The 56,299-nt window shown below is 65.1% G+C and carries 54 protein-coding genes (2 of these 54 running past the window's edge); 38 read left to right on the top strand and 16 right to left on the bottom strand.

Features of this window, described 5'->3' with window-relative positions; all coding sequences use genetic code 11:
- Positions 1 to 69 carry the 5' end (the start) of a LacI family DNA-binding transcriptional regulator gene (locus WI560_RS24085; protein WP_375305162.1) on the bottom strand. The gene continues 972 nt to the left of window position 1, outside the view, so 69 of the gene's 1,041 nt are visible here — the first part of the coding sequence; the start codon lies at positions 67 to 69; the stop codon falls past the left edge of the window.
- Positions 70 to 267: 198 nt separating this feature from the next.
- Between WI560_RS24085 and WI560_RS24080 the strand changes: the two genes are divergently transcribed.
- The 7 genes from WI560_RS24080 (at position 268) to WI560_RS24050 (ending at position 7,430) form a co-directional block, all read left to right on the top strand.
- A complete protein-coding gene (locus tag WI560_RS24080) occupies positions 268 to 1,566 on the top strand; it encodes an ABC transporter substrate-binding protein (protein ID WP_375305161.1) in 1,299 nt (432 codons plus the stop codon).
- Between the two features lie 62 nt (positions 1,567 to 1,628).
- Entirely contained in the window at positions 1,629 to 2,516 is an 888-nt protein-coding gene (locus WI560_RS24075; protein ID WP_375305160.1) for a carbohydrate ABC transporter permease, read from the top strand.
- A gap of 4 nt (positions 2,517 to 2,520) precedes the next feature.
- The gene (locus WI560_RS24070; protein ID WP_375305159.1) at positions 2,521 to 3,348 is read left to right on the top strand and encodes a carbohydrate ABC transporter permease; all 828 of its coding nucleotides are present in this window, start codon (positions 2,521 to 2,523) and stop codon (positions 3,346 to 3,348) included.
- Positions 3,349 to 3,355: 7 nt separating this feature from the next.
- The gene (locus WI560_RS24065) at positions 3,356 to 4,360 is read left to right on the top strand and encodes a zinc-binding dehydrogenase (protein ID WP_375305158.1); all 1,005 of its coding nucleotides are present in this window, start codon (positions 3,356 to 3,358) and stop codon (positions 4,358 to 4,360) included.
- 6 nt (positions 4,361 to 4,366) lie between these two features.
- Entirely contained in the window at positions 4,367 to 5,440 is a 1,074-nt protein-coding gene (locus WI560_RS24060; RefSeq protein WP_375305157.1) for an ABC transporter ATP-binding protein, read from the top strand.
- Entirely contained in the window at positions 5,437 to 6,396 is a 960-nt protein-coding gene (locus WI560_RS24055; protein WP_375305156.1) for a sugar kinase, read from the top strand. Before WI560_RS24060 ends, WI560_RS24055 begins: the two co-directional genes overlap by 4 nt.
- Positions 6,393 to 7,430, top strand: coding sequence for a tagatose 1,6-diphosphate aldolase (locus tag WI560_RS24050; protein WP_375305155.1), 1,038 nt, complete (start codon positions 6,393 to 6,395; stop codon positions 7,428 to 7,430). Before WI560_RS24055 ends, WI560_RS24050 begins: the two co-directional genes overlap by 4 nt.
- A gap of 186 nt (positions 7,431 to 7,616) precedes the next feature.
- Here the strand turns inward: WI560_RS24050 and WI560_RS24045 are convergent, their stop codons facing one another.
- The 4 genes from WI560_RS24045 to WI560_RS24030 form a co-directional block, all read right to left on the bottom strand.
- Positions 7,617 to 8,429, bottom strand: coding sequence for an IclR family transcriptional regulator (locus WI560_RS24045; protein ID WP_028137862.1), 813 nt, complete (start codon positions 8,427 to 8,429; stop codon positions 7,617 to 7,619).
- A 112-nt stretch (positions 8,430 to 8,541) separates the two neighbouring features.
- Positions 8,542 to 9,627: an extracellular solute-binding protein gene (locus WI560_RS24040; RefSeq protein WP_375305154.1), complete on the bottom strand. Its 1,086-nt coding sequence runs from the start codon at positions 9,625 to 9,627 to the stop codon at positions 8,542 to 8,544.
- A gap of 43 nt (positions 9,628 to 9,670) precedes the next feature.
- On the bottom strand, positions 9,671 to 11,461 hold the full coding sequence (locus WI560_RS24035; RefSeq protein ID WP_375305153.1) for an ABC transporter permease subunit: 1,791 nt from the start codon (positions 11,459 to 11,461) through the stop codon (positions 9,671 to 9,673).
- Positions 11,458 to 12,612: an ABC transporter ATP-binding protein gene (locus WI560_RS24030; RefSeq protein WP_375305152.1), complete on the bottom strand. Its 1,155-nt coding sequence runs from the start codon at positions 12,610 to 12,612 to the stop codon at positions 11,458 to 11,460. The genes WI560_RS24035 and WI560_RS24030 overlap by 4 nt, the downstream gene beginning before the upstream one ends.
- Positions 12,613 to 12,902: 290 nt before the next feature.
- Between WI560_RS24030 and WI560_RS24025 the strand changes: the two genes are divergently transcribed.
- The 8 genes from WI560_RS24025 to WI560_RS23990 all read left to right on the top strand — a co-directional run bounded on the left by WI560_RS24025 (position 12,903) and on the right by WI560_RS23990 (position 20,599).
- Positions 12,903 to 13,664 carry a CoA transferase subunit A gene (locus tag WI560_RS24025; RefSeq protein WP_375305151.1) on the top strand — a complete coding sequence of 254 codons (762 nt, stop codon included), beginning with the start codon at positions 12,903 to 12,905 and terminating at the stop codon, positions 13,662 to 13,664.
- Positions 13,664 to 14,422 carry a CoA-transferase gene (locus WI560_RS24020; RefSeq protein ID WP_375305150.1) on the top strand — a complete coding sequence of 253 codons (759 nt, stop codon included), beginning with the start codon at positions 13,664 to 13,666 and terminating at the stop codon, positions 14,420 to 14,422. Before WI560_RS24025 ends, WI560_RS24020 begins: the two co-directional genes overlap by 1 nt.
- The gene (locus WI560_RS24015) at positions 14,419 to 16,728 is read left to right on the top strand and encodes a molybdopterin-dependent oxidoreductase (protein ID WP_375305149.1); all 2,310 of its coding nucleotides are present in this window, start codon (positions 14,419 to 14,421) and stop codon (positions 16,726 to 16,728) included. The genes WI560_RS24020 and WI560_RS24015 overlap by 4 nt, the downstream gene beginning before the upstream one ends.
- 14 nt (positions 16,729 to 16,742) lie before the next feature.
- Positions 16,743 to 17,312 carry a peroxidase-related enzyme gene (locus WI560_RS24010; RefSeq protein WP_375305148.1) on the top strand — a complete coding sequence of 190 codons (570 nt, stop codon included), beginning with the start codon at positions 16,743 to 16,745 and terminating at the stop codon, positions 17,310 to 17,312.
- Positions 17,313 to 17,438: 126 nt separating this feature from the next.
- Positions 17,439 to 18,098, top strand: coding sequence for a hypothetical protein (locus WI560_RS24005; protein WP_375305147.1), 660 nt, complete (start codon positions 17,439 to 17,441; stop codon positions 18,096 to 18,098).
- A 19-nt stretch (positions 18,099 to 18,117) separates the two neighbouring features.
- Positions 18,118 to 18,810, top strand: coding sequence for an L-fuculose-phosphate aldolase (locus WI560_RS24000; protein WP_375305146.1), 693 nt, complete (start codon positions 18,118 to 18,120; stop codon positions 18,808 to 18,810).
- Between the two features lie 31 nt (positions 18,811 to 18,841).
- Positions 18,842 to 19,804: a carbohydrate kinase family protein gene (locus tag WI560_RS23995; RefSeq protein WP_375305145.1), complete on the top strand. Its 963-nt coding sequence runs from the start codon at positions 18,842 to 18,844 to the stop codon at positions 19,802 to 19,804.
- Between the two features lie 48 nt (positions 19,805 to 19,852).
- Positions 19,853 to 20,599 (top strand): SDR family NAD(P)-dependent oxidoreductase, encoded by a 747-nt coding sequence (locus WI560_RS23990; RefSeq protein ID WP_375305144.1) that lies wholly within the window; start codon positions 19,853 to 19,855, stop codon positions 20,597 to 20,599.
- Between the two features lie 196 nt (positions 20,600 to 20,795).
- Here the strand turns inward: WI560_RS23990 and WI560_RS23985 are convergent, their stop codons facing one another.
- From WI560_RS23985 to WI560_RS23975, 3 genes are read right to left on the bottom strand one after another with little or no spacing between them, the layout of a single operon-like run.
- A complete protein-coding gene (locus WI560_RS23985) occupies positions 20,796 to 21,791 on the bottom strand; it encodes an ABC transporter substrate-binding protein (RefSeq protein WP_257175858.1) in 996 nt (331 codons plus the stop codon).
- Positions 21,792 to 21,813: 22 nt separating this feature from the next.
- On the bottom strand, positions 21,814 to 22,623 hold the full coding sequence (locus WI560_RS23980; RefSeq protein ID WP_375305143.1) for an ABC transporter ATP-binding protein: 810 nt from the start codon (positions 22,621 to 22,623) through the stop codon (positions 21,814 to 21,816).
- On the bottom strand, positions 22,620 to 23,390 hold the full coding sequence (locus tag WI560_RS23975; protein WP_257175856.1) for an ABC transporter permease: 771 nt from the start codon (positions 23,388 to 23,390) through the stop codon (positions 22,620 to 22,622). Before WI560_RS23975 ends, WI560_RS23980 begins: the two co-directional genes overlap by 4 nt.
- Positions 23,391 to 23,496: 106 nt before the next feature.
- On the opposite strand from WI560_RS23975, the gene WI560_RS23970 reads away from it, so the two are divergent.
- Genes WI560_RS23970 through WI560_RS23960 form a run of 3 tightly spaced genes read left to right on the top strand, consistent with a single transcriptional unit; the run spans position 23,497 to position 26,970 of the window.
- Positions 23,497 to 24,624: a mandelate racemase/muconate lactonizing enzyme family protein gene (locus tag WI560_RS23970; RefSeq protein WP_375305142.1), complete on the top strand. Its 1,128-nt coding sequence runs from the start codon at positions 23,497 to 23,499 to the stop codon at positions 24,622 to 24,624.
- Positions 24,624 to 26,219: a GMC family oxidoreductase gene (locus tag WI560_RS23965; RefSeq protein WP_375305141.1), complete on the top strand. Its 1,596-nt coding sequence runs from the start codon at positions 24,624 to 24,626 to the stop codon at positions 26,217 to 26,219. Before WI560_RS23970 ends, WI560_RS23965 begins: the two co-directional genes overlap by 1 nt.
- Before the next feature lie 28 nt (positions 26,220 to 26,247).
- A complete protein-coding gene (locus tag WI560_RS23960; RefSeq protein ID WP_257175853.1) occupies positions 26,248 to 26,970 on the top strand; it encodes a GntR family transcriptional regulator in 723 nt (240 codons plus the stop codon).
- 48 nt (positions 26,971 to 27,018) lie between these two features.
- Here the strand turns inward: WI560_RS23960 and WI560_RS23955 are convergent, their stop codons facing one another.
- Both WI560_RS23955 and WI560_RS23950 read right to left on the bottom strand, forming a co-directional pair.
- Positions 27,019 to 27,552: a flavin reductase family protein gene (locus tag WI560_RS23955; RefSeq protein ID WP_375305140.1), complete on the bottom strand. Its 534-nt coding sequence runs from the start codon at positions 27,550 to 27,552 to the stop codon at positions 27,019 to 27,021.
- 50 nt (positions 27,553 to 27,602) lie between these two features.
- Positions 27,603 to 28,694, bottom strand: coding sequence for an LLM class flavin-dependent oxidoreductase (locus WI560_RS23950; protein WP_375305139.1), 1,092 nt, complete (start codon positions 28,692 to 28,694; stop codon positions 27,603 to 27,605).
- Positions 28,695 to 28,820: 126 nt separating this feature from the next.
- Between WI560_RS23950 and WI560_RS23945 the strand changes: the two genes are divergently transcribed.
- Complete coding sequence (locus WI560_RS23945) at positions 28,821 to 29,735, top strand: LysR family transcriptional regulator (protein ID WP_375305138.1); 915 nt, start codon at positions 28,821 to 28,823, stop codon at positions 29,733 to 29,735.
- Here the strand turns inward: WI560_RS23945 and WI560_RS23940 are convergent.
- Positions 29,719 to 30,636 carry an SMP-30/gluconolactonase/LRE family protein gene (locus WI560_RS23940; protein WP_375305137.1) on the bottom strand — a complete coding sequence of 306 codons (918 nt, stop codon included), beginning with the start codon at positions 30,634 to 30,636 and terminating at the stop codon, positions 29,719 to 29,721. The two genes, WI560_RS23945 and WI560_RS23940, sit on opposite strands and share 17 nt — an antisense overlap.
- A 98-nt stretch (positions 30,637 to 30,734) precedes the next feature.
- Between WI560_RS23940 and WI560_RS23935 the strand changes: the two genes are divergently transcribed.
- Positions 30,735 to 31,409, top strand: a complete 675-nt coding sequence (locus WI560_RS23935; protein WP_375305136.1) for a TetR/AcrR family transcriptional regulator — start codon at positions 30,735 to 30,737, stop codon at positions 31,407 to 31,409.
- Positions 31,410 to 31,436: 27 nt separating this feature from the next.
- On the opposite strand, the gene WI560_RS23930 is transcribed toward WI560_RS23935, so the two are convergent.
- Positions 31,437 to 32,417: a tripartite tricarboxylate transporter substrate binding protein gene (locus WI560_RS23930; protein ID WP_375305135.1), complete on the bottom strand. Its 981-nt coding sequence runs from the start codon at positions 32,415 to 32,417 to the stop codon at positions 31,437 to 31,439.
- A gap of 188 nt (positions 32,418 to 32,605) precedes the next feature.
- Between WI560_RS23930 and WI560_RS23925 the strand changes: the two genes are divergently transcribed.
- The 12 genes from WI560_RS23925 (at position 32,606) to WI560_RS23870 (ending at position 46,650) form a co-directional block, all read left to right on the top strand.
- Positions 32,606 to 33,376 carry an enoyl-CoA hydratase/isomerase family protein gene (locus WI560_RS23925; RefSeq protein WP_375305134.1) on the top strand — a complete coding sequence of 257 codons (771 nt, stop codon included), beginning with the start codon at positions 32,606 to 32,608 and terminating at the stop codon, positions 33,374 to 33,376.
- Between the two features lie 2 nt (positions 33,377 to 33,378).
- Positions 33,379 to 35,511, top strand: a complete 2,133-nt coding sequence (locus WI560_RS23920) for an acetate--CoA ligase family protein (RefSeq protein WP_375305133.1) — start codon at positions 33,379 to 33,381, stop codon at positions 35,509 to 35,511.
- A 42-nt stretch (positions 35,512 to 35,553) separates the two neighbouring features.
- Positions 35,554 to 36,780 (top strand): ABC transporter substrate-binding protein, encoded by a 1,227-nt coding sequence (locus WI560_RS23915; protein WP_375305132.1) that lies wholly within the window; start codon positions 35,554 to 35,556, stop codon positions 36,778 to 36,780.
- Positions 36,781 to 36,823: 43 nt separating this feature from the next.
- Entirely contained in the window at positions 36,824 to 38,035 is a 1,212-nt protein-coding gene (locus WI560_RS23910) for an acyl-CoA dehydrogenase family protein (protein WP_375305131.1), read from the top strand.
- Positions 38,035 to 39,072 carry an acyl-CoA dehydrogenase family protein gene (locus WI560_RS23905; protein WP_375305130.1) on the top strand — a complete coding sequence of 346 codons (1,038 nt, stop codon included), beginning with the start codon at positions 38,035 to 38,037 and terminating at the stop codon, positions 39,070 to 39,072. The genes WI560_RS23910 and WI560_RS23905 overlap by 1 nt, the downstream gene beginning before the upstream one ends.
- 15 nt (positions 39,073 to 39,087) lie before the next feature.
- A complete protein-coding gene (locus WI560_RS23900) occupies positions 39,088 to 39,861 on the top strand; it encodes an SDR family NAD(P)-dependent oxidoreductase (RefSeq protein ID WP_375305129.1) in 774 nt (257 codons plus the stop codon).
- A gap of 25 nt (positions 39,862 to 39,886) precedes the next feature.
- A complete protein-coding gene (locus tag WI560_RS23895) occupies positions 39,887 to 41,422 on the top strand; it encodes an SDR family oxidoreductase (RefSeq protein WP_375305128.1) in 1,536 nt (511 codons plus the stop codon).
- A complete protein-coding gene (locus WI560_RS23890) occupies positions 41,419 to 42,201 on the top strand; it encodes a carboxymuconolactone decarboxylase family protein (RefSeq protein ID WP_375305127.1) in 783 nt (260 codons plus the stop codon). Before WI560_RS23895 ends, WI560_RS23890 begins: the two co-directional genes overlap by 4 nt.
- Before the next feature lie 19 nt (positions 42,202 to 42,220).
- Complete coding sequence (locus tag WI560_RS23885) at positions 42,221 to 42,688, top strand: tripartite tricarboxylate transporter TctB family protein (RefSeq protein WP_375305126.1); 468 nt, start codon at positions 42,221 to 42,223, stop codon at positions 42,686 to 42,688.
- 12 nt (positions 42,689 to 42,700) lie between these two features.
- Positions 42,701 to 44,200 carry a tripartite tricarboxylate transporter permease gene (locus tag WI560_RS23880; protein ID WP_375305125.1) on the top strand — a complete coding sequence of 500 codons (1,500 nt, stop codon included), beginning with the start codon at positions 42,701 to 42,703 and terminating at the stop codon, positions 44,198 to 44,200.
- A 170-nt stretch (positions 44,201 to 44,370) separates the two neighbouring features.
- Complete coding sequence (gene ftsH / locus WI560_RS23875; RefSeq protein ID WP_375305124.1) at positions 44,371 to 46,215, top strand: ATP-dependent zinc metalloprotease FtsH; 1,845 nt, start codon at positions 44,371 to 44,373, stop codon at positions 46,213 to 46,215.
- A 213-nt stretch (positions 46,216 to 46,428) separates the two neighbouring features.
- Complete coding sequence (locus tag WI560_RS23870; RefSeq protein WP_375305123.1) at positions 46,429 to 46,650, top strand: hypothetical protein; 222 nt, start codon at positions 46,429 to 46,431, stop codon at positions 46,648 to 46,650.
- A gap of 22 nt (positions 46,651 to 46,672) precedes the next feature.
- On the opposite strand, the gene mgtA is transcribed toward WI560_RS23870, so the two are convergent.
- Together mgtA and WI560_RS23860 are read right to left on the bottom strand one after the other, a co-directional pair.
- Positions 46,673 to 49,213 carry a magnesium-translocating P-type ATPase gene (gene mgtA / locus WI560_RS23865; protein ID WP_375305122.1) on the bottom strand — a complete coding sequence of 847 codons (2,541 nt, stop codon included), beginning with the start codon at positions 49,211 to 49,213 and terminating at the stop codon, positions 46,673 to 46,675.
- Between the two features lie 139 nt (positions 49,214 to 49,352).
- On the bottom strand, positions 49,353 to 50,021 hold the full coding sequence (locus WI560_RS23860) for a hypothetical protein (protein WP_375305121.1): 669 nt from the start codon (positions 50,019 to 50,021) through the stop codon (positions 49,353 to 49,355).
- A gap of 33 nt (positions 50,022 to 50,054) precedes the next feature.
- Between WI560_RS23860 and WI560_RS23855 the strand changes: the two genes are divergently transcribed.
- The 3 genes from WI560_RS23855 to WI560_RS23845 are packed head-to-tail and all read left to right on the top strand — an operon-like array spanning position 50,055 to position 52,243.
- Positions 50,055 to 51,401, top strand: coding sequence for a hypothetical protein (locus tag WI560_RS23855; protein ID WP_375305120.1), 1,347 nt, complete (start codon positions 50,055 to 50,057; stop codon positions 51,399 to 51,401).
- Between the two features lie 12 nt (positions 51,402 to 51,413).
- On the top strand, positions 51,414 to 51,923 hold the full coding sequence (locus WI560_RS23850; RefSeq protein ID WP_375305119.1) for a DUF2249 domain-containing protein: 510 nt from the start codon (positions 51,414 to 51,416) through the stop codon (positions 51,921 to 51,923).
- The gene (locus tag WI560_RS23845) at positions 51,920 to 52,243 is read left to right on the top strand and encodes a metal-sulfur cluster assembly factor (protein ID WP_375305118.1); all 324 of its coding nucleotides are present in this window, start codon (positions 51,920 to 51,922) and stop codon (positions 52,241 to 52,243) included. Before WI560_RS23850 ends, WI560_RS23845 begins: the two co-directional genes overlap by 4 nt.
- Before the next feature lie 39 nt (positions 52,244 to 52,282).
- Here the strand turns inward: WI560_RS23845 and WI560_RS23840 are convergent, their stop codons facing one another.
- Positions 52,283 to 52,873: a UbiX family flavin prenyltransferase gene (locus tag WI560_RS23840; protein WP_375305117.1), complete on the bottom strand. Its 591-nt coding sequence runs from the start codon at positions 52,871 to 52,873 to the stop codon at positions 52,283 to 52,285.
- Positions 52,870 to 54,369: a UbiD family decarboxylase gene (locus WI560_RS23835; protein ID WP_375305116.1), complete on the bottom strand. Its 1,500-nt coding sequence runs from the start codon at positions 54,367 to 54,369 to the stop codon at positions 52,870 to 52,872. Before WI560_RS23835 ends, WI560_RS23840 begins: the two co-directional genes overlap by 4 nt.
- 130 nt (positions 54,370 to 54,499) lie before the next feature.
- Here WI560_RS23835 and WI560_RS23830 point away from each other — a divergent pair, with 130 nt between their 5' ends.
- The 3 genes from WI560_RS23830 to WI560_RS23820 all read left to right on the top strand — a co-directional run.
- A complete protein-coding gene (locus WI560_RS23830) occupies positions 54,500 to 55,045 on the top strand; it encodes an SCP2 domain-containing protein (protein WP_375305115.1) in 546 nt (181 codons plus the stop codon).
- Positions 55,045 to 56,022, top strand: coding sequence for a peptidase U32 family protein (locus tag WI560_RS23825; RefSeq protein ID WP_375308895.1), 978 nt, complete (start codon positions 55,045 to 55,047; stop codon positions 56,020 to 56,022). Before WI560_RS23830 ends, WI560_RS23825 begins: the two co-directional genes overlap by 1 nt.
- Positions 56,023 to 56,091: 69 nt before the next feature.
- Positions 56,092 to 56,299: the start of a U32 family peptidase gene (locus WI560_RS23820; protein WP_375305114.1), read on the top strand. 737 nt of this gene lie beyond the right edge of the window; only the first 208 of its 945 coding nucleotides appear in the window; it begins with the start codon at positions 56,092 to 56,094; its stop codon lies off the right edge, out of view.

Raw genomic sequence — 56,299 nt, 5'->3', positions numbered from 1 at the left:
CGACACGCCGGCGCGCGCTGCCACGGCTCGGATGCCCTGTTTCACTGATTTGGCGCTGGTCAATCTCATGGAATGTAACGTTACATCGCGGACAGCGAGACGTGAAGTGACTGAATCAACCTATTTTTGCTGCAAATTGTAATGCGTGTCCATCGCTTGACACTGCAGATATCAGAGCTAGATTGTAACCGTTTTCAAAGCCTGTTTAATCAGGATGCGTTCAAGAAGGCTTGCCGACACAAGGCAGCCAGCCGGGAGGAGAGTTCGATGAAGGCCAGGATGCTCGCGACGCATGTCGCGCTGCCCGTTCTCCTAATAGCCGTCAGCGGGCAGGCCCATGCCGCCGATTTCGACTGGATGAAGTTCAAGGGCAAGACGGTCACCTTTCTCGCCAACAACAACCCGGTCTCACAGGCGCTGCTGACCTACAAGGCTGATTTCGAGAAGTTGACCGGCATGACCCTGAGGGTCGACGGTTATCAGGAACAGCAGATGCGCCAGCGTCTGGTCACCGTGATGAATGCGAACAGCGACGAGGTCGACGTGTTCATGACGCTGCCCTCGCGCGAGGGCGAGCAGTTCGCCGCGGCCGGCTGGTACGGCGATCTGACGGCGATGGCCAAGGACCAGGTCGCCAAGGAGTACGATCCCGCGGGGCTGAGCCAGGCCCTGCTGAAAGCCGCGACATTCAACGGCAAGCTTACCAGCATGCCGATGAATATCGAAGGTCCGATCTTCTATTACCGCACCGACATCTTCAAGAAGTGCGGGCTCGAGGCGCCGAAGACCATCAGGGACGTCGAGGCTGCCGCCGAGAAGATCAAGGTTTGCGACAGCACGGTGACGCCGTTCGTCTCGCGTGGCCTCAAGCCCGCGGTCGCCTACACCTTCAGCAACATGCTGCACAATATCGGCGGCACGTACATCGCCAATGGCAAGTCGAATCTCTGCTCGGCCAAGGGCAAGGAGGCGCTCGACACCTATAGCCGGCTGCTGCGCGATTTCGGCCCGCCCGGCGTGGTCAATTACAGCTTCCAGCAGATCTCCGCATTGTATCGCAGCGGCCGCGCCGCGATGGCGTTCGAGTCGTCGAACGAGCTCCGCACGGTCATGGAGGGCGGCGCGCGCCTGAAGGACACCGGTCTGATGCCATTCCCGGCGGGTGAGGCCGGCCAGGTGCCGACGACGATCGGCTGGGGCATGGCGGTGTCCTCGCACAGCAAGCAGCCCGATGCGGCCTGGTATTTCGTGCAGTGGGCGACCAGCCCCGAGGTGCAGAAGAAGATGGCGCTGCAGGGCATCGCCCCGCCGCGCCCGTCGGTCGCCAAGGACCCGGAATATCGCAAGTGGATCGACGAGGAGCCGGTCCGCAAGGAATGGCAGGCCGCGCTCGACGTGCTCGCCACCAAGGGTACGTCCGAAGTCGGTTATCCCATCGTCGCCAATCCGCAATCGCGCGAGTTCATCGGCCAGGCCGTGCAGGATCTGATCCTGAAGCAAAAGCCGATCGACCAGGCCTGCGCGGATGCCGACAAGGGGCTGGACGCGCTGATCGCGCTGAACTGACCGCCCGGTGCCGGCCGGCTCGCTGCCTGCCGGCACCTCATTCGATCGAAGGACAGGAACGCATGTCTGATACGGCTGCGCCACTCACGCAGGACCGGCAGAAGCTGGAGATGGCGGCGCTCTCGGCGCCGGCCGTGATGTTCACGGTCGCGATGATCGCGTTTCCGGTCGTTTATACGATCTGGCTCGGCTTCCAGACCTTTTCTTCCACCGGCAAGCAATCTTTCGCGGGTCTTGCCAATTATTCCAAGCTGATCTCCGACGTCGAATTCTGGCACGGGCTGTGGGTCACGATCGCGCTCTATGTGCTGTCGCTGATGCTGCAGCTCGTCTTCGGCGTCTGGCTGGCGCTGGTGCTGTTCCACGCCAGGCGCCTGCCGGGCATCGTCCGCTCGCTGTTCATCTCGCCCTTCATGATGCCGCCCGTGGTCGCCGGCATGATGTGGTTGGTGATCCTCGATCCGTCGCTGGGGGCGGCGAACTACATCCTGCAATCGTTCGGCCTGCCGCCGTCGGACTGGCTGGCTTCGCCGAGATGGGTCATTCCGACCGTGGCGCTGATCGACAGCTGGCAATGGACCCCCTATGTCGCGTTGATCGTGCTGGGCGGTCTGCAGTCGCTGCCGCCGAGCGTCTACGAGGCCGCCCAGATCGATGGCGCGTCCCCGTTCAAGACCTTCCAGCGCATCACGCTGCCTTTGCTGCTGCCGACCATCGTCACCGCGGCGATCCTGCGCAGTGTCGATCTCCTGCGCTTCTTCGACATCATCTACATCACCACGCAGGGCGGTCCGGGCAACGCCTCGAACACGCTCAACATCTACGGCTTCCGGGTCGGCTTCGAGTTCTTCAACATCGGCTATGCCAGCGCCCTGATGCTGACGTTGACGGCGATCGTGTTCGGCGCCGTGCTCGCCTTCAACCGCCTGCGCGGCGCAGTCGCCTGGTGATGCCATGACCGATGCCGCCAATACCGATCGCTTGATCCGATGGCTCAACACGGTGCAGCTCGTGCTGGCCGGTGCGCTGATCATGGCGCCGACGGTGTGGATGGTGCTGTCCTCGTTCAAGCCGTCCTTCGAGGTCACCGCCTATCCGCCGACGCTGCTCTTCTCGCCGACGCTGGAGAATTACGTCGAGCTGACCAGGACCACGCCGTTCCTGAGCTACGCGCTCAACAGCCTCATCGTCACCGTCGGCTCGACCGCGCTGGGGCTGCTGTTCGGCATTCCGGCCGCCTTCGCCGTGTCATGGACGCGGATCACGTGGCCGGCAATTCTCACGCTCGCCGCGCGCATGGCGCCGGGCACGCTGTTCCTGCTGCCGTGGTACGTGATGTTCCGGCAGGTCGGCATGATCGGCTCCTACACCGCGCTGATCCTCAGCCATGCCGTGATCACGCTGCCGATCGTGATCTGGGTGCTGCTGCCGTCCTTCGACGCCATTCCGCGCAGCGTCTTCGAAGCCGCGCAAGTAGATGGTTGCAGCGTCACGCGCATCCTCTGGCGCATCGCGATGCCGCTGGTGGCGTCAGGGATTGCGGTCGCGGCGATCCTCGCCTTCGTGTTCTCGTGGAACTACTTCTTGTTTGCGCTGGTGCTCTCCAATGGCGACACCAAGACGCTGATCGCGGCGGCCTTCAACTTCATCGGCGAAGGCTCGACGCAATGGGGCGCCCTCATGGCCGCGGCGACGCTGATCGCATTGCCGCCGCTGGTGTTGGCCGCCCTGGTTCAGCGCTGGCTGGTGTCCGGACTGACGCTCGGCGCGGTGAAAGGCTAGACCTCTGATGAATGTATCGCCCCGTCCCAATTCGATCATGCAGGCCGCGGTCTTCCACGGCAACGATCGCATCACCATCGAGCGCGTGGCGATGCCTGATGTCGGCGCGGGCGAGGTGCTGGTGCGCGTCTCGCGCACCGCGCTGTGTGGCTCGGACTTCAAGCTCTGGCACAAGGGCGCCGAGTTCACCGCAGGCCATGAGATCTTCGGCGTGGTCGAGCAGCCCGGTCACAGGCTGCACGGCCGGCGCTGCGCCGTCTACATCCCCCTGCACTGCGGCCATTGCGCCGCCTGCAAACGTGGCGACACCCAGATGTGCCTGGAAGTCTCCAGCCTGATCGGCTGGAACCGGCCGGGCGGCTATGCCGAATACGTGCCCGTGCCGGAGAACTGCCTGCTGCCGGTGCCTGATGATATCGAGGACAGCCTCGCGCCACTGCTGCTCGACACTATCGGCACGTCGGGGCACGCCGTGCGCTTCGTCAGCCGCGTCGTGCCGCCAGGCGAAGCTGGACCCGTTCTCGTGATGGGAGCAGGACCCGTCGGCCTCGGCGTCGTGCTGGCGCTCCGTGCGCTCGGCTACGACGACGTCTATGTCGCCGACCCCAACGCCGCGCGCCTCCGCATCGCGCAATCTTTCGGTGCGAAGGCGCACCCGGTCGGCGATACCTCGAAGCGCTTTGCCCTCATCATGGAATGCTCCGGCGCGCATGCGGCGCGCAACCTCGGCATCGAGCTCGTGCTGCCACGTGGCGCCCTGGTGCTGGTCGGTGAAAATGCCGCGCCTTGGACCATCGAGGAAGGCAAGGTGTTCCGCCGCAAGGATTTCTACATGATCCGCACCTTCTATTTTCCGGTCTCGGACTTCGAGCCGAATGTCGAGCTGCTGCGCAAGTACAAGGACGAATACCGCGTCCTGGTCGACGGCGAGTTTGATCTCACGGCGCTCCCTGAAAATTTCGCCCGCTTCGCCAAGGGCGAACTGATCAAGCCTGTGCTGGCGCTGGACTGAGCGATCATGGCCTCGATCTCGATCCGCAACCTCACCAAACGCTACGGCAACTTCACCGTGATCCCCGATCTCAATTTGGAGATCGCGGACCACGAATTCGTCGTCTTCGTCGGCCCGTCCGGCTGCGGCAAGTCGACCTTGCTGCGGATCATCGCCGGGCTCGAGCCGATCTCGTCGGGAGAGCTCTATATCGGCGACAAGCGCGTCAACGGCGTGCAGGCCGCGCAACGCGACATCGCGATGGTGTTCCAGGATTACGCGCTCTATCCGCACATGAAGGTCTACGACAACATGTCGTTCGCGCTGGAGCTGCGGGGCGTGCCGAAGGCCGAGATCGACGCCCGCGTGAGGCGCGCCGCCGCGCTGCTGCACATCGAGCCCTATCTCGATCGCAAGCCGAAGGAGCTCTCTGGCGGACAGCGCCAGCGCGTCGCCATGGGCCGCGCCATCGTGCGCAATCCCAAGGCCTTTCTGTTCGACGAGCCGCTGTCCAACCTTGATGCCAAGCTGCGCGGGCAGGTGCGGGCCGAGATCAAGGCGTTGTCGCAGGAACTCAAGACCACCATGGTCTTCGTCACCCATGATCAGATCGAGGCCATGACCATGGCCGACCGGATCGTGGTGCTCCAGAGCGGCACGATCCAGCAATACGACACGCCGGAGACGGTCTACGAGCGCCCGGCCAACCAGTTTGTCGCCGGCTTTATCGGCTCGCCCGCAATGAACTTCTTCCCGGTCGAGTGGCGGCAGGACCGTGCGATTCTCTCGCAAGGCGGGACGGTGGTGCCTCTGGACGGCGCGACCGCAGCCCGCCTGAGCAATGCCGGCAGCGCCGTGCTCGGCATTCGTCCCGAACATTTCGCGGTGGCTCCAGATTCCGCCGATGGCGTCGCGATCAACGTCAAGCTGGTCGAGCCGCTCGGCTCGGATACGCTGATCCACTTCGATCTCGCCGGCGGTTCGGCGATTGCGCGGGTCGATCCGGCGCTGCGGCCGAAAGTCGGCGATCGCATCAACCTGCGCCCGCAGCCGGGCAAGACGCATCTGTTCGATGCCGGCAACGGAGAGCTCCTGCGGTGAGCGCGTCGGTCGGCATCGGCGATCTCTCGGCGCTGGCGGACGTCGCGTCCAAGGCAAGGCCCGTGCACGTGATCTGTCTCGGCCTGTCCGCGCTCGACCAGGTCTGGCGCGTCGACCGGCCGTTCGCGGGCGGAAGCGAGAAGATCAGGGCACTCGCGTACGGCACGCTCGGCGGCGGCATGGCGGCCAACGCATCGGTTGCGGTGGCAAGGCTCGGCGCGTCCGTCGCGTTCTGGGGGCGGGCAGGTAACGATGCCGCTGGTCACGAGATGAAGGCGGCGTTTGCCGCCGAGGGCGTCGATGTCGAGAACTTCCGATTGTTTCCCGATGGCCGCTCTTCCGTCTCCGGGATCATCGTCGACAGCTCCGGTGAGCGGCAGATCGTGAATTTCCGCGGCCTCTATCCCGAGTCCGCCGACTGGCTTCCAGTCGAAATCGTTGCGCGCGCCTCATCCGTGCTGGCTGATCCGCGCTGGGTCGAGGGCGCAGCGACGCTGTTCAGGGAAGCGCGCTCGCGCGGCATTCCGACGGTGCTTGATGGTGACATGGCCGAGCCTGATGTCTTCGAGCGGCTGCTGCCGCTGACCGATCACGCCATCTTCTCCGAGCCCGCGCTTACAGCCTTTGCCGGCTCGGCCCAGGATGAGAGCCTTGCTGCGCTTGCGCGCTTCGGCTGCCGTGTCCTTGCCGTCACCCGCGGCGAGGGCGGCGTGAGCTGGTACGGGAACGGCCGGTTGCACCGGCAGGCCGCCTATGCCGTCGACGTCGTCGACACCACGGGCGCGGGCGACGTCTTCCATGGCGCCTATGCGCTGGCGATCGGCGCCGGCCTCGAGGTGCGGGCCGCCATGGCGTTTTCGGCGGCGACAGCCGCGATGAAATGCCGCCACGCCGGCGGCCGCAACGGAATCCCCGATATCAACGAGTGTCTTGCATTCATGAGGACGAAACCATGAGAATGATTGGAAAGAGCCGCGGTCTGGCACGGCTTGCTGACGCGGATGGCCACTTTCGCATGGTCGCGCTGGATCAGCGGCCGCCACTGTTCGATGCCATCGCCAAGGCCAAAGGCATTGCGCGGGAGCAGGTCGAGTATTCCGACGTCACGGCGGCCAAGCGCCTTCTGGTGGAGAACCTCGCGCCGCATTGCAGCTCCATGCTGTTCGACCCGAATTTCGCGGTGCCCGCCGCGATCGATCTGCTGCCGCCGCGCTGCGGCCTGATCATGACGCTGGAGGAGCACCGGGTCGAGGAGACCGCGGGCGGCCGCAAGTCGCGTGCGATCACCAACTGGAGCGTGGAGAAGATCCGCGCCATGGGCGGCGACGCCGTCAAGGTGCTGGCCTGGTACCGGCCGGACGCCGATGCTGCGGTGAACGCGCATCAGAAGAAGTTCGTGCGCGAGATCGGCGAGGATTGCGCCCGCCACGACATCCCCTATGTGCTGGAACTGCTGGTCTATCCGTTCCTCGGCAGTGCCAATCACACCGCCGACTACGTGGAATCGCCGGGCAAGCTGCCCGGCCTCGTCATCGACAGCGTGCGCGAATTCGCCAAGCCGGAGTACGGCGTCGATCTCCTCAAGCTGGAGAGCCCGCTCGCGGCGGGCAGCCTGCCCGCCCGCGACGGCAGCGCGGAGGCCAAGGCCGCGCAGAAGGAGTTCGATGCGATCGGGGATATCTGCCGCGGCAGAAACATCCCCTGGGTGCTGCTGTCAGGTGGCGCCGCGCCTGGAAAGTTCGAGCGGGTGCTCGACTATTCCTATGCCGCGGGCGCGAGCGGCTTCCTGGCGGGCCGCACCATCTGGCTCGACGCCGTCCTGAAGAATTTCCCGGACCGTGCGGCGGTCTCGGCCAGCCTGCGCAAGGATGGCCTCGGCGTGCTTGAACGTCTCAACGAGCTGACCACGGCCAAGGGCACGCCGTGGAAGGCGCGCTTTCCGGCGTTCACCGACATCAAGCAGGAAGGTGACTTCGCACGCGCCTACTGAAATGATGGCGGCTCCGCATGGTCCCACTCCGATCGCAGGATCTGCAACGTGACTGACCCACTTTACCGTCCGTTTGCGGCGAAGGGAGGCGCGCTGCATAGATCGTTCCCGCAGCGCCGCTGCGCGTCCACCAATGGTCGTACGGAGGCTCTGTCGGCACTGCCGCAGACGTCGCGGCAGGCAAGATCAAGGTGCGCGTCGCGATTGATGCGGAGGCGGAGAATCGCCTCTTGCTGTGGTGTATGCCAGCCTATTGGAATAGCCGAGCGCAGCGCCGATGGTTCTGGCTGCTTCCATGACGTGGACCGAATATTCCTTGATCTGCTTGCGCTTGATGCGGCTGTCGGGGCCCGACATGCCGATCGCTCCGACGAGTTCGCCGGAACGGCCGAGGATCGCGCAAGCGCAGGCCGCGATGCCCTCGCGCCACTCGCCGTGCAGCACGGAGGAATAGCCCTGCGCGCGCGCCAGCTCGATGTCCTCCCGCAGCTCCTCGATCGTCGTTCGCGTCGTTTCCGTGTAACGCCTGAGATGCGGGCGGAATCGTTCCAGATAGTCATCAGGCATATGCGCGAGCATCGCCTTGCCCGTCGCCATGGTGAAAGCGGGTGCGCGCATCCCCACGCTCGTGTGGGCGCGGATGTGGTGAGCGCTCTCGATCTTGTCGACATAGACGACGTCGGTATCCTCGAGCACGGACAGATGGATGGTTTCGCCGGTGATCTCGGCAAGCTTCGTCATTGCCGGTCGCGCGACATTGATAAGATCCATCCGGTGGATGACGTGGCTGCCGAGCGCCCAGATCTTGGTCGTGAGCTCGTAGGTGCTGTGCGGGGGGATCTGGCGCACATAGCCCTGGGACTGCAACGTCATCAGCAGCCGATGCACGTTGCTCTTGGTGAGCTTCAGTTCGCTCGCGAGGTCCGTGACCCCGCGGGGCTGCTCGCTCAGAGCAAGTGCTTCCAGGAGACGCAGCCCCTTGGTAAAAGCCTTATCCATCCACCAGCCAAAGTAGAATGATCTTTCACATCGTCTAGCATGGTCGCGCGATCCGCAACAGCCGGCGTGTGGGGACCGGCCCCGATCCTTGGATCGGGGCCGGTTAGCCGACCTATTGCGCCAGCAAGGCGTTCAGCTTCTCCTGCCCGTACTCTTCATTGGTGGATTTTCCGGCCGGCGAAGCCGCGCCCCAATAATCCGGGCTCCATTCGATCGCCTTGGAGACGTTGTCCGGGTTGTTGGCCCAGTAGCGCGCGAGCTTCTTGTCGGTCGCGGCCTCGAACACGACCTGGGAGGGAAGGGCGACCGGGAAGGTCGAGGTGAGCTGCGCCGCGCGCTTGGGCTCAAGCCGCCAGGACAACAGCTTCAGCGCGTTATCGTAGTTTGGCGCTCCCTTCGGGATCGAGAAGAAGTCGTAGTAGATGAAGCCCTGGTTGAAGGTTAGCTCGATCGGCGCGCCCTCCAAGGCGAGCTTGCTCATCGAGCCGGTGTAGGCCATGCACATGTCGGCCTCGCCATCGAGCAGGAGCTGCGGCGGCTGTGCGGATGTCGTCCACCATTTGGCGATGTGCGGCTTGATCTCCTTGACCTTCTTCAGCGCCCGCTCCATGTCGATCGGGTAGAGCTTGCTCTTCTCCACGCCGTCAGCCATCAGCGCCGCTTCGAATACGAAACGCGGCCAGGCGGGCATGCAGCGGCGGCCGGGAAACTTCTTCACATCCCAGAAATCGGCCCAGCTGGTCGGGACGTTCTCGCCCTTGTACTTGTCCTTGTTGTAGACAAGGCCGACGCCGATCACCTGCAGTGCCACGCCCTTCTTGCGCTTCAGATTATCCGGCATTGCCGCCAGCGTCTGCTTCGCCGCGTCGGACAGCTTGGAATAGTCGATGTCGGCCAGGCAGCAATCGCCGAGCAGCTTGGTCTCCTGGTCGAAGATGAAGGTCAGGTCCCATTGCGCCTTGCCGGCTTCGGCCTGGGCCTTGATGCGCGGGCCGCTGCGGGCCTCCTGGACCGTGACCACCTTGATGCCGGTCTCCTTCTCGAAGGGGTCGTACATGACCTTGCGCAATGCATCGCCATAACCGCCGCCCGGGTCCTGCATGATCACGACGTTGCTCTGCGCTTGAGCCAGACCCGTCCCCATCGCGACGAACAGGGCCGAGGCCAGCACGGAAGCCGATAGTTGCAAGCGTTTCATTCCCAGCATTTTCTCTTTCCTCCAGTTGAAACTTGATCTCTCGTCACGTTGCCTTCCGCGACGTGGCGAGAACCGGTCGTGCAAGGGTCAGCCCTGCGATCACCAGCAGCACCTCCAGCGTCGAGACCACGGCCAGCACCGGATTGAGCCGATAATTGACGTCACCCCACAGCATGAGGGGGAGCGTCTTCAGCTCCGCGCTCGACAGGAATAGCGTCAGCACCAGTTCGTCGAACGAGTGCAGGAAGGCGAAGAATGTCGCCGCAGCCAGGCCCGGCATGATGGCCGGCAGCGTTACCAGGCGGAACACCGTCAGGGACGATGCGCCATGGACGGCAGCGGCCTGTTCGAGCCTGGTATCGACGCCTTGAAGCGATGCGGAGAGGATCACCACGACGAGGGGAAGGCCGCCGATCGCATGCGCCGCGGCAAGGCCGAAGATGGAGCCGACCAGGTCGAAACGCAGGAACAGGCTGTAGAGCGACAGGCCGAGCACGACCGGAGGCACGATGATCGGACTTACGAGCAGCAGCATGATGGTGGATTTGCCGCGAATGCTGCTCCTGACGATGCCGAGGGCGGCCGACGCGCCCAGCACGATCGCGATTCCCGCCGACATCGTCGCGACCACCAGGGACGTCCAGAACGCCCGCATCCAGTTCGAATCGGAAAAGAACTGCTCGTACCAGCGAAACGAGAAGCCCGGCGGCGGGAAGGTCAGAAAGCTTGCGCTGCTGAAGGAAATGATCATCACCACGATGATCGGCAGGATGAGAATGGCAATGACCAGTCCGCCCATGAGGCGAACCGTCCAGGTCCCGAAGCTCGCCGGCAGCCGCCCGAACAGCCTCAGAAGCGGCCAACCGATCACGTCGGCAGCTGAGGCGCCGAGACTGCGGCGGCCGGCATCGACGGCGTGGCGGTCTATCGTCCTCGGTGTAGCCTCCGTCAGCTTGCGGCCGCCCCAGATGAATTCGAATCCGAGGAAGCGTCCGGCCACCGCGACCACGGCCAATGTGATCGTCAACAGCACCACGCCCAGGGCCTGCAGGAAGCCCTCCGAGGTGACTGAGTCCGCCTGCTGGGTGATATGCATGGCAAACATCTGGTCGCCGGGTCCGCCGAGCAGGGTCGGCGTAATGAAGAATCCGATCGCGGCGACGAAGACGAGCAGGAAGCCGGCGCCCATGCCGGGCAAGGTCAGTGGCAGCATCACGCGCCAGAACGCCGCGATGGGCCCGGCACCGCTGGCCAGCGCCGCGCGGGTCAGGCTTTGGTCAAGTCGCGCCACGCTGGAATAGATTGTCAGCACCATCAGCGGCAGAAGCACCGCGGTCATGCCGAGAAGCACCGTGCCGCGATTGAACAGAAGCTGCACGGGCTCGCTCAATATGCCGATCGAAACCAGCATCTTGTTGACCGGCCCGTTGCGGCCGAGCAGGACCATCCAGGCGTAGGTCCGGATCAGGATGGCGATGAAATAGGGCAGCACGATCGCGGTCGCGATCAGGGCCTGGGCAATGCCGCGGCTGCGGTGAATGAGCAGCGCAGTCGGATATCCGAACAGCAGGCACAGGCACGCAACGGTGACCGAGATCTGCATCGTGCGGACGAGCGAATCCCAATAGAGCGGTATCGCGAATACCCGCTCGAAGTAGGACGTCCAAGACGGCCCGCTCACGCTGATACGGATGAGATCGATCAGGGGCAGGAGGTAGATGAAGGCGAGAAAAGCGAGCGCAGGCAGGAGCAGCAGCGCCGGATCCTTCAACCTCCTGACGAGATCGAGATCCGCGGGACGGTCTGCCTGGGCGGCGATCGATGCCGAGGTCATGCAAGCACCCAGCAGTCCGCGGCGCCCCAGCTCACGTGCAGACGGTCCCCGACGTTCGGCAATGGTCGGTCGGCCATGTCGGTGCATCGGATCAGGAGCGGATCTCCACCCTCCATTTGCGCCTCGATCCGCAGGATCTCGCCGAGGAAGATCGCAGACGTGACGCTGACGGGCGTGGAGTTCGCGGTCGGCTCGTTCGACACCGCGATGCGTTCCGGGCGCACGAGCACCGTTGCGCGCCCGACGTCAATCGTGTCCCGGCTTTCGGCGCTGAACACATATCCTGCACGGTTCTTCATCGTCAGCGTCGATCCGCGCTTCTGCAAGATCTCCGCCTCGATCAGATTGCTCTCGCCGACAAACGAGGCGACGAACCGGTCGATCGGGTGCCGATAGATGTCCAGCGGGCGGCCGATTTGAACGATCTTGCCGGCGTTGAGCACCGCGATGCGGTCGCTCATCGTCAGGGCCTCGCCCTGGTCATGGGTGACGAACAGGATCGTGCTGCCGATGGTCCGGTGAAGGTCGCGGATCTCGATCTGGATCTGCTCGCGCAACCGCCGATCAAGGGCGCTGAGGGGTTCGTCCATCAGCACGACTTTGGGCCTCCGGACGATCGCGCGGGCGATGGCGACGCGCTGCTGCTGCCCGCCCGACATCTGCGAGGGAGACTTCGCCGCATGCTCTGTCAGCCGCATGATCTCCAGCGTTTCGGCGACGCGGCGCTCCGCGGTCGCGCGGTCGACACCGGCCATGCGAAGTGGAAACGCGACGTTCTGGCTGACCGTCATGTTCGGAAACAGCGCGTAGCTCTGGAACACCATGCCGAAGCCGCGCTTGTGCGTCGGCACGTTGTGGACAGGCTTGCCGTCGACGAGGATTTCGCCGCTGTCGAGGCTCTGGAAGCCCGCCACGAGGTTCAGCAGCGTCGTCTTTCCGCTGCCGGAGGGGCCGAGCAGCGTGATGAATTCGCCCGGCTCGATGTCGATGCTGATGCGGTCGACCGCGTGGAAGCTGCCGTAGGTTTTCACCGCGTCGCGGACGGCGATGCTCGATCCGATGGCGCCGCGGTCACGGAGGCGGCCGGTCGGCGACGTTCCAACGTTCGCATCGCCGGAGCGCATTGCGCGCAGAGCCGTGGGCTCACCCATTCTCTCCTCCCAAGACGTTCTATATTGTAGAACACTATTCCAATTATTGTTGGCGTAGCGAGCCGTCTTGTCAAGTCGAGGTGACCGCTCGCAGCGCAATGGCGCCCCGCAGCGGTCCATGCGGAGGTGAGATCCCCTGTAAACAAAGGCTTCGCCGACCAAGTCAGATTGACACTGTCGTCGGGATCCGCCAACATAAACGTGGAATAGCGTTCTACAATATAGAACACGACGGGAGGATAATGGTGTTGAGCGAGCCTCGCGCAATGGCGAAGCACATCGAGCCGGGGATGCGCGTAGCGCTCCCGGTCGACTACGCCGGCGTCTCCATGGCGATGACGCGGCCCATCATCGAGCATGGTGCGGGCAATCTCGATCTCGTCTGCGTGCCAACCGGCGGATTGCAGGTCGACCAGCTCGTCGGCGCGGGTCTGGTCCGGACGGTGGAGACCAGCGCCGTCTCGCTGGGCGAGGCGGGTGGAGCGCCCCGGTTCAATGCGGCTGTCAAGGAAGGCGCGGTTCGACTGAAGGACGCGACGTGTCCTGCCATCCATGCCGGCCTGATGGCGGCGCAGAAGGGCAGTCCCTTCATGCCGCTGCGGGGGCTGATCGGAACGGATCTGCTCCGCCATCGCGACGATTGGCGCGTGATTGATAATCCGCTGGCGGATGGAGGCGATCCGATCGTGCTGATCCCGGCCATCAAGCCCGACGTCACGATCTTCCACGTGCCGATGGCTGATCGCTTCGGCAATGTCTGGATCGGCCGTCGGCGCGAGCTGGCCGCCATGGCTTACGCTTCGCAGATTGTTCTCGTCACGGTGGAGCGAATCGTCGAGGAGAATTTGCTCGCCGACGAGATGAGCGCGGCCGGCGTGCTGCCGGCACTCTACGTCACGGCAGTCGCGCGCGCGCCGAAGGGCGCGTGGCCCTACGGTCTGTGGGGCGAGTATCCCGCCGACACCGCCGAGATCGCGCACTATGCGAAGGCCGCGCGAACGGCCGACGGCTTCTCCGCCTATATGGCGCAGAGGCAGATGGAGCCCGCGTGATGGCCGAAGTTCTCCCTCGCGAAGTGCTGATTTGCACGATCGCGCGGCTGCTGGACGGGGTCAGACATGTCGCCGTGGGCGCCTCCTCTCCGATTCCTGCCGCAGGCGCGATGCTGCTGCGTGCCATGAAGGAGGTGGGCGGCGCCGTCGGTCCGCGCATCTCCATCCTCGGTTCTGTCGAGCATAATTTCTTCACCAACGGCTCGGCCGAGCTGTTCGATTGTGCGGGTCAGGGCCGGATCGATGCGTTCTTCCTCGGCGGCGGCCAGATCGACGGCTTCGGCAACGTGAACCTCGTCGGCACCGGCGATTATCCGCGCTCCAGCGTGCGCTGGCCCGGCTCGTTCGGGTCGGCCTATCTCTATTTTGTCGTGCCGCGGGTCATCCTCTTTCGCGAGGAGCATACGCCGCGCGTCTTCGTCGAGCACGTGGACTTCATCAGTGCCCCCGGCGTCAGCCCCGAGGGAGTGTTTCGGAGCGGCGGCCCCGTTGCCCTCCTGACCGGCAAGGGTCTGTTTCGGTTCGACAAGACCCGGCCTGGGTTCGACCTGGAGAGCGTCCATCCCGGGCACGATCTCGCCGAGATCAAGCAGGCGACCGGCTTTCGCTTCGCCCATGATGCCGAGCCGCGGCAGACCCCGCTGCCCGATCGATCGACGCTCGACCTGCTCCGCGGCCGTGTCTTCGACGAACTCGCCGAGACCTATCCCGAATTCGCCGCGCAGATCCGGCGCGAGCTTGGAGCGGTCGACGCATGAGCAGAATCAAGCGGGTTCCGCATTGCAGCCATTGGGGTGCCTACACGATCCTCGTCGATGATGATCGCATCGTCGGTGTCGAGCCGTTCGAGCACGATCCGGCGCCGTCCCCGATCATCCATTCCATCGCGGAATGGGCCAATCCCGAGCGGCGCGTGCTACGGCCGATGGTCCGTTCCGGCTGGCTGGACAAGCGCGAGAAAAGCGATCGCCGCGGACGCGGCCAGGAGAAGTTCGTCCCGGTCAGCTGGGACGAGGCGACGACGCTGGTTGCCGACGAGGTGCGGCGCGTAGCGGGCACGTTCGGCAATGCGTCGATTTTCGCGGGCTCCTATGGCTGGACCAATTCCGGCCGCCTGCACCATGCGTCCTCGCTTCTGAAGCGTATGCTCAATCTGGTCGGCGGCTTCACCAGGCACGTCGACACCTATTCCATCGCGGCAGGTCCTGTGATCTTGCGCCACACGCTGGGCAGCGACGACGCATGCGGCGGCCGCGCCAATACGCTCGACACCATCGCGCAGCACACCGAGACCCTGGTGGTGTTCGGTGCTCTGTCGCCGCGAACCGCGCAAAACGAGGCCGGAGGAATTGGCAGCCACCGGCTCGAAACCTATCTCAGGCAGATCGTCGAGCGCGGCGTCAAGATCATCCACGTCTCGCCGCTGAAGGATGATCTGCCCGATTGGGTCAACGCCGAATGGTGGCCGATCCGGCCGAATACGGACACGGCGCTGATGCTCGGCCTCGCCGGCGAGATCGTGAAGGCGGGCCGGCACGATGCCGATTTCCTCGCGCGCTGCACCAGCGGCGCGGATCGCTTTCTTCGCTATCTCGAAGGTCAGGCCGATGGCGGTAGAAAGGACGCCGCGTGGGCCGCCAGCATCTGCGGCCTCGATGCGGACAGGATCGCGACGCTGGCAAGCCGCCTGGTCGACACGCGGAGCATGCTGACGGTGAGCTGGAGCCTGCAGCGGGCCCATCACGGCGAACAGCCGTTCTGGGCGGCGCTCGGACTTGCATCGGTTGTCGGCCAGATCGGATTGCCGGGCGGCGGCGTCGGCTACGGCTACGCCTCCCTGGGGGGCGTGGGGGCACCGCTCAACCTTGGTCGCTCTCCCGCCATTTCACAGCTGACGAGGCCAATCGACAGCTTCATTCCGGTGGCGCGGATCAGCGACATGCTGCTCAATCCCGGCAGGCCGTTCAGCTATGAAGGCGAGATCCGCACCTATCCGGATACGAGGCTGGTCTATTGGGCGGGCGGCAATCCCTACCATCATCACCAGGACCTCAATCGCCTGTCGGAAGCCTGGACGAGGCCTGAAACGATCATCGTGCAGGACCCGATGTTCACGGCGACAGCCCAGCGCGCCGACATCGTGCTGCCGGCAACCACGTCGATCGAGCGCAACGATCTTGCCGGCAACAGGCGCTCCGACTTCATCCTCGCAATGAAGCAGGCGATCGAGCCGCTGGGCGAATCCCGCTCCGACTTCGCGATCTTCGAGGCGATTGCAGGCAAGCTTGGGGTCGCCGATCGGTTCAACGAGGGCCGGGACGAAATGGGCTGGGTCCGCCATCTCTACGAAGCCTGCCGCAGCGACGCCGCGCAGCGCTTCGGCTTCGAGATGCCGGATTTCGATGCGTTCTGGGAAGCCGGCTATGCCCGCTGCCCGGTCAAGACAGACCATACGTACTTGACCGACTTCCGGAGCAAGCCGGAGGAGCACGCGCTCAAGACCGAAAGCGGAAAGATCGTGCTCGGCAGCGAAACCCTGGCCAGGCTGGACTATGCCGACTGTCGCCCGCATCCCGCGTGGATCGAGCCGGCTGAATGGCTCGGCAATGCCACCGCCGGCCAGATGCACCTGGTGTCGCATCAGCCGGCCGGCCGCCTTCACAGCCAGCTCGAAACCGGCGCATCGAGCCGGGCCATGAAGCGCAACGGCCGTGAACAGGCTCGCCTTCATCCTGACGACGCGGCCGCTCTCGGCGTCGAAGACGGCCAGACCATTCGCATCTGGAACGACCGTGGCGAGTGCCTTGCGACGGCGGAGGTTACCGACAAGGTCCGTCAAGGCGTGCTGGTGCTTCCGACCGGTGCCTGGTTCACGCCGACAGGCAATAGCGGTCTGGAGGTCGCCGGCAATCCGAACGTGCTCACGCTCGATATCGGCACGTCTCAATTCGGCCAGGGCTGCTCGGCCCATACCTGCCTCGTGCGGGTCGAGCCCTACGCCGCCGATCGGCGCGATGCGTTCGAGGCCTATCGGGAAACGCTCGTCGCGCTTGCGGCGGTCTAACAGGAGTTAGGAACATGTCTGCGCCCGCCATCAGCCGTTTTCCCGTCCCCGACATCGCCACGCTGCCTTCGGATATCCGCTCGCGGATCGAGGCGGTTCAGGAGAAGTCCGGCTTCGTCCCCAACGTCTTCCTGACGCTCGCGCATCGTCCCGACGAATTCCGGGCCTTCTTCGCCTACCACGATGCTCTGATGGATAAGCCCGGTCCGATCACCAAGGCCGAGCGGGAGATGATCGTCGTCGCGACCAGCAGCGCCAATCAATGCCAGTATTGTGTGGTCGCACACGGCGCCATCCTGCGCGTGCGTGCGAAGAATCCGCTGATCGCGGATCAGGTCGCCGCCAACTACCGCAAGGCCGATATCACCGCGCGGCAAAGGGCGATGCTCGATTTCGCGATGAAGGTCTCGGCGCGCGCCTATGAGGTGGACGATTCCGACATCGCCGATCTCAAGGGACACGGATTCACCGAGGAGGACGTCTGGGACATTGCGGCCATCGCTGCCTTCTTCGGCATGTCGAACCGCCTCGCCAACGTCACCAGCATGCGTCCGAACGACGAGTTCTACGCGATGGGACGCTGAGCGCCGCGAACGAGAAACGCAATGGTATCGCTGGTTATCGACAGGCGCTTCCGGGGCCCGCCCAATTCCGGCAACGGCGGCTACGTATGCGGATGTCTCGCAAGGCACTTTGTTGGAGACGCCGAAGTGACGTTGCGTGCCCCGCCGCCGCTGGAGCGGCCGCTCGACGTGCGGACGGGGACCGACGGCGGGATCGAGTTGCGCGAGGACGACAGGCTGCTCGCGACAGCGCGTGCCGCGGGCGTCGATGTGACTGCTATTCCCAGGGTGAGTTACGAGATAGCTGAAGAGGCGGTCGGCAGAACACCCTATGACGAGCAGACCCATAACCTTCCGGGATGCTTCGTTTGCGGCCCCGCACGTGGCCACGGCGACGGTCTGCGGATCTTCGCAGGTCCGCTCAAGGCGGGCACCGTCCCCGGCAAGCCGGTCGTGTTCGCGGCGTCCTGGGTGCCTCATGGCAGTCTGTCCGGCGAGGACGGCCATGTCGCGCCCGAGTTCGTCTGGGCCGCTCTCGATTGCCCCACCGGCTATTGCAGCGTGGGCGCCCGTCATCTCGGCTTGAATGGTGACGAGACGGCCCTGCTCGGACGGATGGCCGCACGGATCAAGCGCCGGCCGCGCCCGGAAGATCGATGTGTGGTGGTGGCGTGGCCGACCGGGCGGGAAGGCCGCAAGCTGTTTGCCGAGAGCGCCTTGCTCGATGCGGAGCAGGAGGTGCTGGCGACTGCGCGAGCCACCTGGCTGTTGGTCGACCGTCAGGTCCAGCTCGGAGCAAGTGCATGAAAGAGGGTGGGAGCAAGGTATGACCGGCCGCGAAGCGGAGCTCGAACTTCGTCAATCCATCATCGATGCCTGCCGCGAGATGGCGGCGCAGGGCATCAACCAGGGAACGTCCGGAAACATCAGCGTCCGAACCGACGACGGCATGCTGCTCACGCCGTCCGGTCTTCCCTACGACCGCATGAGGCCCGAGGACATCGTGGCCATGAAGTGGGACGGCTCGTGGAGCGCGCCGGCCGGCAACGTTCCGTCGACGGAATGGCGCTTCCACCTCGACATCCTGAAGTCGAAACCGGAGGTCGGCGCCGTGGTTCACGCCCATCCGGTCTTCTGCACCATCATCGCAATCATGAATCGCTCGATCCCCGCGATTCACTACATGATCGCCGCCGCCGGCGGAAACGACATTCCCTGCGCGCCCTATGCTCAATATGGCACGGCCGAGCTGTCGCAGGCGGCGCTGAACGCACTCCGCTATCGCCGCGCCTGCCTGCTCGCGCATCACGGGCTGATCGCCGTCGGTCCCAATCTGCGCAAGGCCTTGTGGCTCGCCGTCGAGGTCGAGGTGCTCGCCAAGCAGTATCACGGCTGTCTTCAGCTTGGCGCTCCTCCGCTGCTGCCGGACGAGGAGATCGACAGCATCCTGAAGCGGTGGGGACAATACGGCCTGCGCGATAGCGAGGGCACGCCCAAGATACCCCAGCGTCCGAGCTAAATCACCTCACACCACTGTCCTGCGAGAAATCATGGCTCACTCTCACGACGTCAGCGTCTGCGGCACTTATATTCTGGACATTCTGGGAGTCCCGGTGACCGAGATTCCGCCCGGCGGCGGCCGTTTGCTGATCGAAGAAATTCGGCTCACGGTCGCGGGCACCGCCGGCGGAACTGTCGTCCCTTGCGCGCGACTCGGTCTGAAGGCGCTCGCGGTCGGTGCCGTCGGCTCCGACGAGAAGGCCGACTGGATGCTGAACGCGCTGGAGCGTGAAGGCATCGACATCTCTCTCATGGAGCGGATGGCCGGCAGTCCGACCTCGGCCACGATCCTGCCGATCCGGCCCGACGGCTCGCGTCCGGTCATGCACGCAAGGGGCGCTTCCGCCCGCTGGCGGATCGCACCGCAAGTGCAAGAGGCCGCTTGCCGCAGCAAGATCCTGCATCTCGGCGGCGTAGGCTCCCTGCTGGCGATGGACGGTGCGCCGTCCGTGGCATTGCTGCGCGATGCGAAAGCGGCCGGCTGCACGACGACGCTCGACCTGATCCAGGCTCGCGGTGAGACGTTGGCGCTGGTCGAGCCTCTGATGCCTTATGTCGATTTCTTCATGCCAAGCATCGACGAGACCCATGCGATGGTTGGAACGGCGGATCCGGCCGCATGCGCGCGTTTCTTCATCGAGAAGGGAGCCGGAGCCTGCGCCATCTCGATGGGCGCCGACGGCTCGTTCGTGATGACGCGCGACGGACGTCAATTCACCGTACCTGCCTTCGAGGTGAAGGTTCGTGATACGTCGGGATGCGGTGATTCCTACACCGGCGGCTTCATCGCGGGTCTCGCGCGCGGCTGGGATTTGCTGGACTGCGCCAGGCTTGCGACGGCGACATCCGCAATTGTCGCGACGGGTCTCGGCTCCGGCGCCAACCTCGTGTCATTCGAGGAGACCGTGAAGGCGATGAACTCGCTTCCCGTGCGCAAGCCCGCTCAGGCCTGAGCCGATCACATCATCAATACGTCAATCCGACCGATAGGGGAAAATAACATGGCCCGACATGCAATCGTTACGGGAGCAAGCCGCGGAATTGGCCGGGCAATCGCCATGGGTCTTGCCAGGCGCGGCTATGATCTCGCGCTGACCGACATCGCACCTCAGGAGAAAGTCCTGCTTGAGACGGTCGCCGAGATCGGCGCGCTCGGTGGTCGTTGCATCCCGATGCTTGGCGACGTCAGCGACCTCGGGGATTGCAAGCGGGTCGTGGCGGAAGCCGTGCAGGGGCTGGGACACATCGACGTCCTCGTCAACAACGCCGGCATCCTCCGACTGGCGACGATCGACGAGCTGACGACCGAGACATGGGACCAAACGTTCGCCGTGAACACGCGCGGCGTGTTCCAGATGACCCAGGCCGTGGTGCCACACATGAAGGAGCGCAAATACGGGCGGATCGTGAATATTGCCTCGCTCGCCGCGCGAACGGGCGGTCCGGGACAGTCCCACTACGCTGCATCGAAGTCGGCCGTGGTCGGCTTCACCCGGGTGTCGTCGATGGAGTTCGGCGGCTTCGGCATCACGGTCAATGCCGTTTGCCCCGGCATCATCGTGACGGAGATGGGGATGAACAATCTTCGTGATCCCGAGCGCGTCGCCTATTTCGAGAAGGTCACGGACTTGCACCGGCTTGGACAGCCGGAGGATGTCGTTGGTCCCGTGGCATTCTTTGCGTCGGATGATTCCGCGTTCGTGACCGGCCAGGCCCTCAATGTGGACGGAGGTATTTTCTACAGCTAGCGGATTTGTGAGCTGCTCGTATCGGCGGAGGCCAGAGGGCGTCTAGACGGCGGTCCGACGGCGCCGCCCCTCGATGCCGCCCGACGTGGCCGGCATCTTTCCCGTTCTTTTCATGTCATCGGCAGCGAATTGAGGCAGCTGCGCCGCGCTCTCTGCGCGGCCGACGTTCTTGCCTGCCACGCGGACGGCAGATCGTTCACGCAATCGTTTTCAAGTATAAGCTCGGATCGAAATACTTGCTGGCAGGCGTGAAGTCCTTGATGCCGGCATTGGCCATGAAGAAGTCCGTCGATTGCTGCAGCCAATTGGTCACGGTCCCGTCCGAGTACATGCGCTTCCATTCCTTGGACGTGAACATCTTCTGCGCCTTGAACGACTCGGTGATGTCGGCCAGCGGCGTCTGGCTGTAATGGCCCTTCTGCAGCTTCTCCATGGCCTCGACGCTGTTTGCAACGATGTAGTCGTTGGCATCCGCCCAGCCAAGGATCAGCTTCGCCAGCGTCTCCTTGTTGCGCTCGTAATAGTCGTTGGCGGCCGCCCAACCGCCGATGATCGCGGCTTTCGGGTAATAGGCAGAAGCGTCGGCGAGCTTGACCGCGCCGGGCACCTTGTCGCGGACCGTGACGTTGAAGGGGACCCAAAGCGCGACGGCCGGCACCGCGCCGGAAATGAAGGCGGTCACGGCGGCAGGCATGGTCTGGTTGACGAGCTCGACCTCCTTCGGATCGACCTTGTTGGCACGGAGCGCGGTATCCAGGAATACGTGCGCGGTCGTGCCGGTCGCGGTCGCGATGCGCTTACCCTTCAGATCCTCGAACGATTTGATGCCCTGGTCGCCGCGCACCCAGAGCTGAGCGGTCGCGACCTCGATGTCATTGATGAGGAACACCTTGCCCTGGCCGCGGGCCGGAAAGTTCGAAAGCACGGCGCCGGTCGACAGCACGTCGAGGCTGCCGCCGATCAAGGCCTGGAAGATCTCCAACCCGGTGTTGAACTGCCGCAGCTCGAGATCGAGGCCCTGCTTCTCGAAGGAGCCGCGATCCATGCCGGTCCAGATCTGGCCGTCGACGGCGACGGTGTGGAGATAGCCGACGCGAACCTTCGTTCTTGCCTGCGCGATCGCGGGTGCTGCGGCCGTGAAGGTGCCGAGTGCAAGGCCTGCCGTCGTGCTCAGAAATTGCCGCCGATCCATGATGTGTCCTCCGTCTTGCTTGTTATTCCGAGAATGAGACCGGGCGCATCTGCGCCTGCTGGGCACGATATTCGTCCATCACGAGCTGCCTGATATGGCTTCGCAGCTCGGCGAATTCCGGCCGCTCCTGGATCGACTCGTCGCGCGGATAGGCGAATGGAACGTCGATGATTTGCTTGATCCGCGCCGGCCGCGCCGTCACCACCACGATGCGGGAGGCGAGGTAGATCGCCTCCTCGACGGAATGGGTGATCAACATGACGGTCTTACCTTCGGTCTCCAGCACCTTGAGCAGCAGGTTCTGCATGTTGGATCGGGTCTGGGCGTCGAGCGCGCCGAACGGCTCGTCCATCAGCAGGAATTGCGGCTTCACCGCATAGGCTCGCGCGATCGCGAGGCGTTGCCGCATGCCGCCGGATAGATGTTTCGGATAGGAATTGGCGAAGTCGGACAGGCCCATCAGGCCGAGATAGTGATCGCAGATCGCCTCGCGCTCGGCGGCCGCAACGCGATTGGCGTTGAGGGTCAGGCCGAAGGCGATGTTCTGCTTCACCGTCAACCAGGGGAATACGCCATATTCCTGGAAGATGACGCCGCGCTCGGGGCCGGGGCCGGCGACGGGACGTCCGTCGAACAGGACCTTGCCGGTCGTCGGCTTCTGGAAACCGGCGAGCATGCTCATCATCGTGGTTTTGCCGCAGCCGGATGGGCCGATCACCGCAATGAAGTCGCCGTCGTTGATGTCGTAGCTGACGTCCTCGACCACCTGGAGACGGCCCTTCGCCGTCTCGAAAGACAGCGATACCTTGTCGAACTGTGCGCGCTGGGTCATGCGATGGCCCGATCCTGCCAGACCAGCAGCCGCGCGGTGATCTTGCGCAGGATCAAGTCCATGATCAGCGCGATCAGGCCGATGCAGATGATGCCGACATAGATGACGTCGAGCAGGAAATAGGTCGAGGCATTCTGAATCATGGCGCCGAGCCCGCGCTGCGCCGCGATCAGCTCGGATGCGACCAGCGTCGCCCAGGCTACGCCCAACGCCACGCGCAGCGCCGTGAGGATGTGCGGGACGGTGAGGGGAATGATGACCTTGTGAAAGATCTCGGCCTGGTTCGCTCCGAGCGTCTGCGCCACGCGGATGTAGAGCGGCGTGATCTGCGACACGCCCTCATACATCACGATCACCCCGGAGAAGAACGAGGCGTAGAACAGGATGACGAGCTTTGCGAGCTCGTCGACGCCGAAATAGACGATCACCAGCGGAATCAGAGCGATCGGCGGCAGCGCGCGAAAGAAGTTGATCATGGGATCGGCAAAGGTGCGGGCGGGGCGATACCACCCGAGCAGAAACCCGACCGGCACGGCCACGAGGATGCCGAGCGCCACGCCAAGAAAGACGCGCCGCGTCGAGGCGAAGATGTCGATTAGCAGCCCTTCCCTGGTGAGAAGCTCGAAGAACTTTGCGGCGACCTGGTGCGGCGCGGGGATCAGCGAGACGTTGACGAAGCCGCTCCAGCGCACGGCGTACCAGAGCAGGATTGCGCCGATCCACGGTATCAATCCGAGACCAACACGTCTCAGGCCAGCTCCATTCATTCGACGCGTCCGCCCAGATTGCGATTGATGTTTTCGGAAGTCATATTATAAATAGGATGACCATACAAGTGGTGCCTTTGATCGGAGGCGTCGCAGGCTTTCCCGCATGACTTCCCCGCCTTTCACCATCCGAAGCGTCCAGGCCTTTGGCTATCGCTACCCGCTGACCACGCCGGTCATCACGTCCTTCGGGCGGATGGCGGATCGGCCTGCTGTCTTCGTCCGCGTTGAAGACACCGACGGAAACATCGGCTGGGGCGAAGTGTGGTGCAATTTTCCTGCACCCGGTGCCGAGCATCGTGTCCGGCTCGTCAACGAGGTGCTTGCGCCGGCTTTGATCGGATTCAATGCGCCCGAGCCGTCTGCCGCGTTCGAGCGCCTGACACAGGGAACCTCGGTGCTGGCGCTGCAGTCCGGAGAGGCCGGCCCGTTTGCGCAGTCGATCGCCGGCATCGATCTCGCGGTCTGGGACCTCTACGCGCGGCGCCGGAATGTTGCGTTGTGGAGGCTGCTCGGCGGCGCGAAGCGCAAGATCAAGGTCTACGCCAGTGGCATCAATCCGGTCGGGTCCGAGCGGACGGCTGAAGCGGCCCTTGGCCGCGGATACCGCGCGTTGAAGCTGAAGATCGGCTTCGATCCGGCAACTGACCGCGCCAATCTCGGCGCGCTGCGCCGTCTCGTCGGCGAAGGCCTGCTTGCTGCCGACGTGAACCAGGGCTGGACCATTGCGCAGGCACTGGAACTTGCGCCTCCGCTCGAGCGCTTCGGTCTTGCCTGGCTCGAGGAGCCGATCCGTGCTGACCGTCCGCGGCAAGAATGGCAACAGCTGCACGAGGCCATTCGCTTTCCGCTCGCAGCCGGCGAGAACATTGCGAGCCACGCCGGCTTTGCCGAAGTGCTGCGTGAGCCGATTCTCCGGGTCGTCCAGCCCGACATCGCCAAATGGGGTGGGGTGTCTGCCTGCACAAGCATTGCCCGCGACATCCTGGCGTCGGGAAAGATGTTCTGTCCGCACTATCTTGGCGCCGGCATCGGTCTTCTGGCATCCGCGCATCTCCTCGCCGGCATCGGCGGCGACGGGCTGCTCGAGGTCGACTGCAACGAAAACCCGCTGCGCGATCGCTTCAGCGGTCCGGTGCTCGATGTCCGCGACGGCATGATCGAGCTCGGTGACGAGGCGGGTCTTGGCATCACGCCCGATCTGGCTTCCATCGCGCAATACCGGACAATCTGATGCAAGCTCGCGGCTACGACTACATCATCGTCGGCGCGGGCTCGGCCGGCTGTGTCGTTGCGAACCGGTTGTCGGCCGATCCATCCTGCCGCGTTCTGTTGCTGGAGGCCGGCGGACCGGACCGGAATTTCTGGCTGAAACTTCCGGTCGGCTACTACCGGACCATCTACAACGAGCGATTCTCGCGCCTGTTCAGGACCGAGCCCTCGGAAGGGAGCGGCGGCCGCGCCATTGTCTGGCCGCGCGGCCGTGTGCTCGGCGGCTCCTCGTCGATCAACGGCCTGATCTTCATCCGGGGCCAGCACGAGGACTTTGACGATTGGGAACGCCTCGGTGCGGACGGCTGGAGCTATCGCGAGCTCCTGCCGTATTTTCGGCGTTACGAACGCTATCGCGGCGGCGAGAGCCAGTTTCACGGCGGCCTCGGCGAGTTCGAGGTCTCCGACCTTCGCAACGACAATCCGGCATCGAAGGCCTGGGTCGAGGCGGGTGTAGAGTTCGGTTTGCCGCGCAATCCCGACTTCAACGGCGCCACGACGCTGGGCGTCGGCACCTATCAGCTGGGCATCGGCCGGCACTGGCGGACCAGCTCCGCCTCTGCGTTTCTGCGCCCCATCGCCGGCCGTCCCAATCTCACCATCATCACCCATGCGCAGGTCAGCAGGGTCGTTTTCAACGGTCGCGTCGCGACCGGCGTCGAGTGGATCAGCAAGGGGCAAGTCCACAGTGCGATGGCTGATCGTGAGATCATCCTGTCCGGCGGCGCATTGCAGTCGCCGCAAATCCTCCAGCTTTCGGGCATCGGTCCGGCGGAGCTGCTGCGCAAGCTCGGCATTCCCGTAATTGCCGATTCTCCTGAGGTCGGCGCCAATCTCCAGGACCATTATCAGGCCCGGCTGATCGTCCGTTTGAAGGAGCGAATTTCGCTCAACGATCAGATCCGCAATCCCGTCGCGCTGGCGAAGATGGGGCTGCAGTGGATGCTGGCAGGCAGCGGCCCGTTGACGGTCGGCGCGGGGCAGGTGGGCGGCGCGGCCTGCACGGAATACGCGGTTGGCGGAAGGCCGGATGTGCAGTTCAACGTGATGCCGCTCTCGGTCGACAAGCCCGGCGAGCCCCTGCACAGCTATTCCGGCTTCACCGCCTCGGTCTGGCAGTGCCATGGCAAGTCGCGCGGACAGCTTGCGATCAGCTCGATTGACCCGTTCGAGCAGCCGCGCATCGTGCCGAATTATTTCGCCGAGGAGATCGATCGCAAGACCATCGTTGCGGGTCTGAAGATTCTGCGCGAGATTTATCGGCAGAAAGCCTTTCGCCCGCTCTGGGATGTCGAGATGGTGCCGGGCGAAGCGGCAAGGGATGATGCCGGGCTGTGGGATTTTGCGCGCAACACGGGCGGCACGGTGTTTCACTGCGTCGGGACCTGCCGCATGGGGCGGGACGCGCAGGCCGTGCTCGACCCGCAGCTGCGGGTGCGCGGCGTCGAGCGCCTGCGCGTGATCGACGCCTCCGTGATGCCGCAGATCACCTCGGCCAACACGAATGCGACCAGCCTGATGATCGGCGAACGGGGCGCCGCGCTGGTCATGGCTTGATCGCGCGGCCTGAATTTCGGAGGGCGAGATGGAATTGAGTTCCGATAGTCACGTCCCCAAATACGCGCAGATCGCCGACATCTTCCGGCAGCGGATCGCACGCGGCGTCTGGACCCAAGGTTTTCGGCTGCCGGCCAACGAGGAGCTGGCCGCCGAATTCGGTGTGTCGCGCGTCACGATCAGGCAGGCGGTGGAGCTGCTCGCCCGCGACGGCGTGATCGAGGCACAGCAAGGCCGCGGCACCTTCGTCACGGGGACCGTGCGGCAGGATCGCTGGCTCAAGGTCGAGACCACGCTGTCCGATCTCGCAGACATGTACCGCGACACCTCGCCCGAGATCATCAACATCTCGGAAAGCCGCAGCAATGCCCCACTGCTTCCCGGGGACGGCAAGCCGGCGGAGAAATACGTCTTCATGCGCCGGCTGCATTCGCGGCAGAAGCAGCCTTACTGCGTCATCTCCATCTATCTCGACGAGAAGATCTTCCGCAGGTCGCCGAAGCGTTTTCGCAACGAGACCGTGATCCCGATCCTCAACGATCTCAGGGATCCCGCCATCGCCAGCGCGCGCCAGACCCTGACGATCGGCACCGCGGATATCGAGGCGGCGCGGCTGCTGCGCGTGCCGCTGAATTCGCCGGTGGCCGAAGTCCGCCGCATCTTCACGACCGCGGACCGTACCGTGATCTATCTCGGCGAAGTCACCTATCGCGGCGACTTCGTTCGGATCGACATGGATCTGCGGCCCTAAAGCGCGATGCGATGAGGAAGAGCCGAGGATCGCGCTCTGAAGGTCTGGTCAAGACGTCCTACTCGCAGTGCTCGAGAGGCAATCGGGTTCGCCAGGCGGCAACGCGCGCAGCGCTCCCTGATGATTGACCAGGGGATCGCCGCTCCCGCCGCGGATCGCAACGATCCTGCCGATGAAAATACTGTGCGTGCCGACCAATTGGTGATGATGCAGCACGCACTCCAGGGCGCCGATCGCCGGTTCGAGCAGCGGCACATCGAGCACGCCTTGCTTCCAAGGCGCCGTCGCGAAGCGCTCGACGCCCTTGACGCCGCCGGCAAAGCGAAGCGCCAGATCCTCCTGACCCCGGCCGAGCAGGCTGACCCCGAAGCGGCCATTGGCGAGGATCTCGCCATGCGTTTCGGAACTCGAATGGACACCGACGAGCAGGCAGGGCGGCTCCATGCAGAGCGAGGTGACGGAGCTTACCGTCAGCCCGCGCCGCGCGGTCTTGCGTCCCGTCGCCACGATCGCCACGCCACTCGCGAGATTGCGCATGGCGAGGCGAAATTCCGCGGCTTCGACGGAGCGGAAATCGGTCATTCGAGCCGTCTGACATCCCATGACGTAGCTCCCTGCGCGTGGACGCTGCGCTACGCCGAAACCGCTTCGCCCGCGATCTTGCCGCGTCGGGCCGTCGCGGATTTCAGCTCCTTCCGGATCGCGGGAATGATCCTGCTGCCCCACAGCTCGATCTGGCGCAGCATGGTGCGCTGGTCGAAATCGCCGAGCTGGGTCTGGAGCGCGATGTGGCTCGGCTTGAGAATGCTGATTTCTTCCAGCATGCGGTCGATCACCTGGTTGACGCTGCCGACGGGCAGGTTGCTGCGCATCGTCTCCAGGCTCATGTCGTTCGGTCCGGCCTCTTCCTTGATCAGGTAGCCGTCGTCGCTCTGGGCGCGGCGGAACTTGAGGCTTTCGGAGAGCCGGCGCTGGAAGCGCGCATTGTCCAGATACGACTGGATCTCGCTGTCATTGTCGCTGGCATAGGCGCAGCGCAGGAAGCCGAAGCGCGTGTCGCCGATGGAGCGGCCTTCCTTCGCAGCGATCCCTTCGAGGCGTTCGCGCAGGGCCTTGATGGCGTCGAGGCCGTTCAGGAGCGCCGTGACGAACAGATTGTGGTTGTCGCGAATGGCGCGGCCGAGGGTCTCACCGTGGCCGGAAGTGACCCAGACCGGCGGCATCGGCTTCTGCACCGTGCGCACAGCGATGGCCGTCGGCGGCATCTTCAGGTGCTCGCCGGAATAGGAGAAGATCTGCTGCCGCATGCCGGCATGAAGCACGTCGTAGAACTCGGCGAACAGCGCGTGCGAATGGTCGAGGTCCACACCGAAGCGCTCGAACTCGAACTTCTGGTAGCCCGAGCCGATGCCGAGATCGAGACGGCCGTTCGAGACCGTGTCGGCAAAGCCGATTTCGCCGAGCAGCCGCGCCGGATGGTATAGCGGCAGCACGCAGACGGCCGAGCCGAGACGGATGCGCTTGGTCAGGCCGGCGCAGTGAGCGACCATCATCAGCGGCGAAGGGCACAGGCTGTAATTGTTGAAATGGTGCTCGGCATACCAGGCCGTATCGAACCCGGCCTGCTCGGCGGCAATCGTCTGCTCGACGGCGTTGTTGATGACCTGCTGCGAGGTCTGATGATAGCCGCGCTGTTGCGCCAGAATGAATACGCCGAATTCCATCGGTTGTTTCCTCCACCAGATTATCTCGTCGCTCCTGCGACGCGTTTTCATAAGGCTAGGGCCTTGAGTTTTTTCGAACAATTGGCGTAATTTGAGCATGTCCTTTGCAAAATCTGAAAAGATCGAATGAACCGCCTCCAGGCCATGGAATTGTTCGTCAGCGCCGTCCGCGAGGGCAGCTTTTCGGCGGCCGGACGCCGCGCCGGACTCTCTCCGGCATCGGTGTCGCGCTACATCGGCGAGCTCGAGGCGCAGCTCGGCGTGCAGCTCCTGAACCGCAGCACGCGTCATCTGGGATTGACCGATGCCGGCAAGATTTTCTTCCAGCGGACCGAGCAGGTGCTGCACGGCATCGAGGACGCGGAGGCCGCCGCGCTTTCGCTCCAGACTGCGCCGCGCGGGACGCTACGGGTGCACTCGCGGACGCTGTTCGGCATCAAGGTGCTGTCGCCGCTGATGCCTGGCTTTCAGAAGCTCTATCCGGAGCTCAAGGTGGAGCTGCGCCTGTCCGAGCGGCACGCCCAGCTCCGCGAGGACGAGTTCGACGTCGATTTCCAGATTCAGGCGCCGAAGGATTCCGGCCTGATGCAGCGGCGGCTGCTGCGGAGCGAGCGTATTCTCGTGGCCTCGCCCGACTATGTCGGCCGGATGCCGCGACTGCGCGAGCCGGACGACATCGCCCCGCACAACTGCCTGACCTATTGGATGGGACCGGATGACGTCGTCTGGAAATTCATGCGTAGGAACAGGCTGCGCGAGATCGTCGTGCCCTCCTCCCTCAGCAGCAACAACGGCGTGGTACTGTGCGACCTTGCCGTCAATGGTCACGGCATCGCCCTGCTGGACGATTACACCGTGGCGGACGAGCTGAAGAGCGGGCGCCTGATACGCCTGCTGCCGGGCTTTCGGGTGACGAACTCCACCTTCGACGAAGGCATCTACGCGACATTCCTCCAGAGCAGCTATCTGCCGGAGAAGATCAGGGTCTTCCTCGACTACATGGCCGAGAACGTGCCGAAGCAGATCAGGCAACGGGCGTAGCGATCGTCGGCTCCGGCGGGCCCGAGGCGAATCTGTGCGCCGGCAGGCCGTGAACGCCGAGGCCTTCGACCGCGAACAGGCCGCCGGCATCGGGGTGATCGTCGCGGAGAGCGTGACTGCGCGAGATCGATGTCACGTAGAGAACGTCGAGATCGGGTCCGCCGAAGCAGACACTGGTGGGATGGCGGACCGGCATGTCGATGGTCCTGACGACCGATCCGTCGGGCGCGAACCGCGCTATCCTGCCGATGCGCACGAGGACGGACCAGAGATGGCCTTCCGCATCGACCGTCGCTCCGTCGGTGCCGGATTGCAGCGCCGTGGTGTCGACGAACACGCGCTTGTTCAGGAGCGGACCGTCCGGGCGGTAATCGTAGGCCCAGATGATCCGCCTCGCGCTGTCCGCGAGGTAGAACGTCCGGTGATCAGGACTGAAGCACGGGCCGTTGCTCACGGCGAGATCCGTCTCCAGCAGTTCCAATCCGCCTGACGCATCCAGCCGGTAGAGACCGCCGACCGGCGCCTCATCCGGCGCGCGGTCGCCGTGCATCGTGCCTGCCACGAAACGTCCCTGCGGATCGGCCTTGCCGTCGTTCAGCCGCAGCTTGGGATGATCGAGCCCGATCGAGGGACCTTGCGTCAGCGCCTGCGTATCGAAATCGTAAGCCGCAAAGCTCTCGCGCAGGGCGAGGACCGCGCCGCCGTCCTTGCGCAGGGCCAGAGAGCCGATCGGTGCGGGCACACTGAACCGCCGGGCCGCGCCGGTAACGGGATCGACCGTATGGATCGTGCCGGCCAGCGCATCAATCCAGCAGAGGCGCTGGCGATAATCGTCCCAGACCGGGCTCTCGCCGAGCCGATCCTTCGTCGTGCCGATGCGCCTGATCCGGACTGCGCTCACGGCTGCGTGCATCCTCCTCGCCGGGCTTGACCGATCGGTCGGTGAAAAACTAGTTTCATTCCAAGGGCTCTCGGGCCGACGAGCGGATTGCGGAGCGCATGTCGGAACTGTCGACGATGAAAGACGGCGTTGCGAACCAGGCCGAAGCCTCGGATCGCGTGCTTCAGATCCTCGCCGAGGCCGCGCGGCTGTTCGCCAGCAAGGGATTTGAGGGCACGTCGATGCGGGACATCGCGCTCGCCTGCGGCATCTCCAAGTCGCTGCTCTATCATCATTTCTCCAACAAGGACGAGATCTACGCGCGCGTCGCGGTTGGTTCGACGCTCGAACTGTACTTGTTCGTGCGCGACCGGATTCCCGACGGGCCGCCGTCGCAGAAGATCCGTGCCTTCATGGTCGCAACGGCCGAATACTTCCGCCGCTACCGTTGGGCCTGGATCGCCTCGACGACGGCGTTCTGGAACGATCCGGACCGTCACAGGCAAAAGGAGCGGCTGACGCGCCGCGACCGTTTCGAGAATTTTCTCCGCGGCCTGATCCAGGAAGCCATCGATGCCGGTGAGATCCGCAAGGTCGATGTTCCCATGACCGGCCGGCTGATCCTGTCCTCGCTCAACTGGATGCATCGCTGGTACAATCCCAACAAGTCCGCAACCCCCGAGCAGATCGCGGAGGTCTTCTTCGACATGCTGTTCAATGGCTTGCGCAGCGGCGAGTTGATCGAGCTTCCCCGAACAGAGCCGCCGCGGGTCGGCCGGCGGAAAACCCGCTGACCGGCCGGCCAGCCCGTACGCCGCGCCTCATTCCAGAACGATGTTTTTCGACTTGATCACCGGTCCCCAGTGCGCCGCGTCCTTGGCCAGCTGCGCATCGAGCCGCTCCGGAGCGCCGGTATCGACGATCAGGCCGTCGATATCGAGCTGTTTTGCGATCTCGGGCTTCTGCATCGCAGCGTTCGCCGCCGCGTTCAGTCGCATGATGGCATCGCGCGGCGTGCCCGCGGGCGCGTGCAGCGCGGTCCAGAACGATGCCGTCAGGTCGGGATAGCCGGATTCCGCCAGGGTCGGTATTTCGGGGAGGTTCGGCATGCGCTTTTCCGAGGAGACTGCGAGCATGCGAAGCTGGCCACCGCGCAAGTGCTCGATGACGGCGGCGGGCGTTGCGAAATTGAGATCGCATTGCCCCGACAGCGTTTCCATCAGGGATGCCGGATTGTTGCGATAGGCAACGTCGGTGAGGTCAAATCCCATCGACTTGCCCATCATGATGCCGAACAGGTGCGAGACGCTGCCGGGACCGAGCGTGGCGTAGAACAGCGGCTTGTCGCGGCTCTTGGCATAGGCGACGAAGCTCTTCACGTCGGTGGCAGGGGTCTTCGCGTTCACGGTCAACGACAGCGGCCCGTTGCAGAGCATGGCGACGGACGCGAAGTCCTCGAGCTTGTAAGGCAAGTTCTTGCGCAGCAGCACGTTCAGCGAGATCGGGCCGGTGCCGCCGGCCAGCAGGACGGTGCCGTCCTTCGCAGCGCGCGCCACATATTGCGCGCCGACGATGCCGTTGGCGCCCGGCTTGTTGTCGACCAGGACGGGCTGATCGAGCGCCTCGGACATTGCCTTGGCGATCGTGCGCATCAGGCCGTCGATCGAGCCGCCCGGCGCATAGGGCACGATGATGAAGACCGTCTGCGACGAGCGCGCGCTCACGATTGCGGGCCGGGCGAGCGGGGCGGCGAGAGCGCCGGCGATCAGACTTGTCACCCGGCGTCGGCTGATCCTTTGCATGCGGTTCCTCCTCGAGTTTCGCTTCTTTGATTGCGCGGAAATCTATCGGCTGACCGATCGGTCGGTCAAGAGGACTTCGGCAGGATATTGCAAGTCGCTGCGATTGGTGTTATCGGCACACGAAACTGACCGATCGGTCAGGCCATCAACAAACGCCAGCAAGACGCAGCGAAGCTCAGGAGGAAATCATGTCAGGAGATATCGTCACCCTCGAAGTGTCCGACCACATCGCCATGGTGACGCTGAACCGTCCTCCGGTGAACGCGCTCAATCGTGCGATGCGCGACCGCATCGTCGCCGTGTTCGACGAGATCTCGGAGCGCGCCGATGTCCGCGTCGCAATCCTCACCGGCAACGGCAAGGTGTTCTGCAGCGGCGCCGATCTGAAGGATCGTCCGGACCCGGCCAAGATCGGCGCGTTTCATGATCACAACCGCATCACCCGCGAGACCGGCAACTGCATCCGCGAATGCTCCAAGCCGGTCATCGCGGCGATCAACGGCGTCGCGCTCGGCGCCGGCGTCGGCCTGATGGCGTCCTGTGACATCTTCTACGCCTCGGAAGAGGCTGTATTCGGCATGCCCGAGATCAATGTCGGGCTGGCGGGCGGGGCGGCAATGCTCAACACGCTGTTTGGCCGCTCGCTGATGCGCCGCATGTTCTTCACGGGTTACCGGGTGCCGGCGGCCGAACTCTATCGCCTCGGCATCATCGAGGCCTGCACCAGCAGCGCAGATCTCATTCCCGAAGCGATGAAGGTCGCGCGCGAGATCGCAGCGAAGAGCCCGATCGCGATGGAATACGCCAAAAACGCGGCCAACATGGTCGAGCTGATGCCGCCGCGCGACGCCTATCGCTTCGAGCAGAACATCACGATGGCGCTGTCCAAGACCGAGGACGCCAAGGAAGCGCGTATGGCGTTCCTGGAGAAGCGCGCGCCGGTGTTCAAGGGTCGCTGATCGTGCGGCCGGGAGAGGGGCTCGACGCGCTGATGCTGCCGCGCTCGATCGCGATCATCGGCGCATCGCAGGATGCGACCAAGATTGGCGGCCGGCCGGTCGACCTGCTGCGCCGCTACGGCTATGCAGGCAAGATCTACCCGGTCAATCCGAAGGCGGAGCTGGTGCAGGGGCTGCAGGCCTATGCGTCGGTGGCGGCGCTGCCCGAGGCGCCGGATCTTGCGATCGTCGCCGTCGATGCGGAGCGCGCGCCCGAAGCGATCGAGCAATGCGCCGAGCGTGGCGTACGCAGCGTCGTCGTCTTTTCGTCCGGCTTTGCCGAGCTGGGGGAGCAGGGCCGCGCGGCGCAGGATCGGTTGCGTATGACCGCGCGCCGCACCGGCATGCGGTTGCTCGGGCCGAATTGCCTCGGCGCGGTCAGCATTCCCGAAAGCGCGATCGCCACCTTCTCGATCGTGCTCGAGCACAGCATGCCGAAGGCGGGCTCGCTCGGCATCGTGTCGCAAAGCGGCAATCTCGGCAGCTACACCATGCGGATGGCGAGCGATCGCGGCGCCCGCATCAGCCGTTTCATGACCACCGGCAACGAGTGCGACATCGACATTGCCGATGGCATCGCCTGGCTGGCCCGCGATGCGGCCACCAAGGTCATCCTGTGCTGCTTCGAAGCCTGCCGCGATGCCGGTCGGCTGATTGCTGCACTGACCGAGGCGCGCGATGCCGGAAAGCCGGTCATCGCGCTGAAGGTCGGGACATCGGAGGCAGGGCAGGCCGCGGCCGCGTCCCATACCGGTGCGATGGCCGGTTCGGATGCCGTCTTCGATGCGCTGCTCGCGCGTTGCGGCGCCGTGCGTGTGCGCAGCATCGTGGAGCTGATCGATCTCGGCCATGCGGCGTCCATCCTGTTGCCGGATCGTCTCCCGAAGGGGCCGCGTCTTGCGGTCGTCACGGCCTCAGGCGGCTTTGGCGTCCTGCTCGCCGACGCGGCGCAGGCGGTCGGGCTGACCTTGCCGGAGCTGAGCGAAGCGACGCAGAAGGCCATCCTCGAGCTCGTGCCGTTCGCCTCGGCACGCAATCCGGTCGACGCCACCGCACAGATGTCGAGCCGCCCCGATATGCTGCAGAAGATTCTGTCGGCGGTCGTGGCCGACGATCGCTCCGACGTCATCGTGCTGCCGCTGCCGTTCTCGCTGCACATGCCGCGATTGCGCACGGTCTACATGGATACTTTGCGCAACATCCGGGTGCAGTATCCCGACCGCCCCGTCATTCTCTGCGTGGAGGGTCCGCCGGATGCGCTCGCGGAGCTGCATGCCATGGGCTATCCGACTATCCCGAGCTTTGACGGCTGCTGCGCCATCGTCGCGGCGCTGGCGCGTTTGCACGCCTTGGCGACGGCGCCGAAGCAGGCGAGCCAGCCTGCCGTCGCCAAGGCCGCGCCGCTTGCCGCCGATGCCTTCCGTCATGAACTCGGCGCCAAACGCGCGCTTGCGCAGGCCGGCATCCCCGTTCTTGCCGAGCGCCTCGTGTCGGACGCCGATGCAGCGGCACGGGCGGCGCGCGAGATCGGTTTTCCGGTGGTGCTCAAGATCGCCTCGCCTGACCTGCCGCACAAGACGGAGGTCGGCGGCGTCGCCGTCAATCTGCGCTCCGAAGCCGAGCTGCGGCAGGCCCATGCCCAGATGCTGGCGCGTGTCTCCGACAAGTCGCCGCATGCTGCGATCGATGGCGTCATCGTGGCTCCGATGGCGCAAGGCTTGTCCGAGCTAATCCTCGGCAGCCGGATCGATCCAGTGTTCGGGCCGGTGGTGATGGTCGGCCTCGGCGGCATCTTCGCCGAGATCGTCCAGGACACGGCGGTGCAGCTGGCGCCTGTGAGCGAGACACAGGCGATGGCGATGCTGAGATCGCTGAAGGCATTCGCGGTGCTCAACGGCGCGCGCGGGCGGCGGCCTGCTGACATCGAGGCCGCGGCGCGCGCGATTGCCGCGCTGTCGCGGTTTGCCGTCGCGCATGCGGATACGGTTGCAGAGATCGACATCAACCCGCTGCTGCTGAAGGCGGACGGCGAGGGCGCTGTCGCGCTCGATGCGCTGCTGATTCCGCGCTCCGGCGCAGCAGCACAACATCGCTAAGACATCGACCACTAGCTGACCCAACGATTGCTGGAGGAACGCGTGACGAAGCTCAATACCTGTCTTCTCAACCTCGCGGCGATGCTGGGCGCGCTGCTGCTTCTGGTGACGCCGTTGCGCGCGCAGGTGTCCGGCGACGTGATCAAGATCGGCATCATGAACGACCAGAACGGTCCCTATGCCGACAATTGCGGGCCTGGCGCGGTGGCCTCGGCGAGGCTCGCGGTCGCCGATGTCGGCGGCGCGGTCAATGGCAAGAAGATCGAGCTGGTCATCGCCGATGACCAGAACAAGCCCGACGTCGGCGTGGCCGTCGCGCTGCGCTGGCTCGACAATGAGGGCGTCGATGCCATCGTGGGCTGCTCGGCCTCGTCGATCGCGCTCGGCGTGCAGGACATCATGAAGGCCCGCAAGAAGCCCTACATGCTGGCGGGCACGGCGGGCTCGTTCTTCACCAACGACAAATGCTCGCCCATGACGACGCAATGGATGGTGGATACCTATGCGCAGCCGAAGGCCACGGTGAAGGCGCTGCTGGCGCAGGGCGTTAACACCTGGTTCTTCCTGACTGTCGACTACGCGTTTGGCAAGGGCTGGCAGGCGGACGCAACCAACTTCATCAACGCCGGCGGCGGCAAGGTGCTTGGATCGGTGCTGCATCCGCTCAACACGTCGGACTTCTCTTCGTTTCTGCTGACCGCGCAGGCCAGCGGTGCCAAGGCGATCGCGCTCGCCAATTCCGGCTCCGACTTCGGCAACGCCATCAAGCAGGCGCAGGAATTCGGCCTGTCGCAGAAGCAATTGCTGGTGCCGCTCGGCCTGATGATCAGCCAGACCCACGGCATCGGCCTGCGCGACCTGCAGAACGTGCGCCTGACGACGCCGTTCTACTGGGACATGACGCCGGAAACGCGTGCCTTCGCCAGGCGCTTCACCGAGGCCTCCGGCGGCCAGATCTTGAACGAGGCCAAATCCGCCACCTACAGCGCCGTCACGCACTACCTTAAGGCGGTCGCGGCAACCGCAACCGACGATGGCGAGGCCGTGGTGAAGCAGATGAAGAAGACGCCGATCAACGATTTCGAGATGAAGGATGTCGGCATCCGCGCCGACGGGCAGGTGATGCGCCCGCTCTACGTCGCCCGCATCAAGACGCCCGCCGAGTCGAAATACACCTTCGACTATTACGAGATCACGGGGACCATCGCGGCCGAGGATGCCTGGCGTCCGGCCTCGGAGAGTACATGCGATCTGCTCAAGACGCAGTGATCCGACAAAGCTCCCGAAGGTGGGCCAGAGCGAGACATCAACGATGACAGTCATTGAAACCGAGGCGCCGGAAACAGCCACAGCGGACAAGCTGTCCGGCGAGGCCTATCGGGCGGCGATGCGCCGCTGGCTGCGCGCCAATCTGCCGGCGAGCTTCCGCAGCGACAATGCGGCGTTTGCCTCACCGAGCCTCGCCCAGTCGATCGCCTGGGAAGCGGCGATGTATCGCGCCGGCCTTGCCGGGATCACTTGGCCGAAGGTCTATGGCGGCCACGGCCGCACGCTTCGCGAGCACCTGATCGCCAATCAGGAGATCGGCACGCTCGCGATGCCCGAAAGCGTCAATTCGATCGGCAAGGAGCTGGCGGGGCCGATCATTCTCGCCGTCGGGACCGAGGAGCAGAAGCACCGCTTCCTGCCCGCCATCCTGGAGATGCGCGATATCTGGTGCCAGGGATTTTCCGAGCCCGAGGCCGGCTCCGACCTTGCGGGCCTGCGGACGCGCGCCGTCCGTGACGGCGATATCTGGCGGATCAACGGTCAGAAGATCTGGACCAGCGGCGCCTATCGTGCCCAGCGCTGCCTCGTGCTGGCGCGGACCGGACCGCTGGAAGACCGGCACCGCGGCCTGGCGATGTTCGCGGTGCGGCTCGACGCCAAGGGCGTTCGGGTGCGGCCGATCAAGTCGATCGACGGGCGCGAGAGCTTCTGTGAGGTCTTCTTCGACGACGTCGAGGTGCTGCAATCCGACGCGCTGGGCGCGCCGGATGAGGGCTGGAATGCCGCGATCCGGGTGCTCGAGATCGAGCGTGCCACCAACCGCATGTATCGGGCCTGGCGCTTCGAGAACGAGCTTCGCCATCTGATCTCCGCCTGCAAGGCCGACCCGGTGCTGGCCCAATTGGTGGCGAACCGCCACTACGAGGTCAAGCTCGGCGAGGTCCTGGTCGACATCGAGGTGCTGAAAGCCCATGTCGAGACTGCCGTGGATGCGCTGGTCAATGGTGACCGGATCGGCGCGCGGGGCAGCTTGGCGAAGCTGCATTGGAGCGAGGCGCATCAACGCTTTGCCGCGCTCGCGCTCGAGCTGCTGGCGCAGGCGTCGGTGCCGCAACTTCCCGCCGTCCAGATCGCCCGTCGTCGCTTCGAGGCGATCTATCTGCAGGCGCGCGCCGAAACCATCTACGCCGGCACCACCGAAATTCAGCTTGGCATCATCGCCGACAGGATCCTGCAGCTTTCGAAAGGCAAGTGATGACGACATTGTCCGGCGACGGATTGCATCCGAACGAGTTCGCGGTGACCGCGGCGCGGGCGGTGGCGGATTGCGCGAGCTTGAGCCTGCGGCAGCAGGCGAAGCATCTCGCCAATGACGGGTTGCTCGGGGTGATCGCGTCGCAGGACGTTGGCGGGTTGGAGCTGCCGCTGGCATTTGCGGTTCCGGTGGTGGCTGCGGCCGGCTCGGGCCTGCTCGGCTTCCCTCTGATGGAGGCCCTGCTGCTCGGCCGCGCGCTGCAGCAATCGCACCCGGGCGCGGCGGAAGCGGTCGTGACCGGCGAGATGCTGGCGACGATCGCCTGGCAGGGCAGCGTGAGCGCCGAGCGTGAGGCGGACACGGTTGTGCTCGATGGCGCCGTGGCCCGCGCGGCGTGCGCGGGCGACGTCGACCATCTCCTGGTTCGCGTCGGTGCCGATGCAGCGGCGTTGGTTCCGACCGACAGCGAGGGTCTCACTGTTGAAAAAGCCGCCGGCCTGGATCTGACGGTGCCAGAGCAGAGCGTGCGCTTGCACGGCGTCACCATACCGGCCGGAAACGTGCTGGCGGAGGGCAGCTGGAGCGGCCTCTGCTCCGACGCCAACGTGCTGCGCGCCGCGGCGATCCTCGGCTCGGCCGAGACCTGCGTTGCGCTGGCTCAGGAACACGCCTCGACGCGACGGCAGTTCGGCCGCGCGCTGTCCTACAACCAGGCGATACGGCACGCACTGGCGCGGCAGAAGCTCGCCCTGGAGGGCATCAGGCATGCGATCACACGCAGCGTCGGCGATGGGGCCGGGGCGCTCGCACGCGATGCCGTGTTTCTCGCCGCGGGAACCTATGGCTGCGCGATCAGCGAAGGCGCGCTGCAGATCCACGGTGGCATGGGATTTACCTGGGATGTGCCGGTGCATCGGCACCTGCGCCGTGTCCGCGCCCTGCAGGCGCAAGGCGAGGCCAGCGTCGTCATGGCCGATCTCGGCCGGCGTTACATCAGCGCAATCGCTCCGGCGTCCGACGACGCGATGCCGGGATAGGGAAGGGAAACCACAATGATTGATGCCAAGGACAAGCCGCTCGCAGGCCGTGTTGCCTTCATCACCGGCGCCGGCAACGGGATTGGACGCGCGACCGCATTGCTGCTGGCCTCGCGCGGCGCCATCATCGGCGTCAACGACCTCAAGCCGGAGTTCGTCGCCGGGACGGTCGACGCGATCAAGGCCGCCGGCGGCGAGGCGGTCGCTATCACGCAGGACGTCTCGAGCCGCGATGGAATGCGCACGGCGGTTCTCGGCCTTGCGGAGCGGCAAGGCCGGCTCGACGTGCTCGTCAACAATGCGGCCTGGGTCCGCTACCAGTCGCTGGCCGACATCGCGCCCGAGACCGTGGACCGCATGCTCAATATCGGCTTCAAGGCGATCATCTGGGGCATTCAGGCGGCGGCCGAGGTGATGGATGCCGAGCGTGGCGGCGCGATCGTCAACGTTGCCTCCGTTGCCGGATTGATCTCGGCCAAGAACAGCATCGTCTATAGCGGCATCAAGGCCGGCGTGATGGGCATCACGCGAGCCGCCGCCGCCGAGCTCGGCGAGCGCAGGATCAGGGTGAACGCCGTGGCGCCGTCGGCGATCCCGACCGAAGGCACGATGCGCAACCGCAATGCCGAGCTCGACGCCCGGCGGATCGCGCGCACGCCGCTCGGGCGGCTCGGCACGGTCGATGACATCGCCAGGGCGATCGCATTCCTGGCCGGCGACGACAGCGGCTTCATCTCGGCGCAGGTGCTGACGGTCGACGGCGGGATCGTGCTCACCAACATTGCCTGACACCGGCGTATCGCGGGGACGGATCGTGACAGGCGCGAAGCGGCAGGCGGAACTGGACGGACGTGTCGTCCTCGTGACCGGGGCGGCTGCCGGAATCGGCTGGGCGGCCGCACGGCGCTTTGCGGCCGCGGGCGCGCGGGTCCTGATCGCCGACATCGACGCCGGGAAGGCGGCATGCCGCGCCGGCGAGCTTGGTGCTGCGCATGGCTGCTTCGGCGTCGACATGGCGCAGGCCGAGCAGGTGGCCGAGATGGTGCAGCATTGCGTCAGCCGCTTCGGCGGCCTTGACGTGCTCGTCAACAATGCGGGCCGCACCGACACGGACGGGCTTGGTGTGGTCGATCAGCCGGTGTCCACCTTCGAACACCTCGTGGCGGTGAACTTGCGCGGCAGCCTGGTCGCGGCGGAGCACGCGGCCGCGGTGATGCGGCGCGCCGGTGGCGGCGCCATCGTGAACGTGGCGTCGGGGGCGGCGCTGCGGCCGGTGCCGTTTCGCAACGGATACAGCGCCTCCAAGGCGGGCGTGCTCGCGATGACGCGGCATCATGCCTGCGCCTGGGCACGCGACGGCATCAGGGTCAACGCCGTCGCTCCGGGCTATACGCGCACCGAACTCGTCGAGGCGCTGATCGTGCGCGGCCGCATCGACCCGGCCGCCGTCGCCCGCCGCATTCCGCTCGGCCGGATGGCGGCGCCGGAGGAGATCGCCGCGGCGATCGCGTTTCTGGCCTCGCCTCGTGTGTCCTCCATCACCGGTTCCACGTTTCTCGTTGATGGCGGATCGTTGCTCGGCGGTCCCGGGCCTGCGGGTGAACCCGGCGGCACGGCGGCGCCCGCCGGGCGGCCGACCTATGCCGTGTTTGGCGCCTGCAATTCGATCGGCCGCGCCATCGTTCGGCGGCTCTCGAGCGAGGAAGCGACGGTCGTGGCGCTCGATGCCGACGCTGGGCAACTGGCGACGCTTGCTGCCGCGGTGGACGGATGCCATGCGTTTCCGCTCGATATGTCGGACGAGCGCGCCATCGCGGAGGCGGCCGAATGGATCGCGCGTCGCTTCGGTCGCATCGATGGCGCGGCGAATGCCGTTGGCGCAGATCGCGTCATCGCGGCCGGTCCGACCGCCGGTTCAAGTGCGCTGACCGCCCATTTGACGGGAGCGGTGCGCGTCGCAAAGGCGGTCGGGCCCGTCCTGCGGCAGCAAGGCTTTGGCGCGCTGCTCAACCTGACATCGGTCGGCGGCGAGGTCGCCCTCGGCGACGACGTCGAAGCTGCGAGCAGCGCCGCCGCCGTGGCGATGCTGACGCGTACATTGGCGGGCGAATGGAGCGGCCGCGGCATTCGCGTCAATGCGATCGCCGCAGGACCGATCGAAGGGACGACGTCGCGCGCCGTCAACCGGACGCCGCTCGGACGCGCGGTACCGTTGCAGGATATCGCCGAGACCGCGGCGTTCCTGCTCGGTCCCGACGCCAGCTTCGTCACCGGCAGCATCGTCGCCGTCGACGGAGGACTCAGTGTCCATGCCGGCCCCGATCATGCGATTGGAGGATACGCCTCATGACTCTCAGCCCTGAACAACAGGCTTTGAAGGAATCTTTCATTCGGGCCCGTGGCTATTGGCGGCCGTGGACCGAAGGCCTGCTGCGGCTCGATCCGGCTTTTCTCGATACCTATGCCCGCTATGGCGGCTATCCGGCGGCGACCGGTCCGCTGTCGCGCAAGATGTGCGAACTGATCTATGTAGCGCTGGACGGGTCGGCGACGCATCTGTTCCGCTCCGGCCTCGCGCTGCATATGCAGCTGGCGCTCGAGCAGGGCGCAACCGCGCAGGAGATCGTCGATGTGCTGCGCTTGGCGACAGCGCAGGGCCTCGACGGCTGCAACCTCGGCGTCGGCATTCTTGCCGAGGAGCTTGCGCTGGCCGGGCTGAATGCGGACCCGGCGCCGCTTTCGAACCAGCAGACGGCACTTCGCGAGGCCTATGTCGTGCAATTCGGCGATTGGCCGGAATTCTGCGATCTGTGGCTACGGGCCGATCCCGGCTATTTCGCCGTGATGCTCGAACTGCTGACGATGGGGGATAAGGCTGGCGGCCTCGACCGACGATCGCGCTGCCTGATCGCGCTTTCGCTGAATGGATGCTTTACGGCGCTCAATCCGCAGGGTCTTCGTCTGCAGGTCAGGCGGGCCCTTCGGCTCGGGATCGACAAGCGCGAGATCCTTCAGGTTCTGCAGATGACGGCGCATCTGGGCGTGCATGCCTGTGCGATCGGCGTGCCCGTTCTAATGGATGCAATCGAGCAGCCCGGCGAATCATCGGACGCCGAAGCCACGAGATAGCAGCAGGGGGGCAACGAGGATGACTGGGCCAACGATCCGGAATCAACGCGCCTTTGTTTCGGGCGTGTTGTTTCTTGCCTTTGCGGCGTTCTTCTTTGTCACGGCGCTCAATTACCCGGCCGGGACGGCGGCGCGGATGGGGCCGGGATATTTTCCGCGGCTGCTGGCCATCGTGCTGGCCGCCATCGGACTTGCCGTCATGGCGGGGGCGGTGAGGCCGACGGCAGAGCGGCAGCTGCTGCGGCGTTGGGACATGAAGGGCCTCGCCTGGGTCACCGGCTCCGTGGCCCTGTTTGCACTCCTGTTGTTTCCGCTCGGTCTCGTCGGCGCGCTGTTCGTGCTGATCGTGGTCTCGAGCAAGGCCAGTGCTGAATTCACCTGGACCGGCGCGCTGGCCAACGCGGCCATCCTGATCGCGCTGTGCCTCGTCGTGTTCGTCTACGGCCTCAGCCTGCAATTGCCGGTCTGGCCCGCGCCGTTCAATTGAAGGTTCGATTCGATGGATCTGTTCCACAATCTGGCGATCGGATTTTCCACCGCGGCCCAGCCGGCCAATCTGCTCTATGCGTTCTTCGGTTGCCTGCTCGGCACCCTGATCGGCGTGCTGCCGGGCCTTGGTCCGCTCGCGACCATCGCGATGCTGCTGCCCATCACCTACGCGCTGCAGCCGGATTCGGCGCTGATCATGCTCGCCGGCATCTATTACGGCGCGCAATATGGCGGCTCGACCACGGCCATCGTGGTCAATCTGCCCGGCGAGTCCTCCTCCGTCGTCACCACGATCGACGGCTATCAGATGGCGAAACAGGGCCGCGCGGGTGTTGCGCTCTCGACGGCCGCGATCGGATCGTTCTTCGCGGGCTGCGTGGCGACGCTGGCGTTGGCGGCGCTGGCGGGTCCGCTGACTACGGCGGCGCTGCTGTTCGGCCCGAAGGAGTTCTTCGCCCTGATGATCCTCGGCCTGATCCTGGCGTCGGTGCTGTCCAGTGGGCCGTTCATCGAAGGCATCGGGATGGTCGTGCTCGGCATGCTGCTCAGCCTCGTCGGGACCGATCTCAACTCTGGCACGCAGCGTTTCGCCTTCGGCATCCCGCAGCTGTTCGACGGCCTCGATTTCGTGCCGCTGGCGATGGGCATCTTTGGCTTTGCCGAGATCGTCAAGAACCTCGAGCAGGACGACAAGCTGTCGCTGGTGACGCAAAAGATCGCCAATCTGTTTCCGACCCGCGAGGATTTCCGGCGCATGATCCCCGCGATGCTGCGCGGCACCGCGCTCGGCACCTTGCTCGGCGTGCTGCCCGGCGGCGGCGCGGTACTGTCGTCGTTTGCCTCCTACACGCTGGAGAAGAAGCTGTCGCAGCATCCCGAGCAGTTCGGCAAGGGCGCGATCGAAGGCGTCGCCGGTCCGGAATCGGCCAACAACGCGGGGGCCCAGACCTCCTTCATTCCGCTGCTGACGCTCGGCGTGCCGTCCAATGTCGTGATGGCGCTGATGGTCGGAGCCATGAACATCCACAACATCCAGCCAGGTCCGGAGGTCATGACCAAGAACCCGACGCTGTTCTGGGGCCTGATCGTCTCGATGTGGGTCGGCAATCTGATGTTGCTGATCCTCAACTTGCCGCTGGTCGGCTTGTGGGTGAAGCTCCTCACCATTCCCTATCGCTATCTGTTCCCGGCAATCATGGTGTTCTGCTCGATCGGGGTCTATTCGATCAACCGCGGGACGTTCGAAGTCTACGAGGCGGCCCTGTTCTGTGTGTTCGGCTATGTGCTGATCAAGCTGAACCTGCCGGCCGCGCCGCTGCTGCTGGGTCTCGTGCTCGGGCCCGCGATCGAGGAGAACTTCCGTCGCGCCATGGTGCTGTCGCGCGGCGACGCCACCGTGTTCCTGACCTCGCCATTGTCCGCAGGCCTGCTGGCCGCAGCCGCGATCGCGATCGTCCTGATCATGCTGCCGACGATCCGGTCGCGGCGGGAGGAAGCGCTGCAGGAATGAGCGCTCAGGCGTCCGTGCCGGACGCCACCGGCTCGCCGGTCACGGCCGCGATCAACGGGAAATGCAAGGATGTGGCTGCTGGACTCCCCCCGACGTTGAGCTGAATCAAGCGGCAGCCGCCGCTCTCCGTTACCGTTTGCACTGCAGTCGACGGCGATGGGAGAAGCAGGGTGGAGTCCGATCGAGTTTCACGGAAGCAGGGCATCGCAATGGCCGCCATCCTGGCGGGCGGCATGCTGCTCGCCATGCTGCAATTCGGCCTGTCGACCTACAATACGATCGAAACCATTCCCTACAGCCAATTCGAGCAGCTGCTCGCCCAGGACAAGATCGCCGAGGTGTCCGTCGGCCCGGATACGATTCAAGGCAAATTGAAAGAGCCGCTCCCGAGCGGCAAGTCCGCCTTCGTGACCGCGCGGGTCGATATGGCCCTGGCCGAGAAGCTCGCGGCAAAGGGCGCCAGCGTGACCGGCGTCCCCGGCGGCGGCGCGTTGCAGACCTTGCTGTCCTGGATTTTTCCGGTCATCGCTTTCTTCGTGATCTGGCTCTGGATCGGCCGCTCCATGGGCGGCGGCCAGGGCCTGGGCGGGCTGATGGCGATCGGCAAGTCCCGCGCGAAGGTTTACGTCGAGAAAGACATCAAGGTCACCTTCGCGGACGTCGCCGGCGTGGACGAAGCGAAGTTCGAGCTCCAGGAAGTGGTGTCGTTCCTCAGGGATCCCAAGAGCTATGGTCGCTTGGGCGCGCACGTCCCCAAGGGTATCCTGCTGGTCGGACCGCCGGGAACGGGAAAGACCCTGCTGGCCCGCGCGGTGGCGGGGGAGGCCGGCGTCCCGTTCTTCTCGATCTCCGGCTCGGAATTCGTGGAGATGTTCGTCGGCGTCGGCGCGGCGCGGGTTCGGGATCTGTTCGAGCAGGCCCGCAAGGCCGCACCATGCATCATCTTCGTCGACGAGCTCGACGCACTCGGCCGCAGCCGCGGGCCGCTGTCGTTTGGCGGCTACGACGAGAAGGAGCAGACCCTCAACCAGCTGCTGTCCGAGCTCGACGGCTTCGATCCGAGCGCCGGCGTCATTCTGCTGGCGGCCACCAACCGCCCGGAGATCCTCGACCCCGCGCTGCTGCGTGCAGGTCGGTTCGACCGGCAGGTCCTGGTCGACCGGCCGGACAAGAACGGACGCGTTGCGATCCTGAAAGTGCATGCCCACAAGATCCGCATGAGCAGCGACGTCGACCTCGACAAGGTGGCGGGTCTCACGACCGGATTTACCGGGGCAGACCTTGCGAACCTGATCAACGAAGCCGCAATCGCGGCGACCAGGCGGAGCGGAGACGAGGTCACGTTCGACGATTTCGTCACGGCGATCGAGCGGATCGTGGCCGGGATCGAGAAGAAGAGCAGGGTGCTGAGCAAGGACGAACGGCGCAGGGTTGCCTATCATGAGATGGGCCATGCCCTCGTCGCCGCCAGCCTGCCCGGCGTCGACCCCGTGCAGAAGGTCTCGATCATCCCGCGCGGAATCGGTGCGCTGGGGTACACCATCCAGCGACCGACCGAGGACAGGTTCCTGCTGACGGTCGAGGAGCTGAAGAATCGCATCGCGGTGCTGATGGGCGGGCGGGCATCGGAGCGTCTGATCTTCGACGGGGCGATCTCGACCGGCGCCGCCGACGATCTTCAGCGTGCGACCGAGGTCGCGATCGAGATGGTGACCAAGTACGGCATGGACGAGACGGTGGGGCAACGCACTTACGCACCCAAGCCGCAAGCCTTTCTTGGCGCGGCCCAGGACAAGATCGTTGGCGCCGCCGAGGCGACCGGGCGCGAGATCGATCTCGCCGTCCGCAACCTGATCGAGGAGGGCGACTGCCGTGCCCGCGACGTCCTTCAGCAAAGGCGGGCAGACCTCGATGCCGGCGTTGATCTGTTGATCGCAAACGAAACGGTTACGTCGGAGCAGTTTGCGCCATTGCGCGGCAAACGCAGCGGCGAAGGCGAGCCGGTTGCCGCATGACGGCGCTGGGCGCCGGCAGCGCCATGATACCGCCAGAAGGGGCGGGGCTTCGGGGGACCCGCTTGGTTTCCCAGGTTGATCCGGGTCAAGATTTGCCACCGCAGACTCACTATGATGTAGCTTTCCAGGTCGCTGCGGCCGCCCCTTCGGCTGCTCCCATTTTCCGGGACGGTGACGTCAACCGAGCTGCGTGTGGAACGCGGGAATGAGTTCATGCCCACATATTATTTCGACATGAAGGACGGCGTGCCCGTCCGGGATAGAGCCGGACTGGAGCTTGTCAGCGACGGGGCCGCCATCGCGCACGGTAAGGACCTGGCCGACCGGATACGCCGGGAGAAGCCGAAGGGCCATCCCGAGCTTGAGGTCGTCATCATTGATGAGAGCGGCCGCGAAGTTCACCGCGAGCAGATCTATCCGGACGCGGTTCGGTGAGCCCCGCCTTCGTCTTGAGACGTTAGGGATCCGAGATCGCCAGCCGCTTCGCGAGGCTTGCCGAGATCAGATAGGCCGTGGCGATGGCGATGATCGTCGCAAGCAGTCCCGCAGGCAGCGCGGTAAAGCCGAATGCGCCTCGCCATGGGCCGAGTGCAAGCGCCACGCCGGCAAGCAGGGCACCCAAGGACGTGGCGATCAAGATGGCGTGGGGGCGGTTCGCACGCCACGGCAGCTTGCGAGACCGGATCACGAAGATCACCAGGATCTGGGTGGTTATCGATTCCAGGAACCAGCCGGTTTGAAACATCGGCGCGTCCGCATCGAACAGCTTGAGAAGAACGGCGAAGGTGATCGCGTCGAACAGGGACGACACCATTCCCATGACGATGGTGAAGCGAAGGATGCCTGTCATGTCCCAGGATTCGGGCCGCGCAATGTCCTCGCGATCGACGTCGTCGAAAGGGATGCCGATTTCGGAGAGATCGTAGATCAAATTGTTCAGCAGGATCTGCAGCGGCAGCAACGGCAGGAATGGAAGAACGATCGAGGCCAGCGCCATCGAAAGCATGTTGCCGAAATTCGAGCTCGTTCCCATCCGGACATATTTCAGGATGTTGGCAAACGTCCTGCGGCCTTCGCGCACGCCGGCCGCAAGCACGGATAGGTCGGGCGCCAGCAAGATCAGGTCGGCGGCCGCGCGGGCGACCTCGGTCGCGCCCGTGACGGATATGCCGACATGTGCGGCGTGGAGCGCGGGGGCGTCATTGACGCCGTCTCCCATGAAGCCGACGACGTGATTGCGGTGCCTGAGCGCGGCAATGATCCGCCGCTTCTGGTCGGGGTCGATCCGGGCAAACAGGTCGATATGGTCGACCCGGGCGATGAGCGCGGCATCAGTCAGCTCGGAGATCTCGGCGCCGGTCATGATCCGGTCCGCGCTGAGGCCGACCGATCGCGCCACGTGCGCGACCACGGCGCCATGGTCGCCGGAAATGATCTTGATGGTGACGCCGAGCGAGCCGAGCGCCTTGATGGCCGCGGCCGCATCCTGCTTCGGCGGATCGGCGAAGGCACAAAAGCCGATCATGGTCAGATTGGTCTCGTCGCCGACCGCGATTGTCTGCTGTCCCGCCGGTATGGACCTGATGGCGACGGCAAGAAGCCGGAAGCCGTCGCGGGCATAGCGCGCCTGGATGTCGGCCATCCTCTGTTGCGAGACGGCGTCGAGCGGATGAGTCAGACCATCGATTTCCACGGCCACGCAGCGAGAAAGAATGGATTCCGGAGCTCCTTTGGCGATCAGCGTCTGTTCGCCGTTGCGTCCGACCAGAACGGACAGGCACCGCCGTTCGAAGTCGAACGGGACTTCCGCAAGCCGGACCCAGCCGTCGCGGTCGTCGCGGCTCGCCGACAGGATCGCGTCGTCGAGAGGGCTTCTCATGCCGGCCTGGAACGTGCTGTTGAGGTGCGCCAAGATCAGAACGCGATCGCTGGTTCGATCCTGGGGATCGACATGCGCCTCCAGCGTGATCCGGGCTTCCGTGAGCGTGCCGGTCTTGTCGACGCAAAGCGTGTCCATCGCACCCAGATCGTGAATTGCGGACAACCTCTTGACGATGACTTTTCGCTTCGCCATGCGCCGGGCGCCGCGGGCGAGGGTCACCGTCATCACCATCGGCAGCAGCTCGGGCGTCAAGCCGACGGCGAGCGCGATCGCGAACAGGAAGGACTCCATCGCGTTGCGTTGCGCGAGGAGATGAGCCATCAGCACAAACAGAGTGAGAAAGAGCGTCAGCCGAAGGATCAAGAGTCCGAGCCTGTGGACGCCTTGCTCGAGCGCCGTCGGCGGTGCATTGGCGGCCATTGCCGAGGCGATCGCGCCGAAGCGCGTCCGGCCCCCGGTCGTCACGACCAACATCCTGCCGCTGCCGCCGACGGTACTGGTTCCCGCGAACAGGGCATTGGTGGCGTCCGCCGGCAATGAAGCGGAGCAGGCAGCGTCGGTCTTGAAGGCCGGAAACGGCTCGCCCGTCATCAGGGCTTCATTGACCTGCAGATCCTGCGCATCGAGGACGATGCCGTCGGCCGGTATCAAATCGCCGATGCGGAGCTTCACGACGTCCCCTGGGACCAGTGCGGTCACCGAAATCGTCGCATCCTTGCCGTCCCTGACGACGTCAGCCTGAATGGCGACCGATTCCCGCAACCTTTCGGCGGTGAGCTCGGCACGGTGCTCCTGAACGATATCAAGCGTGATGGAGAGGGAAAGCACGGTCGCGATGATGGCAAAGCTGCCGATATCGCCGCTCAACCCGGAGAGGAGCGCAGCCGCCAGCAGCATGGCGATCAGCGGATTCCACAGACGTTGGCCGAGCTTGCGCAGGGCCGACCGGCCCGGCGAGGCGTCGGCGCGGTTCGCCCCGTGGATCTTTAGCCGTCGGGCGGCTTCGCCCTGCGAGAGGCCGTCCGGGCCGGAGCCGAGCGCGCGGTAAAGCTCGGCCTTTGGCATTTGCCAGAACGCCTCGGCCAAAACCTTGGCCGGGCTGGATTGTTCGATCATGGAAGGGGCTCGGCGGTCGCTGATATCCAGGCGAGGCCAAAGTACGGGGCTGCTCGTTTCCCGGATTGATGCAACGCAATCAGATCTCGGACGGCGTCGTCAGGAGGTGGACACCGGGAGCAAAGCGCCCCCGGCCGCATCATTTCTTCCGGTTGTTTCCCGACGGGGAAAATACCTGATTGGCGGGCGGTTGTCCGCCGGTCGGCACGGCGATGGCGATGAAGCCGCGGTCCATCGAGCTGTGACAGGCATTGCAGCCGTCGGTCAGCACGCGCATGGAGCCGGCGAACTTGCGATCGTCTCCTGCCGAGATCGCGTCGGCGACCGAGAGCAGCGGCTCCCTCATCGTGGTGACGTTGCTGACGGGAATCGCCGGGTAGAAGATTGCCGCTTCGGCCAGGCTGTTCGTCAACTGGCGTAGCTCGTACGCGGCGAGATCCCAGTTTCTCGCCTTGCCCGCGTACCAAAGCTTGAGATGCTGAAGCTGCGCCATGCTCATGACTTGGGTGAGGCGAGGCGCATCCTGCTTTGCGTTCGGGGAGGGCTGGAAGCTGGACTGCGCAATCGCGGATGTGACCGCGCCCGCCGAGATCGCCAGCACCACACACCAATTCCTTAGCGTCATCCGACCACTCCTTGCCGATTGAACGTCTTGAATATCAGCGCCGCGGGCTGTGCTCTTGCGTTGCATCAATCCTTCCACGGCCTTGGCGTCGACGCCGGTCCCATTGTCGTGAATGGCGCCGGAGTTTGCGCCTCGACAAAGTGGTCGCGACTGCCGCCGCTTACCGTTTTCGAGCGCTGACATGGAAACTCATGTGCAGGCGATGGGAAGCAGGCCGTGATCGGAACCAGCCTCTGTAGATGGGCCATCAGTTACTTCGCAGTCGCGATCGTATGGTTGCTGCTCGCAGAAGCACTGATGGTCGTTGGGTTCGGTTTTCCGAACCACGATATCGGCGCTCCGGAAACGCTCGTCATCGTCCACATGGTCAGCATCGGCTGGTTGAGCACGGTGCTGTGCGGCGCGCTGTTCCAGTTCGTGCCGGTGCTGGTCGCAAGGCCGCTCTATGCGGAACGCTGGACGCTGCCGGCTCTGGCGCTGCTGACGCTGGGGCTGATGGTCCTGCTCGCGGGTTTTCTGGCTCTTGGCGGGCACTTCAACGGGCCGTCTTGGTTGCTTCCCATTGGGGCCGGCCTGCTGATCGCCGGCTTCGCCCTGGTCGTTGCCAACCTCGGCATGACGCTGTGGTCGGCCCGTCCGCTGCCGCGACCGGCGCGGTTCGTCGCAGGCGGGCTTGCCTGCATCTGCGTCACGGCGGCGTTCGGCGGCCTGTTCTCGCTGGTGCTGTCCGGGACCGCCATCGGCGCGCAATGGCCGGAGCTGTTGGTCTCGGGCGTGCCGATCCACGCGCTCGCCGGCCTTGGCGGCTGGCTGACCTTCACGGCCATGGGCGTCAGCTATCGCCTGCTTGCGATGTTCATGCTCGCGCCCGACGGCGATGCGCGGCTCGGCCGTCTCGCCTGGCTCGCCGGCGCCATCGCGCTGGCCGTCGGGCTTGTCGGCGGCGTGCTCGCACTCTGGCGCATGACGGGGCTGAACCTGGCATTTCTGCTGGCAGGAGCAGCGGCGCTGCTGTCGCTGGCCGCCTACGGCCGCGACGTGTTCGGCCTGTACAGCACCCGCAAACGCCGCGCGCTCGAGCTCAACACGCGCATGAGCCTCGTTGCGCTGGCGAGCCTCATCGCGGTCGCAATCCTTGGCGCCGCTTGTCTCGCAACCGGCGCCTTCTCGTCCCATGTCGGCGCGCTCGCCTTTCTCCTCGCGTTCGGCTGGCTCACGGGCCTCGTGCTCGCCAATCTCTACAAGATCGTGCCGTTCCTGACCTGGCTCGAGACCTATGGTCCGGTGATGGGCAGAGTGCCGACGCCCCGCGTCCAGGATCTCGTCGCCGAGCGACGCGCCTCGAAATGGTTCGTGCTGTTCTTTGCCGGAAGCTGGACGGCGACATTGATGCTCATGGTCGACGCGCCACTCGGCTTCCGCATCGCCGTCGCGGCGGTGATGGTTGCGACGCTCGGCCTGAGTGAAGAGTTGATCAGGGCCCGGCGGCTTACGGATGTGGCGGCGTCGCAACGCCTGCCGACAGGGGCAGCCGCGCCCCATCTCTTGGTCTCAAGAAACTGAAAGGAGACTGCAATGACCGAATTCATCGACGTCGATGTCCGGCCGATCCTGCGTGCAGGCGGCGAGCCGTTCTCGATCATCATGGCCGCGCTCGAGCGGCTCGCGCCCGGGGAGGGGCTGCGGCTCTACGCTCCCTTCAAGCCGGTCCCTCTGTTCGACGTCATGGCGAGCAGGGGCTTTGCCCATCGGGCAGCCGAGCTCGAAGGCGGCGAATGGGAGATCCGCTTCATGCCGGACGATGGCTCGGTCGAGGCGGCTGAACCGGTCCTCGCTGCCTCGAGCGAGGGCGATTGGCCGGAGCCCGCGGTCCATCTCGACAATCGCGACCTCGATCCGCCCGAGCCGATGGTTCGGATTTTGGCTGCCCTGGAGCGGCTCGCGCCGGGCCAGACGCTGTCCGCCTTGCTCAGCCGTGAACCGGTCTTTCTGTTTCGGGAGTTGAGCAAGCGCGGCCATCAGTGGCGCGGCGCCTTCACGCCGCAGAAGGATTCCTATCAGCTGACGGTGAGGGTGCGGCCATGACGATCAACGATGATGATCTCGTGGACCAGATCAGGCAGGCACTGAAGGTCGTGATCGATCCGGAGCTCGGCCATAACATCGTCGACCTCGGCTTCATCTATGACGTGCAAGTCGACGACGGCGCCGCCCACATCACCATGACGGCGACCACACGCGGTTGCCCCGCCGCGTCCTTCCTCAGGGAGGGGGTCGCGAGCAGCGCGTGCCTCGTTCCGGGCGTCGAATCGGTCGACGTCACCATGACGTTCGAGCCGCCCTGGCATCCCTCGATGATCTCGCCGGGCGTCAGGTCATCGCTCGGCTTTGCCGAGGTGAATTGATCCGGTCGAGGGCGGTCGTGACGATGGCCGCTGCGCCGGCTATGTGCCCTCCGAGCCCGACCAGATCTTCGCGGGGGCGCGAAGCTTCGTCAGGTCGAGCAGGTTGATCGCCCGGCCGGCGATCTGGTCGATCATCTCATCCAGCGACTGCGGCCTCAGATAAAAGGCCGGCATCGGCGGGGCAATGATCGCGCCGATCTCGGTTGCCTGCAGCATGCTGCGCAAATGGCCGAGATGCAGCGGGCTCTCGCGGACCAGCAGCACCAGCCGCCGCCGCTCCTTGAGCTGCACGTCGGCCGCGCGCGTCAGGAGGTTGTCGAGCTGTCCCCAGGCGATGGCCGAGAGCGTGCGGATCGAGCACGGCGCCACGATCATGCCCGCGACCGGATACGAGCCGCTGGCGATCGCGGCGCCGACGTCCGAGTGAAGATGATGCCGGAAGGCGAGCGCGCGCAGCCGCGCGAGCGCATCGCTGCCCACCTCCTCGCTCAGCGTACGCTCGGCCGCGGGCGAGACCACGAGGTGCACCGCGTAGTGCGGATCGTCGGCCAGCAGCTCGACGATGCGCATGCCGATCGCGGCGCCCGAGGCGCCGCTGATGCCGACGACGATGCCTTGCCGCCCGCTCATATGGAGACCGATGTGCGTGCGGGCGCACCGGAAAGGCCGAGATCGGCCCACATCGCATCGACGCGTGCGACCACGGCGGGATCCATCGCCAGCGGAACGCCCCATTCGCGATCCGTCTCCGGCGGCATCTTCGTGGTGGCATCGATGCCGAGCTTGCCGCCGAGCCCGGATTTCGGCGAGGCGAAGTCGAGATAGTCGATCGGAGTGTCGGTGAGGGTCACGAGATCGCGCGAAGCGTCGCTGCGCGTCGAGACCGCCCACATCACGGCTTTCCAGTCGCGGACGTCGATGTCGTCGTCGACCACGATCAGGAGCTTGGTGTAGCTGAACTGCGGCAGCATCGACCACAGGCCCAGCATCAGCCGCCGCGCCTGGCCGGGATAGCGCTTCTTGATCGCCGCGACCGCGATGCGATAGGAGCACGCCTCCGGCGGCAGCCAGCAGTCGGTCACCTCAGGGAATTGCTGTCGGATCAGCGGCACGAACAGGCGGTTGAGCGCCTCGCCGATCCGCGACGGCTCGTCCGGCGGCCGGCCCGTGAAGGTCGAGAGATAGACCGGCTGCCGCCGGCTGGTGATCGCCGTCACGCGCATCACGGGAAATTCCTCGACGGAATTGTAGTACCCGGTGTGGTCGCCATAGGGACCCTCGGGCGCGGTCTCGGTCGCCGAGACCAGGCCCTCGATGACGATTTCGGCCTCGGCCGGAATCGCGAGCGGGACTGTGAGGCATGGGGCGAGATCGGGCCGCTCGCCGCGCAGGATTCCGGCGAAGCGCAGCTCCGACATGGTCTCGGGCAGCGGCAGCACCGCGGCCAGGATGGTGGCCGGATCGGCCCCGATGACGATCGCGACCGGCATGTCGCGGCCGATCGCCTTCCATTGCTGGTGATGCCGGGCGCCGCCGCGATGCGCGAGCCAGCGGATGATGGCGCGGTCGCGACCGAGCACCTGCATGCGGTAGACGCCGACATTCTCCTCCTGGTCGGCCGTGGCGGAGTGCGGCGGCACGGTGATCACGAGCGGCCAGGTGATCAGCGGCGCCGGCTCCCCGGGCCAGCAGATCTGCACCGGCAATCTGGCGAGATCGATGTCGGGCCCCATCGCGACGCAATCCTGCACCGGTGCCGCCGCGCGCGTGCGCGGGCGCGTCGCCAGCGCAGCGCGGGCGAGCGGAAGCTTGCCGAAGGCGTCCCTGATGCTGTTCGGCGGTCGCGGCGCGCGCAGCTCGGCCATCAGCTCGCCAAGCTCTTCGAGGCGGTCGGGCGCAATCCCCATGCCCCACGCGATCCGCTCCACCGTTCCGAACAGATTGGTGAGGAGCGGCATCTCCGATGGTTCGCCGTCGGCCCTGACCGGCTGCTCGAACAATAATGCCGGTCCGTGCGCCCCCAGCACACGCCGGTGGATTTCGGTGATCTCGTGGACGACGGAGACCTTCTCGCGAATGCGTCGCAACTGCCCCCGGCTTTCGATGAAGCGCAGGAAGTCGGTCAAGTCGCGAAACCGCGGCACATCACGTTGCAACTGAAGATGCTCCCAAAAATTCACAGCTAGCCGGCCTGTTTTTGGTCTTCATTGTTCCGGCTCAAATACAACAATGTGCAATCCGTCCAGATGTGGCGCCATGAATGATCCGTCCGCCGCATCGCCCGGCCCGTTGCCGACGATTCCGCCGCTCGTCGCACTGGCGATGCGTCCGCTGCCTCTGCTGCCGTTGCAGCTTGTGCTCGGCGGTGTCCTGCGGCGCATCCACCGGCGCAACCCTGCATTATTCGACCGGCTCGGCGTGCACGCCCGCGCGCGGTTCGGCATCAAGCCGACTGATCTTCCTTTTGCCTTTGTGGTCGAGGCGACGCCGCCGCGCCTGTCCGTCGTCCGCGAGCTGCCGAAGGGCCTGGATGCGCGCATCTCGGCCTCGCTCGCCAATCTCCTGGCTCTGCTCGAAGGCAAGGTCGACGGCGATGCCTTGATGTTCTCGCGCGAGCTCGTCATCGAGGGCGATGTCGAGGCGGTGCTGGCGCTGCGCAATGCGATCGACGACGCCCAGCTCGATCTCGCCGCCGAACTGTCCCCGCTGTTCGGGCCGCTGGGCGTGCCGGCGAGGCGCGCCTTCGAGGCCGCCCGCGGCCATGTGATCGGCTCATCGAGGCATAGCGAGCAATCGAGATGATGGAATTGATCTGTCCCGCCGGGACGCCGGCGGCGCTGAAGAGCGCCATCGATGCCGGTGCCGATGCGATCTATTGCGGCTTCAACGACGAGACCAACGCGCGCAACTTTCCGGGACTGAATTTCAGCCGTGACGAGCTGCGCAAGGCAATCGCGCTCGCGCATGACCGTGGCGCGAAGATCCTGGTGGCCATCAACACCTTCCCGCGCGCCGCCGCCGTCGACATCTGGCATCGCGCGGTGGACGATGCGGTGAGCGCCGGCGCCGATGCGCTGATCCTCGCCGACATCGGATTGATGGATTACACGGCGCGGCGCCATCCAAACCAGCGTTTGCACGTTTCGGTCCAGGCCGCGGCCGCGAATCCGGATGCCATCGCCTTCTACGCCGAGAATTTCGGCGCGCGGCGCGTCGTGCTGCCGCGCGTCCTGAGCGTGCCGGAGATCGCCGAGATCACGCGAGAATCCGCCTGCGAGACCGAGGTATTCGTGTTCGGCGGCCTCTGCGTGATGGCCGAGGGGCGTTGCTCGCTGTCCTCCTACGCCACCGGCAAGTCGCCGAACATGCAGGGCGTCTGCTCGCCGCCGAGCCATGTGACCTACGAACAGACCGCGGAGGGGACGAAGTCCAGCCTCGGCGGCTTCACCATCAACCGTTTCGGGACGAGCGAGCCTGCCGGCTATCCGACGCTGTGCAAGGGCCGTTTCTCCACCGCGCAGGGCGCCGGTTACATTTTCGAGGATCCCGTCAGCCTGGACGCCACGACCCTGCTTAGGGGCTTGCGCGATGCCGGGGTCACGGCGCTCAAGATCGAGGGCCGCCAGCGCGGCCGTGCCTATGTCGAAAGCGTGGTGCGCCATTTCCGCCATGCGCTTGCGGCGCTCGAGAACGGCAGCGAGGCGGACGTTGCGAGCCTGAAGCCGTTCACCGAAGGCCAGGCCTCCACGCTCGGCGCCTATCGCAAGACCTGGCGCTAAAGACCTAGCGCTAAAGACCTGGCGCTAAAGACCTGGCGTTGATCTCTTCGAATATGTGAGGTTCCTGCGATGCAACTCAGCCTCGGTCCAGTTCTGTACAATTGGGCGCCGGAACGCTTGCGCGACTTCTATTTCCGTATCGCCGATGAAGCGCCGGTCGATGTCGTATCGGTCGGCGAGATCGTCTGCTCGAAACGGTCGCCGTTCTTCGCCGACCACATCCCGGCCGTGGTCGAGCGGCTGCAGAAGTCAGGCAAGCAGGTGCTGCTGGGCTCGC

It is taken from the genome of Bradyrhizobium sp. A11 (assembly GCF_042077125.1).
Taxonomy (GTDB): Bacteria; Pseudomonadota; Alphaproteobacteria; order Rhizobiales; family Xanthobacteraceae; genus Bradyrhizobium; species Bradyrhizobium japonicum_B.
This window is presented reverse-complemented; position numbering and strand designations above follow the sequence as displayed.

Excerpts from the sequence above, each read along its gene's own strand:
- WI560_RS24080 (WP_375305161.1), top strand. The coding sequence starts at position 268 with ATGAAGGCCAGGATGCTCGCGACGCATGTCGCGCTGCCCGTTCTCCTA.
- WI560_RS24075 (WP_375305160.1), top strand. The coding sequence starts at position 1,629 with ATGTCTGATACGGCTGCGCCACTCACGCAGGACCGGCAGAAGCTGGAG.
- WI560_RS24070 (WP_375305159.1), top strand. The coding sequence starts at position 2,521 with ATGACCGATGCCGCCAATACCGATCGCTTGATCCGATGGCTCAACACG.
- WI560_RS24065 (WP_375305158.1), top strand. The coding sequence starts at position 3,356 with ATGAATGTATCGCCCCGTCCCAATTCGATCATGCAGGCCGCGGTCTTC.
- WI560_RS24060 (WP_375305157.1), top strand. The coding sequence starts at position 4,367 with ATGGCCTCGATCTCGATCCGCAACCTCACCAAACGCTACGGCAACTTC.
- WI560_RS24050 (WP_375305155.1), top strand. The coding sequence starts at position 6,393 with ATGAGAATGATTGGAAAGAGCCGCGGTCTGGCACGGCTTGCTGACGCG.
- WI560_RS24045 (WP_028137862.1), bottom strand. The coding sequence starts at position 8,429 with ATGGATAAGGCTTTTACCAAGGGGCTGCGTCTCCTGGAAGCACTTGCT.
- WI560_RS24040 (WP_375305154.1), bottom strand. The coding sequence starts at position 9,627 with ATGAAACGCTTGCAACTATCGGCTTCCGTGCTGGCCTCGGCCCTGTTC.
- WI560_RS24035 (WP_375305153.1), bottom strand. The coding sequence starts at position 11,461 with ATGACCTCGGCATCGATCGCCGCCCAGGCAGACCGTCCCGCGGATCTC.
- WI560_RS24030 (WP_375305152.1), bottom strand. The coding sequence starts at position 12,612 with ATGGGTGAGCCCACGGCTCTGCGCGCAATGCGCTCCGGCGATGCGAAC.
- WI560_RS24025 (WP_375305151.1), top strand. The coding sequence starts at position 12,903 with ATGCGCGTAGCGCTCCCGGTCGACTACGCCGGCGTCTCCATGGCGATG.
- WI560_RS24020 (WP_375305150.1), top strand. The coding sequence starts at position 13,664 with ATGGCCGAAGTTCTCCCTCGCGAAGTGCTGATTTGCACGATCGCGCGG.
- WI560_RS24015 (WP_375305149.1), top strand. The coding sequence starts at position 14,419 with ATGAGCAGAATCAAGCGGGTTCCGCATTGCAGCCATTGGGGTGCCTAC.
- WI560_RS24010 (WP_375305148.1), top strand. The coding sequence starts at position 16,743 with ATGTCTGCGCCCGCCATCAGCCGTTTTCCCGTCCCCGACATCGCCACG.
- WI560_RS24000 (WP_375305146.1), top strand. The coding sequence starts at position 18,118 with ATGACCGGCCGCGAAGCGGAGCTCGAACTTCGTCAATCCATCATCGAT.
- WI560_RS23995 (WP_375305145.1), top strand. The coding sequence starts at position 18,842 with ATGGCTCACTCTCACGACGTCAGCGTCTGCGGCACTTATATTCTGGAC.
- WI560_RS23990 (WP_375305144.1), top strand. The coding sequence starts at position 19,853 with ATGGCCCGACATGCAATCGTTACGGGAGCAAGCCGCGGAATTGGCCGG.
- WI560_RS23985 (WP_257175858.1), bottom strand. The coding sequence starts at position 21,791 with ATGGATCGGCGGCAATTTCTGAGCACGACGGCAGGCCTTGCACTCGGC.
- WI560_RS23980 (WP_375305143.1), bottom strand. The coding sequence starts at position 22,623 with ATGACCCAGCGCGCACAGTTCGACAAGGTATCGCTGTCTTTCGAGACG.
- WI560_RS23975 (WP_257175856.1), bottom strand. The coding sequence starts at position 23,390 with ATGAATGGAGCTGGCCTGAGACGTGTTGGTCTCGGATTGATACCGTGG.
- WI560_RS23970 (WP_375305142.1), top strand. The coding sequence starts at position 23,497 with ATGACTTCCCCGCCTTTCACCATCCGAAGCGTCCAGGCCTTTGGCTAT.
- WI560_RS23965 (WP_375305141.1), top strand. The coding sequence starts at position 24,624 with ATGCAAGCTCGCGGCTACGACTACATCATCGTCGGCGCGGGCTCGGCC.
- WI560_RS23960 (WP_257175853.1), top strand. The coding sequence starts at position 26,248 with ATGGAATTGAGTTCCGATAGTCACGTCCCCAAATACGCGCAGATCGCC.
- WI560_RS23955 (WP_375305140.1), bottom strand. The coding sequence starts at position 27,552 with ATGACCGATTTCCGCTCCGTCGAAGCCGCGGAATTTCGCCTCGCCATG.
- WI560_RS23950 (WP_375305139.1), bottom strand. The coding sequence starts at position 28,694 with ATGGAATTCGGCGTATTCATTCTGGCGCAACAGCGCGGCTATCATCAG.
- WI560_RS23945 (WP_375305138.1), top strand. The coding sequence starts at position 28,821 with ATGAACCGCCTCCAGGCCATGGAATTGTTCGTCAGCGCCGTCCGCGAG.
- WI560_RS23935 (WP_375305136.1), top strand. The coding sequence starts at position 30,735 with ATGTCGGAACTGTCGACGATGAAAGACGGCGTTGCGAACCAGGCCGAA.
- WI560_RS23930 (WP_375305135.1), bottom strand. The coding sequence starts at position 32,417 with ATGCAAAGGATCAGCCGACGCCGGGTGACAAGTCTGATCGCCGGCGCT.
- WI560_RS23925 (WP_375305134.1), top strand. The coding sequence starts at position 32,606 with ATGTCAGGAGATATCGTCACCCTCGAAGTGTCCGACCACATCGCCATG.
- WI560_RS23910 (WP_375305131.1), top strand. The coding sequence starts at position 36,824 with ATGACAGTCATTGAAACCGAGGCGCCGGAAACAGCCACAGCGGACAAG.
- WI560_RS23905 (WP_375305130.1), top strand. The coding sequence starts at position 38,035 with ATGACGACATTGTCCGGCGACGGATTGCATCCGAACGAGTTCGCGGTG.
- WI560_RS23900 (WP_375305129.1), top strand. The coding sequence starts at position 39,088 with ATGATTGATGCCAAGGACAAGCCGCTCGCAGGCCGTGTTGCCTTCATC.
- WI560_RS23890 (WP_375305127.1), top strand. The coding sequence starts at position 41,419 with ATGACTCTCAGCCCTGAACAACAGGCTTTGAAGGAATCTTTCATTCGG.
- WI560_RS23885 (WP_375305126.1), top strand. The coding sequence starts at position 42,221 with ATGACTGGGCCAACGATCCGGAATCAACGCGCCTTTGTTTCGGGCGTG.
- WI560_RS23880 (WP_375305125.1), top strand. The coding sequence starts at position 42,701 with ATGGATCTGTTCCACAATCTGGCGATCGGATTTTCCACCGCGGCCCAG.
- WI560_RS23870 (WP_375305123.1), top strand. The coding sequence starts at position 46,429 with ATGCCCACATATTATTTCGACATGAAGGACGGCGTGCCCGTCCGGGAT.
- mgtA (WP_375305122.1), bottom strand. The coding sequence starts at position 49,213 with ATGATCGAACAATCCAGCCCGGCCAAGGTTTTGGCCGAGGCGTTCTGG.
- WI560_RS23860 (WP_375305121.1), bottom strand. The coding sequence starts at position 50,021 with ATGTCAGCGCTCGAAAACGGTAAGCGGCGGCAGTCGCGACCACTTTGT.
- WI560_RS23850 (WP_375305119.1), top strand. The coding sequence starts at position 51,414 with ATGACCGAATTCATCGACGTCGATGTCCGGCCGATCCTGCGTGCAGGC.
- WI560_RS23845 (WP_375305118.1), top strand. The coding sequence starts at position 51,920 with ATGACGATCAACGATGATGATCTCGTGGACCAGATCAGGCAGGCACTG.
- WI560_RS23840 (WP_375305117.1), bottom strand. The coding sequence starts at position 52,873 with ATGAGCGGGCGGCAAGGCATCGTCGTCGGCATCAGCGGCGCCTCGGGC.
- WI560_RS23830 (WP_375305115.1), top strand. The coding sequence starts at position 54,500 with ATGAATGATCCGTCCGCCGCATCGCCCGGCCCGTTGCCGACGATTCCG.
- WI560_RS23825 (WP_375308895.1), top strand. The coding sequence starts at position 55,045 with ATGGAATTGATCTGTCCCGCCGGGACGCCGGCGGCGCTGAAGAGCGCC.